The sequence below is a fragment of the Antribacter gilvus genome, from assembly GCF_003946865.1.
Lineage (GTDB): Bacteria > Actinomycetota > Actinomycetes > Actinomycetales > Cellulomonadaceae > Antribacter > Antribacter gilvus.
On record NZ_QXTH01000003.1, the window covers coordinates 344,270 to 400,787 of the forward strand.

Genomic DNA, 56,518 nt, shown 5'->3' on the forward strand with positions numbered 1-56,518 from the left:
GCACCGCAGGTCCCCGTCGTGGTGGTCGATCCCGGGGACACTGGGTCCGTGATGCGCCGGGCGGTGGCCCACGCACGGACCCTGGCGCAGCCGGGCGACACCGTGCTCCTGGCCCCGGCAGGTGCGTCGCAGGACCAGTTCCGCTCGTATGCGCACCGGGGCGAGGAGTTCGCCGAGGCGGTGCGCGGGCTCGCCTGAGGAAGGGGCACGGATGGCTACGACCCAGGGTCCGTCCCGGACCGCCCGGCCCACCCTCACCGCCCGGGTCCCCGCCCGCCGGCCGGAGCGCGTCTGGCTCGGCCAGTGGAACTCGGCCGTGACGAGCTTCTACCTCCTCGTGGGGGCCACCGGCCTGCTGACGGTGATCGGCCTCGTCATGGTCCTGTCCAGCTCGGCCGTGACCTCGATCGCCGACGGCGACTCCCCGTACGCGGCGTTCCTCGTGCAGGCCCAGTACGCGCTGATGGGGCTGCCGATGCTGATCGTCGCCGCCCGACTGCCGCTGCGCTGGTACAAGCGGCTCGCCTGGCCGGCCCTGCTGGTCGCCTGCGTGCTCCTCGTAGCGGTGATCTTCATGGGGGAGGACGCGAACGGCCAGCAGAACTGGCTGGCGTTCGGACCGGTCCGCTTCCAGCCGTCGGAGCTGGCCAAGCTCGCGCTCGCGGTCTGGCTGGGGGCTGTGCTGGGCCGCAAGCAGCACCTGCTCGGCAGCTGGGGCCAGGTGATGGTGCCTGCCGTTCCCGGCGCGGTCCTCGTGATGGGCCTCGTCCTCGCCGGCCGCGACCTCGGCACCGCCCTGGTGCTCGGGCTGCTCGTGGGCGGCGCCTTCTTCGTGGCCGGTGCCCCGCTGGGTCTGCTCGCCGGCGGGAGCGCGGTCGCGTCGTTCGTCGTCGTCTACTTCTTCATCCTCAACCAGGACGGGCAGGACCGGATCGACCGGATCGCCGCCACCTACGGGTCCGACTGCGACAAGGCGTCCGAGTGCTACCAGTCCATCCACGGCCTGTACGGCCTCGGCACGGGCGGGGTGTGGGGCGTGGGCCTGGGGGCGAGCCGCGAGAAGTGGAGCTACCTGCCGGAGGCGCACAACGACTTCATCTTCGCGGTGATCGGCGAGGAGCTCGGCCTGTTCGGCACGCTCCTGGTGCTGGCGCTCTTCGCGCTCCTCGGGCTCGCGATGTCCCGCACGGTGCGCCGCCACCCGGACCCGTTCGTGAAGGTCGCCACCACCGCCGTGGCCTGCTGGGTGGTGGGCCAGGGGTTCATCAACATCGGCGTGGTGATCGGCGTCCTCCCCGTGATCGGCGTGCCGCTGCCGCTCGTCTCGGCGGGAGGCTCCGCCCTCATCACCACGATGGCGGCGCTCGGGATGGTGATCTCGTTCGCCCGCACGGAGCCCGGCGCGGCGGAGGCCCTCGCCGCACGCGGTAGCGTCGTGGCGAGATCCCTCGCCGTCCTCGGCGGGGCGGTCCGCAGACGTTGAGATCGCGGGCAGTCGCACGCGACGACCGGAAGGTGACGATGAGCTCAGCAGTGCCCGAGGTGGACCACCTCGGCAGGGTCCACATGATCGGCATCGGCGGCGCGGGCATGTCCGTGATCGCCCGCCTCCTGGCGGCGCGCGGCGTCGAGGTGCAGGGGACCGACGCCGCGGCGTCGGCGGCCGTCGAGATGCTCCGCGCCGACGGGATCACCGTCTGGGTGGGCCACGACGCCGCCCACGTCGCCGCGGCCGACACCGTCGTCGTCTCCAGCGCCGTGCGCGAGACCAACCCCGAGCTCGCCGCGGCACGCGCCGCAGGCACCCGGGTGCTGCACCGGTCGCAGGCGCTCGCCGCCCTCATGACGGGCCTGCGCGGCGTCGCGGTGGCCGGGGCGCACGGCAAGACCACCACCTCGGCGATGCTCGCGGCGGTGCTCCGCGAGTCGGGCCTGGACCCGTCGTACGCGATCGGCAGCACGATCCGCACCGCGCACGGCGCGACCCCTGGCGGCCACCTGGGAACCTCGGACGTGCTGGTCGCGGAGGCCGACGAGTCCGACGGCTCGTTCCTCAACTACGCGCCCACCGTCGCCGTGATCCTCAACGTCGAGCCGGACCACCTGGACCACTACGGCACGCAGGAGGCCTTCACGGAGGCGTTCGTGCGCTTCGCGGGGCGGGTCGTGCCCGGCGGGTGGCTCGTCGCGTGCTCCGACGACCCGGGGGCGCGCGGCGTCGCGGGGTCCGTCCGCGCCGCGGGCGGCCAGGTGGTCACGTACGGCACCGGCGAGGGCGCCGACGTCCGTGTCGCCGACGTGGTCTCGACCGGCGCCGGCGCCACGGCGGTGCTGCGCGGCGAGCTGCTCGGTGCCGAGGGTCTCGCGCTGCGCCTCTCCGTCCCGGGCGACCACAACGTGCTCAACGCCACCGCCGCCGTGGTCAGCGCCGTGCTCCTCGGCGTGGACGCGGCCACCGCCGTCGCGGGCGCCGCGGCGTTCACGGGCACCGGCCGCCGGTTCGAGGCACGCGGCGAGGCAGGGGGCGTGCGGGTCGTCGACGACTACGGCCACCACCCCACGGAGATCGAGGCGGTGCTGCGCGCGGCCCGCCCGGTCGTGGGCGAGGGGCGGTTGCTCGTCCTGTTCCAGCCCCACCTGTACTCGCGCACGCGGATCTTCGCCGACCGCTTCGCCGAGGCGCTCGCGATGGCCGACGAGGTGGTGGTCACCGGGATCTACAAGGCCCGGGAGGACGTGGACCCCGAGGTCACGTCGCGCACCATCACCGACCTGGTCCGCGGCACGCCCGCGCACCCCGTCGAGGACCGCCTGGAGGCGGCGCACCGCGTCGCCGACCTCGCACGGCCGGGCGACCTCGTCCTCACGGTCGGCGCCGGTGACGTCACCGAGCTCGGTGACGTCATCCTGGCCGACCTGGCCGCCCGGCCCGGCGTCACCTCGGGAGGCGTCGCCTGATGCGTCCGCCGGCACGGCCCCGGACCGCGGGGCCGGCGCGCCCTGCGGAGCGGAGTGGTGCCGCCGCGCCGTCGGCTGCACCGCAGGCAGCACCCGCGAGGCCGCGGCCGCGGGTGAGCGAGCCTCCGCCGGCCGCGTCGGCGCCCGAGCCGTGCCGCGACCACGGCGAGCCGGTGCACCCGGCCGGGTCCTCGACGTCGGGCAGCGGCTCCGGGGCCGGGCCGGTGCGGCCCGGGGTGGTGTCCACCCGGATGGCCGACCGCCGCGCCGAGCGGGACGCGGAGCGCGCCGCGACGGCGCGCCACCGCCTGCTGCGCCGGGTGCTCTGGGGCGTGCTCGCCCTCGTGCTCGTGGGCGCCGCGGGATGGGTCGCGTTCTTCTCGCCGGTGCTGGCGCTCGACGCCGAGCAGGTGGTGGTGCGGGGCGAGGGCGCCACCGTGGACGTGGCCCAGGTGCGTGACGTGGTCGACGACGCGGCGGGCGTGCCCCTCCCGCGGCTCGACACGGTGGCCCTCCGCGAGCGGATCCTCGGCCTGAACGGCGTCAAGGACGTCCGGCTCGGGCGGACGTGGCCCGACGGGCTCGACGTCACGCTGACCGCGCGGGTGCCCGTCGCGGCCGTCCCGGCGCCGGGCGGCTACGCGCTGCTCGACGACGAGGGCGTGCAGGTGGGGGAGTCGCCCCAGCCGCCGGACGCGCTGCCGGTGGTGGCGGTGCCGATCGAGGAGGACGGCGGCACGCTCGCCCTCGGCGCGGCGCTGCGGGTGCTCGGCGCGCTGCCGCCCGACCTGGCGTCGCAGGTGGCGAGCGTGACCGCGGACACGCAGGACGACGTGCGCACCACGTTGCACGACGGCGTCGCGGTCCACTGGGGCAACGGGGAGCGGACGGCGCTCAAGGTGCGCGTGGTGCAGACGCTGCGCGCGGCGGCACCGGAGGCCCGGATCCTCGACGTCTCGTCGCCTGAGCTTCCGGTCACGCGCTGACCGCAGGACGGGCATCGAATGACATCCGTGTGATTCTCGGGTGCGCGTCTCCGCGACACGCGCGACGATGTCTTCGACACACCGGGTCGGCGCACCTACCGTCGGACTCAGCAGCAACCTGACATAACTCTAACCCTCTACCTGAACCTGAGGCTTCGGGCGCTGAAGCGCAGGAGAGGTCGGGACAGGACCGGTCCTGATCGAGCGACCTGATCGAAAGGCAACGACGTGGCAACTCCGCAGAACTACCTGGCAGTGATCAAGGTGGTCGGCATCGGCGGCGGTGGTGTGAACGCCGTGAACCGCATGATCGAGGTCGGCCTCAAGGGTGTCGAGTTCATCGCCATCAACACGGACGCCCAGGCGCTCCTCATGTCCGACGCCGACGTGAAGCTCGACGTCGGCCGTGAGCTGACGCGCGGCCTGGGTGCCGGCGCGGACCCCGAGGTCGGCAAGAAGGCGGCCGAGGACCACGCCGAGGAGATCGAGGACGTGCTCCGCGGTGCGGACATGGTCTTCGTCACCGCGGGCGAGGGCGGCGGCACCGGCACGGGCGGCGCGCCCGTGGTCGCACGCATCGCGCGCTCGCTCGGCGCGCTGACGGTCGGCGTCGTGACGCGGCCGTTCACGTTCGAGGGCCGCCGTCGTGCTGTGCAGGCGGACCAGGGCATCGAGAACCTCCGCAACGAGGTCGACACGCTGATCGTCATCCCGAACGACCGGCTGCTGTCCATGTCCGACCGCAACGTCTCGGCGATCGCCGCGTTCCACTCGGCGGACCAGGTGCTGCACTCCGGCGTCCAGGGCATCACCGACCTGATCACCACGCCCGGCCTGATCAACCTCGACTTCGCGGACGTGAAGTCCGTGATGCAGGGGGCAGGGTCGGCACTCATGGGCATCGGTTCCGCACGCGGCGAGGACCGCGCGGTGCAGGCCGCGGAGCTGGCGATCTCCTCGCCGCTGCTCGAGGCGTCGATCGACGGCGCCCACGGCGTGCTGCTCTCCATCCAGGGCGGTTCCGACCTGGGCCTGTTCGAGGTGCACGAGGCCGCGCGCCTGGTGCAGGAGGCCGCGCACCCCGAGGCCAACATCATCTTCGGTACGGTCATCGACGACGCCCTGGGCGACGAGGTGCGCGTGACGGTCATCGCCGCCGGGTTCGACGGCGGCGCCCCGCAGGTCCGCAAGGACTCGCGCGCGCTCGGCCAGGTCCAGGGGGCGTCGCGCCCGCCGACCACCCAGATCCCGGCGGTCCGGAGCGGCGACGCCGCGCGCACGCCTGTGCCGCAGCCGCCGTCCCACGACGGCCGGCCGGCGTCGTTCCCGCCCGCCGCGGGCACCGGGGCGGGCGTCTCGACGCTGCCGCGCGTGATCCCGGCCGACCCTGACGACGTGCCGGTGAGCCTGGACGAGCCCGCCGTGGTGGTGCAGGGACAGTTCGGCGAGGGGCAGCGGACCACCACCGAGGTGCCGCCGCTGTTCGAGGAGGTCCGCCGCCCGGTGGTGGAGGACCTGGACGTGCCGGACTTCCTGAAGTAGCAGGTCAGGCGCATCCCGCGGGGATGTCACAGACGTGCGGGGCCCGCCTCTCTCTCGGGAGGCGGGCCCCGCACGTGCGTGGGTCCGGAGGTCGGTTCGGAGCAGGAGGGAGTGTCGGTGAGGGCCGCTAGGGTCGGTGGCGTGACGGAGACCGGTGAGGACCAGGTGGGCATCGAGCGGACGCAGGGCGTCCCGGTGCTCTCCGTCGACCTCGGGCCCGGGGTGCGCGCCTTCTTCACCACGAGTGCGGGCGGGGTCTCGCCGGCGCCGTGGGCCGCGGGCCGGGGCGGAGGGCTCAACCTGGGCCTGGGGGTGTCCGACGACGTGGACCGGGTCCGTGAGAACCGTGCGCGCGTGGCGTCTGCGGTGGGAGCGCCCGTGGTGTTCGTCACGCAGGTGCACGGTGACGGCGTCCTGACGGTCGGCTCCGCCGAGCGTGACGCGTGGTCGGCCGAGACGCCGCCCACCGCCGCGGGGGACGCCGACGCCCTGGTCACCGCGGAGGCCGGGCTCGGCCTCGGGGTGCTGGTGGCGGACTGCGTGCCCGTGCTGCTGGCGGACCCTGTCGCACGGGTGGTCGGCGTGGCGCACGCCGGGCGCAAGGGGGTGCTCGCAGGCGTGGTGCTGCGCGCGCTCGACGCGATGGTGGCTCGCGGGGCCGAGGCCTCCCGGATACGGGCCGTCGTCGGGCCGGCGGTGTGCGGTCGCTGCTACGAGGTGCCCGCGGCGATGCGCGACGAGGTGGCTTCGGCGGTTCCGGAGACGTGGTCCACCACGACGGTCGGGACCCCGGGGCTGGACCTCCCGGCGGGTGTGCTGAGCCAGCTCGCGGCGCGGGGTGTGACGGCCGAGGACCTGGGTCGCTGCACCGTCGAGGACGCCGCTCTGTACTCACACCGCCGGGCGAGCGCGGCGGGCACCACCACGGGCAGACAGGCCGGGGTGGTGACCATCTTCGGATGAATAGGGCTCTGACCTGCGAAAACACACCTTTGTCATTTCAGCGGGCGTTCGCTGAACAAGTTTGGCAAAGTTGGTCATGGCTCGGCGTGTCGCTCTTCGGGGCCGGATCGCGCCAGGTTACTTTTGTCAAGCGCCGCGGGTGATCCGCAGCGATTCGTGAGCTTCGTAAGAAGTCAGGCGACGAACGGAGTTGGGAGCGATGGCCGGAGCGCTTCGCAAGACCATGCTGTACCTGGGCCTCGCCGACGACCAGGGCGAGCAGGACGAGTACTTCGACGAGTACGACGACCTGGAGGACAACGTGCAGGACCACCGCCACGCCCAGGTCACGCCGCTGCACCGGGACGGTGTCACGCGGGAGGCCCCGCTGACGACCTCCGAGCTGCGCCGCATCACCACGGTGCACCCGCGGTCGTACAACGACGCGCGCGTCATCGGCGAGGCTTTCCGCGCCGGCACGCCCGTCATCATGAACCTGTCGGACATGGACGACTCGGACGCGAAGCGGCTGGTGGACTTCTCCGCCGGCCTGATCTTCGGCCTGCACGGCTCCATCGAGCGGGTCACCAACAAGGTCTTCCTCCTCTCGCCGGAGCACGTCGAGATCACGGGCGAGGAGAAGGTGGCGGAGAAGCCGGCCGCCCGCGGAGGCTTCTACAACCAGAGCTGACAGAGCACCTCAGGACCTGGTGCTTCCGGCCGCCCAGGACCTGCCTGCTCCCGACGGGGTGCCCGCTCGCGCGGGCGCCCCGTCGTCGTGTCCGGCGGTCCTTGCCGGGTGCTGGCGGCGGTCCGCGCGGGGGCCTCGGCGCGGCGCGCGGCGGATCGCCGTGGCGGCGCAGGGGCCCGGCGCGGCGCGCGGCGACGCGCCGTGGCAGGGAACTCTCCGGTCCGTCGCGTAGTTTTGTCCTCGTGACCTGGTTCTGGGACCTCCTGTCCTTCCTGCTCTTCCTCTTCCTGCTCTTCCTCATCGGACGCCTGGTCTTCGACTGGGTGCAGGTGTTCGCCCGCGAGTGGCGGCCACGGGGCGTGCTCCTGGTGGTGGCGGAGGCCGTGTACTCCGTCACAGACCCGCCGCTGCGCGCCCTGCGGCGCGTGATCCCGCCGCTGACGATCGGCCAGTTCCGCATCGACCTGGCGTTCCTGGTGCTGTTCCTGCTGGTGTCGCTGATGATGAACCTGGTGATCCCGGCGCTGCGGATGGCGACGTCCTGACGTCCGCTCCGGACGGGGTCTGTGATCAAATCGTGTCCACGGTGGCTCCCGGTGTCCGGTCCGGGGGACGTCCGCTACCGTGGACTCTCGACGGCAGACGCGCGGCTCAGCAGCGCCGACGCGTCCGATAACCCGTTCCCGACGCTCTACAGCTACGAGGTGACACGATGGCACTGCTGACGGCAGAGGACATCCTCAACAAGAAATTCTCGGCGACGAAGTTCCGCGAGGGCTACGACGTCGAGGAGGTCGACGACTTCCTCGACGAGGTCGTCAGGACGTTGAGCGCGGCCCAGGAGGAGAACGAGGGTCTGCGCACCAAGCTCGCCGCCGCCGAGCGGCGCATTGCGGAGCTGTCCCGTGGCGAGGCCGCGGCACCGCGCCCTCAGCAGGCCGCCGCCCCGCTCGCCGCCCCCAAGGCGCCGCACCCCGAGCCGGAGTCGGCCACGGGGATGCTGCAGCTGGCCCAGAAGCTGCACGACGACTACGTGCGCTCAGGCCAGGAGGAGGGCGACCGGCTCATCGCCGAGGCCAAGTCCGAGGGGGCCCGCATCGTGCGGGACGCCGAGGAGACCTCGCACCGCACGCTGTCGCAGCTGGAGCAGGAGCGGTCGCTGCTCGAGCGCAAGATCGACGAGCTGCGCCTCTTCGAGCGGGACTACCGCACGCGTCTGAAGAGCTTCCTGCAGAACCTCCTGGGTGACCTGGACGCCAGGGGATCGGCTCTTCCGCCGCGCGGCAACGCGCCCGCAGGGCGTCCGGCCGAGATGGCGCAGGGCGGCATCTGACCTGATCGGGGACGGAGACGCCCGGCCGGGCCTCACCTCGCGGCCGGCCCTCCGCCCCCCGACGAAACCCACCGGCCCGCACAACGGGTCGCGCCCAGGCGGCGCGTCCCGTTGTGCGGGCCGGTTCGTGTGCTTACGCTTCGGGGACCAAATCCCGGGCATGAAGAGGGGAATCATGACCAAGCTCTCGACGACCACGCGGGCCGCCCTGAAGCAGGAGTTCCCGAACCTGGCTCGGGACGTGAAGTCCTTCCCGGTCCGTGACGGGGAAGAGCCCTGGACCCTCCGCGAGGCGGAGGAGCAGGCTGCCCTTCTCCTCGAGGAGAAGGAGCGGCTCGAGGGCGAGCTGAAGGCGGCTGACGCGGAGCTGAGCGACCTGCTCCGCAACTCCGGTGACGGTGCCGGTGACGACCAGGCGGACTCCGGGTCGAGCGCGCTCGAGCGCGAGCAGGAGCTCACTCTGGTGAACAACATGCGGGACCTGCTCGACCAGACCAAGCACGCCCTCGACCGCATCCGCAACGGCACCTACGCCACGTGCGAGATCACCGGCCTGCCGATCGGCAAGGCGCGCCTGCAGGCCTTCCCGCGGGCCACGCTCTCGGTCGAGGCCAAGGCACGCGAGGAACGCCGCTAACCGCCGGGTGCAGGCGGGCATGGCAGACTTGCGGGCGATGTCTACCCCCGCCGAACCCGTGCCCGCCGAACCCGTCGCCACCACGGAGACCGCCGCCGTGCCCGGCACCACGCCTGACGGTGCGCCCGACGAGGCCGCCCCCCGCCCGCGGGCCAGCCGCGTCCTCGTGACCTGGACCGCGGTCCTGGCCGCAGCCGTACTGGCTGCCGACCAGCTCACCAAGTGGTGGGCCGAGTCGTCGATGTCGGTGGGTGACGCGCCGATCCCGCTGGTGGGCGAGCTGCTGCAGCTGCGCCTGATCTACAACCCGGGCGCCGCGCTCTCGATCGCGACGGGCATGACGTGGCTCCTCACGATCGTCGTGGCGGTCGTCGTCGTCGTCATCGTCCGGATGATCGGCCGGATCGGCTCGCGGGGCTGGGCGGTGGCGCTCGGCCTCCTGCTCGGTGGCGCCGTCGGGAACCTTGTGGACCGGCTCCTGCGTGATCCCGGCTTCGCCCGCGGGCACGTGGTGGACTTCATCGACTACGCCGGCTTCTTCGTCGGCAACGTGGCCGACATCGCGATCGTCGCAGCAGCCGTCCACATCGCGATCCTGTCGCTCCTCGGCATCGGCCTCGACGGCCGCCGCGACGATGACAGCAAGGACGCGGGGACGACGTCGGGCGAGAAGGCGGACCCGCCGAAGCCGGACGCGGACTGATGCCGCTCCGCACCCTGCCCGTCCCGGACGGGCTCGCCGGCGAGCGGGTCGACGCGACCCTCGCCCGCATGCTCGGCTTCTCCCGCACGCGTGCGGCGGAGCTCGCCGAGTCGGGCGCCGTCCGGCTCGACGGCAAGGAGGTCGGCAAGTCCGACCGCGTGCCGGCCGGCGGCTGGCTCGAGGTGGACGTCCCGGACCCGGTCGACCAGGCCCTGGCAGTCGTCGCGGAGCCGGTGCCCGGCATGGGCATCGTCTACGACGACGACGACCTCGTGGTGGTCGACAAGCCGGTGGGCGTCGCCGCGCACCCGTCCCCGGGCTGGACCGGGCCCACCGTGGTGGGCGCGCTGGCCGCCGCGGGCTACCGGGTGTCGACGTCGGGCGCGGCGGAGCGGCAGGGGATCGTGCACCGGCTCGACGTCGGTACGTCCGGGCTGATGGTCGTCGCCAAGAGCGAGGCCGCGTACACCGGGCTGAAGCGCGCCTTCAAGGAGCGCACCGTCGACAAGGTGTACCACGCGCTCGCGCAGGGGCACCCGGACCCCACCAGGGGCACCATCGACGCGCCGATCGGGCGGCACCCCACCTCGGACTGGAAGTTCGCCGTGACGGCCGACGGCAAGCCGTCGGTGACGCACTACGAGGTGCAGGAGATGCTGTCGGCGGCCTCGCTCGTGGAGGTGCACCTCGAGACGGGGCGCACGCACCAGATCCGCGTGCACTTCGCGGCCCTGCGGCACCCGCTGGTGGGCGACCTGACGTACGGGGCGGACCCGGTGCTCGCCTCGCGCGTGGGCCTGACGCGCCAGTGGCTGCACGCGGTGCGGCTGGGGTTCGAGCACCCGCTCACGAGCCGGTGGGTCGAGGTGTCGAGCGAGTACCCGGAGGACCTGGCGCACGCGCTCGAGGTGGTCCGCGCCGCGTACCGCTAGTCCTGTGAGAAGGGCCTCGGCGCGTACGCCCGGGCGTGTCGGAGTGGCGTCCTAGACTCGCTGCATGCCGACAACCGCCGAGGACTTCGTCCATCTCCACGTCCACACCGAGTACTCGATGCTCGACGGCGCGGCGAAGATCGGCGAGCTCTTCGACGAGGTGGAGCGCCTGGGTCAGAAGGCGATCGCCACCACGGACCACGGCTACATCTTCGGCGCCTACGAGTTCTGGGCCAAGGCGAAGGCCAAGGGCATCAAGCCGATCATCGGCGTCGAGGCGTACGTGACGCCGGGCACCAGCCGGTTCGACCAGACGCGCGTCCGCTTCGGCCAGCCCGGCCAGGAGAGCGACGACGTGTCGGCGCGCGGTGCCTACACGCACATGACGCTGCTGGCGCGCACCACGGAGGGCATGCACAACCTCTTCCGCGCCAGCTCCCTGGCCTCGCTCGAGGGCCAGATGGGCAAGTGGCCCCGCATGGACCGGGACCTGCTGCAGCGCTACGGAGCGGGGCTGACGGCGACGTCGGGCTGCCCGTCGGGCGAGATCCAGACCCGCATGCGGCTGGGCCAGTTCGACGAGGCGGTGCGCGCGGCCGGCGAGCTGCAGGACATCTTCGGCAAGGAGCACTTCTTCATCGAGCTCATGGACCACGGGCTCGACATCGAGACGCGCGTGACCAAGCAGCTCCTGGAGCTGTCGAAGACGATCGGCGCCCCGCTCGTCGCCACGAACGACCTGCACTACGTCCGCGAGGAGGACGCCTCGTCGCAGGAGGCCCTGCTGGCGATCAACTCCGGTTCCACGCTGGACGACCCGAACCGGTTCAAGTTCGACGGCACGGGCTACTACGTGAAGTCCGCCGCGCAGATGCGCAAGATCTTCGCCGAGGTGCCGGAGGCGTGCGACAACACGCTGCTCATCGCGGAGCAGTGCGACGTGGAGTTCAACACGTCGGCCAACTACATGCCGCGCTTCCCCGTCCCCGAGGGCGAGGACGAGACCAGCTGGTTCATCAAGGAGGTCGAGCGCGGCCTGCACGCCCGCTACCCGGCCGGCATCCCGGACGACGTGCGCAAGCGCGCCGACTACGAGACCCAGATCATCATCCAGATGGGGTTCCCGGGGTACTTCCTCGTGGTCGCCGACTTCATCAACTGGGCCAAGGACAACAGGATCCGCGTGGGACCGGGACGTGGCTCCGGCGCCGGCTCCATGGCCGCCTACGCCATGCGGATCACCGACCTCGACCCGATCCCGCACGGTCTGATCTTCGAGCGGTTCCTCAACCCGGACCGTGTGTCCATGCCTGACTTCGACGTCGACTTCGACGAGCGCCGTCGCGGTGAGGTCATCAGGTACGTCACCCAGAAGTACGGCGAGGACCGCGTCGCGCAGATCGTCACGTACGGCACCATCAAGGCCAAGCAGGCCCTCAAGGACTCGGCGCGCCTCCTCGGCATGCCCTACGCCATGGGCGAGAAGCTCACCAAGGCCATGCCGCCGGCCATCATGGGCAAGGACATCTCGCTCGGCGGCATCTTCAACCCCGAGGACAAGCGCTACAACGAGGCGGAGGAGTTCCGCCAGGTCCACAACAGCGACCCCGAGGCCCAGCGGGTCGTCGAGCTGGCCCGCGGCATCGAGGGCCTGAAGCGCCAGTGGGGCGTCCACGCCGCCGGCGTCATCATGTCCAGCGACCCGCTGATCGACATCATCCCGATCATGCGGCGCCCGCAGGACGGCGCGGTCATCACGCAGTTCGACTACCCCACGTCCGAGGGCCTCGGCCTCATCAAGATGGACTTCCTGGGGCTGCGCAACCTCACGATCCTCGACGACGCGCTCGAGAACATCGTCCTGAACGGCAAGCCGCCCCTCGACCTCGAGGCGCTGGAGCTCGACGACGTCGAGACGTACCAGCTCCTCGCCCGCGGTGACACCCTCGGGGTGTTCCAGCTCGACGGCGGCCCCATGCGCTCGCTGCTCCGGCTCATGAAGCCCGACAACTTCGAGGACATCTCCGCCGTCCTGGCGCTGTACCGCCCCGGCCCGATGGGCGTGAACTCGCACACGAACTACGCGCTGCGCAAGAACGGCCAGCAGGAGATCACCCCGATCCACCCGGAGCTCGCCGAGCCGCTCTCCGACATCCTGGACACCACCCACGGCCTCATCGTGTACCAGGAGCAGGTCATGGCCACGGCCCAGCGGGTCGCCGGCTACACGCTCGGCCAGGCCGACCTGCTGCGTCGCGCCATGGGCAAGAAGAAGAAGTCCGAGCTGGACAAGCAGCAGGAGATCTTCTTCGGCGGCATGACGGAACGTGGCTTCTCGAAGGAGGCCCAGCGTCAGCTGTGGAACGTCCTCGAGTCGTTCGCCGACTACGCGTTCAACAAGGCGCACACCGCCGCGTACGGCCTCGTGTCCTACTGGACCGCGTACCTCAAGGCGCACTACCCGGGCGAGTACATGGCCGGGCTCCTCACCAGCGTGCGGGACGACAAGGACAAGTCGGCCCTCTACCTCAACGAGTGCCGCCGCATGGGCATCACGGTGCTCCCGCCGGACGTGAACTCGTCGTCGGCCAACTTCACCGCCGTCGGCAAGGACATCCGCTTCGGCCTCACCGCGGTGCGGAACGTGGGCAGCAACGTCGTGGACGCGATCGTGGCGAACCGCGAGGAGAAGGGCGACTTCACGTCGTTCCAGGACTTCCTCGACAAGGTGCCAGCCGTGGTCTGCAACAAGCGCACCATCGAGTCACTGATCAAGGCCGGTGCGTTCGACTCGCTCGGGCACACGCGGCGCTCGCTGCTCGTCATCCACGAGCAGGCGGTGGACGCGGTGATCAGCGTGAAGCGCAAGGAGGCGGAGGGACAGTTCGACCTTTTCGCCGGCTTCGGCGGGGGCGACGACGAGCCGGGGCTCAGCTTCTCGATCGACGTGCCCGACCTGCCCGACTGGGAGAAGAAGCAGAAGCTCACGTTCGAGCGCGAGATGCTGGGCCTCTATGTCTCCGACCACCCGCTGTCGGGCCTGGAGCACGTGCTGTCCCGGGCGGCCGACACGTCCATCGCGGCGCTCATGGCCGACGAGCACCGGCCGGACAACTCGGTGGTGACCGTCGCGGGCCTGCTCACGTCGGTGCAGCGCAAGATGAGCAAGAACGGCAACCCCTGGGCGGCCGTCACGATCGAGGACCTGGAGGGCGCCGTCGAGGTCATGTTCTTCGGCGAGACCTATCTGGCCTACTCGACGGTCCTGGCCGAGGACCAGGTGGTGGTGCTGCGCGGCAAGGTACGCCGCCGCGACGAGACCATGCAGCTGCAGGCCATGGAGGTGGCGCTGCCCGACATCACCACGACGAACGACTCGCCGCTCGCCGTCACCGTGCCGCACAGCCGCGCCGTCGAGCCGGTGATCGTGCGGCTCCGCGAGGTGCTGGCCACGCACCCCGGCTCGGCCGAGGTGCACGTGGCGGTCGCCGAGCCGGGCAAGCGCACCGTGGTGCGGGCGGCCGACACGCTGCGCGTGGAGAAGTCGCCCGCGTTGTTCGGCGACCTCAAGGCGCTCCTCGGTCAGAACTGCCTGTCGTGACGGGGCGCCCTCCGACGACCGGGCGCGACGTCTCGGCCGACCACCGGTTCCGCGTGGTGCCCGCCGCCTACGTGCTCCTGCGCCGGGAGGGCCAGGTGCTGCTCCAGCTGCGGCAGGGCACCGGCTACCTGGACGGGCACTGGGCCGCCGCGGCGGCGGGGCACGTCGAGGAGGGCGAGTCCGTGGTGCAGGCCGCCGTGCGGGAGGCCCGCGAGGAGCTCGGCATCGACGTGGACCCGGCGGACGTGCGCCCGCTCACGGCGATGCATCGCGGCGACCCCACCGGACCGGCCCTGGAGCAGCGTGTCGACTTCTTCTTCGAGGTGACTCGCTGGTCGGGCACCCCGGAGCTCCAGGAGACCGACAAGGCGGCGGGCCTGGCGTGGTTCTCGTTCGTCGCGCTGCCCAGCCCCGTGGTGCCGCACGAGCTGGCGGTGCTGCGCGCGCTGCACGACGGGCACGTGCCGCCGGTGATGACGTTCGGCTTCTGACCTCAGCGTCCCCGAGAACAACCGCCACCGAGAACAACATTGCGCAGGCAACCCGGCCGGGTTGCCTGCGCAATGTTGTTCTCGCGGAGCTACCGGGTCAGTGGAAGCGGCCCCGCACAGCCTCGCCGTGCGCCGGGAGGTCCTCGTCGTTCGCGACCGCCACGATGCCGTCGGCCACCTCGGCCAGCGCCTCGCGCGTGTACTCGATGACCTGCACCGACTTGAGGAAGCTGTGCACGCCGAGCCCGCTCGCGAAGTGGGCGGAGCCGCCTGTCGGGAGCACGTGGTTCGAGCCGGCCATGTAGTCGCCGAGCGACACGGGCGACCACGGCCCCACGAACACGGCGCCCGCGTTGCGCACCTGTGCGGCCACGGCGGCGGCGTCCTCGGTCTGGATCTCGAGGTGCTCCGCTCCGTAGGCGTCGACGACCTCGAGGCCGGCAGCGACGTCGTCGACCAGCACGATCGCGGACTGACGCCCGCCGAGCGCCTGCGCCACACGGGTGGTGTGCTTGGTGGCCGAGGCCAGGTCGACCAGCCGGGCCTCCACGGCGCCCGCCAGCTCGGCCGACGGCGTGACCAGGACCGACGCCGCCAGCGGGTCGTGCTCCGCCTGGCTGATGAGGTCGAGGGCGACGTGACCGGGGTCGGCCGTGGCGTCGGCGAGGACGGCGATCTCCGTGGGGCCTGCCTCGGCGTCGATGCCCACCACGCCGCGCACGAGCCGCTTCGCGGTGGCGACGTACACGTTGCCCGGCCCGGTCACCACGTCGACCGGGTCGCAGAGGACCTCGCCGTCCTGCGGCTCGCTGCCCACGGCGCCGTAGGCGAACATGGCGATCGCCTGGGCGCCGCCCACGGCGTAGACCTCGTCCACGCCGAGGAGGGCGCACGCCGCGAGGATCGTCGGGTGGGGCAGGCCGCCGTGGTCCTTCTGCGGCGGGGACGCCACGGCGAGGCCGGGCACGCCCGCCTCCTGCGCCGCGACCACGTTCATGATCACCGACGACGGGTACACCGCGAGCCCGCCGGGCACGTACAGGCCCACGCGCTGCACCGGGATCCAGCGCTGGCGCACGACGGCGCCGGGCGCCAGCTCGGTCGAGTGGTCCGCTGGAAGCTGCGCCGCGTGGACGATGCGCACCCGCCGGATCGCCTCCTCGAGCGCGGCGCGGACCGCCGGGTCGAGCTCGGCCAGCGCGGTGTCGAGGGCGGCCTTCGGCACGCGGAGGTGCTCGGGGCGCACGCCGTCGAGGCGCTCGGCGAGGGCGCGCAGGGCTGCCGCGCCGCCGGTCCGCACGTCGTGCAGGATCGGCTCCACCACATGCACAGCCTCGTCGACCCCCAGGTCGGGACGAGGGAGGATGTCGAGCAGGGCGCGGCGCGAGAGGCGCCGCCCGCGGAGATCGATGCGCTGGATCACGCGGCCAGTCTATTTCCCGCCGGGCCGGGCCGGCGGCGACGTCTCACCGGTCCCGGAGCGGGCCCGCCGTGCGCCGGGGGAGAATGAGGTCATGTCTTCCGTCCCAGAGATCCCGATCCGCTACGACATCATCCGGCTCGGCCAGTTCCTCAAGCTCGCCGACCTCGCCGAGTCCGGCACCCACGCCCGCGACCTCGTCGCCGAGGGCGAGGTCAGCGTCAACGGCCAGGTCGAGACAAAGCGCGGACGCCAGCTCGTCCCCGGCGACGTGGTCTCGGTGGCGACGCCGCAGGGGGTGAGGGCGGCCCAGGTGGGCTGAGCGCCGCGACGGCGGGCCGCCGGCCCGTCGTCCGTGGGTCCCGCCGTCCGCGGGCCCCGCAGCCCGCCGGGCTACGACGCCATGTACGTGGACGCCATGACCTTGTCGGGCGTCAGCCGCAGCACCACCCGCTGCGAGTTCTCGGGCAGCGGGCGGTAGCGGCGCGCATAGCGCTCGACGGCGGTGGCGATCTCCGCGGGGTCCTCGTTCACCTCGATGGTGCCCTCCAGGGTGATCCAGCGACCGCCCTGCACCTGGCAGATCGCACCCCGCGCCGGGGTCCCGTCCGGCCGGGGCGCAGCGTTGCGCGCCTTGACCGACTCCCGGTTCGTCGTGATCCGCACCACCCCGTGCTCCGGGTCCCACGTGAACGCGACCGGCACCACGTGGGGCGAGCCGTCCTCGCGCAGCGTCGTGAGGGTGGCCAGGTGGCGCTCCGTCACGAAGACGAGCTGTTCGGGGTTCAGGCGGATCACGAGCCACGAGTCTAGAGGGCCCGGTGCCCACCGCACCCCTCGGAGGCGCGGCGGGGCCGGTCAGCGGCCGTCGTCGGCGACCGGCAGCTCCCGGTACACCGGCAGGTACTCGGCGAACAGCGCGTCCCAGTCGGCCTGCGGCCGCCCGGCCAGGTCGGCGTCGAGCTGGTCGAGGAAGTCGTGCCACCCGGCGCCGTAGCCGCGCGCGGCAGCCTCCGGCAGCGCCCGGTGCTCGAGCGTGAGCAGAGCGGCGTCACCCTGCCCGACGGCGGACGTGGTCACCTCGACCTCCGACGTGGCCTGCCCGCCCGGCGCCTCCCAGGTGATCAGCAGCCGGCGCCCCGGCTCGCACTCGACCACCCGGCCCCAGTTGCGGGCCTCGCTCTCCGGGTCGCCGCCGGTCAGGTCGATGACGAAGTCGCCGCCCGCCCGTAGGTCGCCGGTGAGCTCGCCCATCCACCGGACGACCCGCTCCGGCCGGGTCAGGGCGTCCCACAGGTCGACCGGGGTGGTGGTGAAGGTGCGCTCGAAGCGGACGGCGAGCGCGGGGCCGCCGTCGGGCAGCGAGCCGCCGGCCGGGGCCAGGCGGCGCAGGGCGCCGAGGTTGGGGGTGGTCATGCGTCCTCCTGGGGGTGGCGCTCGCGGTGACCGCGGGCGATCTCGGTGTCGAGGGCGTCCAGGCGCTGGGTCCAGAAGGCCGCGACGGAGGCGAGCCAGTCCTGGGTGTCGCGCAGGGCGCCGGGCTGGAGCGCGTACACGCGGCGCTGGGCGTCCGTGCTGCTCGTGACCAGGCCCGACTCGCGGAGCACCCGCAGGTGCCGGGAGGTGCCGGGCTGGGAGAGGCCGCGCTCGTCACGCAGCGTGTCGGCAAGCTCGCCGGCGGTGCGGGGACCGTCGGCGAGGAGCTCGACGACGCGGCGCCGGACGGGATCGCCGAGGGCGTCGAGAGAACGGGCCGCGGTGGAGCTCATGGAACGATCGTATGCGTGAGGCGTTATATAACGCAAGCCGTATCTACACTCGCGGGCCCGCCGAGACAGCGAGTCTGTCGGACGGGCTGGCTGTCTCGGCGACGCGGGGCTGGGGCACTCGGCCCGTCGTCGTACGCCCGGCCCGGACCCTGTGGAACCATGGGGCGGTGGTCCTCCCCGCCTCCCCGCCGAGCCTTGACGCGGCTGCCGTGCGCCGCCTGGTCGGCGCCGCGGCCTACGAGCGCGGGCTGGACTACCAGCGATCGGGCCGTGTCCTCGACTGGACGTGGCGGGCCAGGACGCGCGAGCTCGGCGCGCGGGTGCGGGGGAGCGGGCGCAGCGTCTACACCTGCCTCGTGACGTTCGACGTGGCGCGCTCCGGCCGGTACGAGGTGATCGCTGCCGACTGCTCGTGCCCCGTCGGGACCGACTGCAAGCACGTGGCCGCGACGCTCATCGAGAGCGGCGTGGCGGCGGAGGAGGACCCGGCGGAGGCGGCCGGACACCCGCGCCGCGCCACGTGGCGCGACGCCCTCGGCCGGGTGACGGCGGGACCCGCTCCCGGAGCGGCGGGCGGCGACCTGACCGCCGGGCTCCGCGTCCGGCTCACGGGCGCGTCGGCGGTGCTCCCCGGCGCACCCCCGCCGGCGATCGCCGTGCGCCCCGCGCTGCGCACCGGTTCCGCGAGGTGGACCGCGGGGTCCGAGGCGTCGTGGGACCGGCTCCGCTACGGGTACGGGCTGCCGCTGGGCCCGCAGGTCCGGGAGTGGTTCGCCGAGCTCGCCGACCTGGCCGCGAACCGCGGCGGCCGCTACCGCCTGCCCGCCTGGGTGGACCTCGAGGACCTCGGGCGCGCCGTCTGGACGCACCTGGAGCAGGCGGCGGACCTGGGGATCGAGCTGGTCGGCGCGGCCAAGGGCGAGACGGTGCGCCTCGCGCGGCAGGCCGAGGTCGTGGCCGAGGCCTCGTCCACCGGCGACGGCGGGCTCCGTCTCGCGCCCGCGCTGCGGTTCGACGGCGTCCGGGTCGCGGCGTCGGCCTTCGGGGCGGCGGGCCCGGCCGGGCTCTTCGCCGTTGAGCCGCACGACGGCGGCCAGGTCCTCCTGCTGGGGCCGGTGCGCGGGGCGCTGACCGTCCCGCAGCGGGAGCTGCTCGCGCTGCCGGAGACCGTGGTCCCGCCCGCGGACGTCCCGGAGTTCCTCGGCGAGGTCTACCCCTCGCTGCGGCGCCGGGTCGGCGTCCGGTCCGACGGCACGGTCGACCTGCCCGAGCCGCCGCGGCCCGTGCTCGTGGCGCACGTGCGCTACGAGTCGCCGGCCCGGGCGGGCGTCAGCTGGGAGTGGGAGTACGGCAGCGCTCGGCGCCCCTTCGGGCCCGACGACGCGGACCCGCTGCGCGACCCCGGGCTGGAACGGGCGATCCTCGGACGGGTCGAGGACGCGGTGCGGCAGGCCGACGGGTTCGGCGGCTTCGCCGTGGCCGAGGCGCGCGACTTTCTCGGCCTGGCCGCGCTGGACCTCACGCGGTCGGTCGTGCCGGTCCTGCGCGGGCTGGGCGACGTCCGGGTCGACGCCGAGGACGTCCCCGCCTACGCGGAGCTCGACCAGCGTCCGGTGGTGGGCCTCGCCGCGGCGGCCACCAACGACCACGACTGGGTCGACCTCCAGCTCTCCGTGCGCGTCGACGGCCGGGAGATCCCGTTCCGGCCGCTCTTCGAGGCCCTGGTGCGTGGCACCGGCCGGCTGCTGCTCGTCGACGGTTCCTGGATGCGCACCGACCGGCCGGTGTTCGACAAGCTCCGCGACCTGATCGACGAGGCGAAGCGCCTGAGCGACAACCCGACGACCCTGCGGCTCAGCCGGTATCAGGCAGGGCTGTGGGGAGAGCTGGAGGAGGTCGCCGACGTCGTCGAGCAGTCGGACGCGTGGCGGCGCTCCGTCGGTGACCTGCTGGCCCTCGTCCGTTCGGGCGAGTCTCCGGGCGACGACCCGCTGACCACGGCCGTGCCGGTGCCGGTGGGGCTCAAGGCCGAGCTACGGCCCTACCAGCAGCACGGCTTCGAGTGGCTGACGTTCCTCTGGGAGCGAGGGCTCGGCGGGATCCTCGCCGACGACATGGGGCTCGGCAAGACGGTGGAGACGCTCGCCTTCCTCGCGCACGCGCGCGCCGAGTCACCGGCGGCGAGCCCGTTCCTCGTGGTGGCGCCCGCCTCGGTGGTGAGCAACTGGGCGGCGGAGGCCGAGCGGTTCACCCCGGACCTTCGGGTGGTGGTCCTGCCCACCACCGCGGCGAAGGCCGGCACCACCGTCGCGGAGGCGGCCGCGGGGGCCGACGTCGTCGTCACCTCCTACGCGATCTTCCGCCTGGACTTCGAGGCGTTCGCCGACGTCGCGTGGAGCGGGCTCGTGCTCGACGAGGCCCAGTTCGCGAAGAACCACCAGACCCGGGCCAACGAGTGTGCCCGGCGGCTGCGGGCGCCGTTCAAGGTGGCGATCACCGGCACGCCGCTCGAGAACAACCTCATGGAGCTGTGGGCGATGCTGGCGATCGTCGCGCCCGGGCTGTTCCCGTCGGCGGGCAGGTTCCGCCTGGAGTACGTCCGGCCGGTCGAGGCCGCCGCCCGTGACGCCGCCCTCAGCCCGGGGGCGCGCGACGCGTCGGTGGCCAGGGCGGGAGCCGCGACCCTGGCCAGGCTCAGGCGCCGGGTGCGGCCGCTGCTTCTGCGCCGCACCAAGGAGCAGGTGGCCCCGGAGCTGCCCGCCCGTCAGGAGCAGGTGCTCCGGGTGACCCTGGACCCGCGGCACCGGCGCGTCTACGACACGCACCTGCAGCGCGAGCGGTCCCGGATGCTCGGCCTCCTGACCGACTTCGACGCGAACCGGGTCGCCATCTTCCGTGCGCTCACGACCCTGCGGAGGCTGGCCCTCGACGCCACCCTCGTGGACCCGGTGGCGTACCGGGGGGTGCGCTCCGCCAAGCTCGAGGTGCTGGAGGAGCAGCTGGTCGAGCTCGCCGCCGAGGGGCACCGGGCGCTGGTGTTCTCCCAGTTCACGTCGTTCCTCCAGCGGGCTGCGGACCGGTGCCGCCAGGCCGGGCTCGACGTCGAGTACCTTGACGGGTCCACGACCGACCGCGCCGAGGTGATCCGCCGGTTCAAGGACGGCACCGCGCCTGTGTTCCTCATCAGCCTCAAGGCCGGCGGGTTCGGGCTGAACCTCACCGAGGCCGACTACGTCTACCTGCTCGACCCGTGGTGGAACCCCGCCACGGAGGCGCAGGCGATCGACCGGACGCACCGCATCGGCCAGACGCGCAACGTCATGGTGTTCCGGCTCGTCTCCGAGGGGACCGTCGAGGAGAAGGTCATGGCGCTGAAGCAGCGCAAGGCTCAGCTCTTCGACGCCGTCCTCGGCGACGACGAGGGCGTGTTCTCGGCCTCGCTCAGCGCCGACGACGTGCGCGGCCTGCTCGACGCGATCTGACGCCGGGGCCGGGCCTCGCCGGGGCCGGGCCTCGCCGGGCCCGCCGGCCCGGCCGGACCCGGCCCGTCCAACCCCCGTCGGCTACCGCACCCCCAGCACGAACGGGTAGACCGCCGACGCCCCTGCCTGCCGCAGGAGCCGCGACGCGACGGTGACCGTCCAGCCGGAGTCCGTGTAGTCGTCGACGAGGAGCACCGCGCGGCCGGGCAGCCCGCGGAGCGCGGGCTCGCCGAGCTCGAGCTGCAGCCGACGCATCACCCCGGCGAGCCGCATCGCCGAGTTCACGTCGTGCCGGCCGGGCTCCTCCTGGCCGGGGACGGGGCCGACGGCGCCGATCAGGGGGACCCCGAGGTACTTCGCCAGCCCGGTCGCGAGGTGGAAGGTGAGCTGCGGGCGGGTCACCGACCGGACCGCCACGACGCCCTGGACGAGCAGCCGTCCGGGGGTGGCCTCGTCGGCCGGGGCGTCGCCCGGCGGGGCGTCGCCCTCGTCACTCACGGGTGCCGCCTCACGCAGCGCCGCCCAGTCGTCGAGGACCCGGGCGGCGGCGCGGCGCAGCGGCACCGGCACCTCGCCGTCGGGCGCACCGGGGGCGAGCAGGTCGCGCAGGGGACCCGACCAGCCGAGCCCGTCGAGCCGGGCCACGGCCCGCCCGGGCTCGGCCTGCTCCCCGGCCGGGATGCGGCCCTTCACGTCGAGCCCGAGGGTCGACAGCCCGGTGGGCCACATGCGGCGCGACTCGATCTCGACGCCCGGCCGGTCCATCTCGGCACGCGCCTCGGCGATCGCCTCCGCGTCCGGCGCGTCGGGCAGGTCCACGCCGCCGCACCGGTCGCACCGCCCGCACTCCCAGCCCGGCTCGAGCTGCGGGTCGTCGAGCTGCGCGCGCAGGTAGGCCATGCGGCACCCGGGCGTCGCGACGTAGTCGACCATCGCCTGCTGCTCGGCCGCGCGGGTCGCGGCGACCCGCTCGTACCGCTGCGCGTCGTAGACCCACTCCTGACCGGTGGCGACCCAGCCGCCCTGGACCCGCTTCACGGCGCCGTCGACGTCGAGCACCTTGAGCATGGTCTCGAGCCGGGACCGGCGCAGGTCCACGTGCGCCTCGAGGGCGGCCGTCGACAGGGTCCCGCCGGCGCCCTGCAGCGCGGCCAGGGTGGCGCGCACCTGGGCCTCGGCCGGGAACGCCTGCTCGCCGAACCAGTCCCAGATCGCCTTGTCCTCCTGCCCCGGGAGGAGCACCACGACGGCCCGGTCCACGCCACGTCCCGCACGACCGACCTGCTGGTAGTAAGCGATCGGGGACGAGGGAGCGCCGAGGTGCACCACGAACCCGAGGTCGGGCTTGTCGAAACCCATGCCGAGCGCGGACGTGGCCACGAGGGCCTTGACGCGGTTCTCCTTGAGGTCGGTCTCGAGCTGCTCGCGCTCGGCGGGCTCCGTGCGGCCCGTGTAGGCGGAGACGGCGAGCCCGTGCCCGCGCAGCTGCTCCGCGACCTGCTCCGCCGCGGAGACGGTGAGGCAGTACACGATGCCCGACCCGTCGACGTCCTGGAGCGTCTCCGCCAGCCAGGCCACGCGCGTGGGCTGGTCTCCCAGCTCCAGCACGGCGAGGTGCAGGGACTCGCGGTCCAGCGCGCCACGCAGCACGAGCACGTCCTCCGCCGTTGCGCCGCCCGACACCCCGAGCTGCTCCGCCACGTCGGCGGTCACGCGCGCGTTGGCCGTGGCCGTCGTCGCCAGCACCGGGATGCCTGGCGGCAGGTCCGTCAGCAGGGTGCGGATGCGCCGGTAGTCCGGCCGGAAGTCGTGTCCCCAGTCGCTGATGCAGTGCGCCTCGTCGATCACGACGAGGCCCGCGTCGGCCGCCAGGCGCGGCAGCACCTCGTCGCGGAAGCCCGGGTTGTTGAGCCGTTCGGGGGAGCAGAGCAGCACGTCCACCTCCCCGCGCCCGATCGCCGCGTGGACCTCGGCCCACTCGGTGACGTTCGCGGAGTTGATGGTGACGGCCCGGATCCCGGCGCGCGCCGCGGCCGCGATCTGGTCGCGCATGAGGGCGAGCAGCGGTGACACGATGATCGTGGGCCCGGCACCTCGCGCGCGCAGCAGGCGGGTCGCGACGAAGTACACCGCCGACTTGCCCCACCCGGTGCGCTGGACCACGAGCGCGCGGCGCCGGAACGCGGTCAGCGCCTCGATCGCCAGCCACTGGTCCTCGCGGAGCACCGCGTCCTCGCGCCCCACGAGCTGGCGGAGGGCGACCTCGGCCTCGTCGCGCAGCGTCCCGCCCTGGCCCGCCCCCTCCATCAGGTCGCGCAGCATCGCCAGCTTCGCCGCCTTCGCCGCCTCGGGCGAGACAGGCGCGGCGGCGCCGGGTCGCCGGGGGGCCGCAGCCCGGCCGGCGGGCGCCGCGCCGGGCGCGTCGGACGTGGGCGGCTCCCCGAAGTCGTCGGGGGGCTCGTCCATCGCGAAGGGGAGGTCGGCGAACGGGTCCGAAGAAGTCACGTGTCGATCGTAGGGGCGACCACCGACGCTCGGGCCGGTCGGCGGTCGCCACCTGTGGACAACCCGCGCTACTCGTCCAGGTCGATGGTCCCGTCCCGACGCCCGGCCTCGCCGAAGAGCGTGAAGCCGAGCGCGGCGAGCGCGAACCATCCGGCACCGGTCAGGAACGCCCACAGCAGCGGTTCCCCGACGGCGCCCGGCCCGCCGCCGGCCTGGAGCGCCCGGACGCCGTCGAGCCCGTGGGTCATGGGCAGCGTCTGCGCGAGGGCCTGTACCCACCCCGGCCACGTCGCGACGGGGACGGTGACGCCGGTGACGAGCATCACCAGCGTGTGGGCGACGTTGCTCACGATGTTCCGCCACCGCGGCCCGCGCAGCACGACGGCGGCGAGCGAGAGCGCGACCCCGTACATGGCGCAGGCGGTCAGGAGCACGGTCAGCCCGGCGGCGACGGCGGCGCCCACGGTCCACGTCACGCCGAGGAACGGACCCACCACGAACAGCGCGACACCCGACGTGGCCACGCCGCTCGGGATCCACTGCAGCGACCTGCCCACGAACACCGGCCACAGCGGCCCCGGGGCGGACACCAGCAGGGCGAGCGTGCCGGTGCTGCGCTCCCAGGTCGTCGAGGCGACGGACATGAACACCTCGACGACGGCCACCATGACCGCCTGGCCCACGAAGAGCCGGACGAGCGCCTCGCGGTCGTCGAGGAGCAGGCCGATGATCGCGAAGAAGACCACCTGGGTCACGATGCGGCCCAGCCATCCGACGGACCAGGTCAGTGGCGTGTAGACGGTGCGCAGGTCGGCGAGAGCGACCCGCGACGCGGCGGCCACGATCCGGCCGGGGCTCGGCCTCCGCCCGGGGCTCGGCCTGCGGACGCTGCCCGTGGCCTCCGGGGCAGGGGTGGTGAGCTCAGGCATGCGCGAGGCTCCCGGTCCGGCGGACACGCTGCAGCGTGCGCCCGAGCAGGCCATGGGCGACGACGTACCCGGCGGCGCCGAGCCCGACGACCGCGGCCAGCCGGGCTCCGAGGCCGACCACGGGCCCGGCGGCCAGCGCGTCCCGCAACAGGTCCGACGACCACGACAGGAACACCAGCCGGGAGGGCCACTCGACCCAGGTGGGCAGGAGCGACACCGGAACGAGCACGCCACCGAGCACGTAGAAGGGGTAGCTGAGCGAGTTCTGGAAGGTCCGCGCCGAGCGGGCGAGCACGAAGACGCACGCCATGACCCCTGCCCAGCCGGTCATCGCGAGGGCGGTCAGCCCCAGCACCAGGAGGAAGACCCAGGGATGGGCCACGTCCACCGGGGAGCCGGTGAGCGCCCAGCCCACGGCCCAGGCCTCGGCGAAGGCGACCAGGGAGACGGCGACGACCGCGAGGACGCGCCCCCCGAGGAGCGCCGCGAACGGCGCGGGCGCGGCCAGCAGCGCCTCGAGCGACCCGTTCTCCCGGTCCTTGGCGATCAGCTCGCCGGCGGTCTGCAGGCTCATCTGCCAGAGGGCGATCAGGGCGGGCGCCAGGACGCCGTACGCGGTGAGGTCGCCGCGACCGGCGTGCAGGAAGATCGTCACGAAGACCGCGGTGGTCAGCGGCGCAGTGAACAGTGCGAGGAACCAGTCGGGCGTGCCCCGCATCTGCCGCAGCTGCACCACGACCCCTGTCGCCACGGTCCGCACCACGCTCACGAGCCCACCCGCATCCCGCGCCGGTTCCCGTCGCCGTCCGTCCCCAGGAGGCCCAGGTAGACCTCCTCCAGGGACGGCGGCCCCGCGGTCACCGAGGTGTGACCGGCGGCGAGGATCGCGGCCATCACCTGCCCGACGACGTCCTGGCCCCCCTCCACGTCGACGTCGAGCGTGCGCCGGGCCGGGTCGTGCGTCGTCAGGACGCCGGGGAGGTCCAGCGGCCCGGCGAGCGCGCGGGCGTCGGCGACGTCGTGCACCCGGATACGGCTCCCGCGCGCGAGGAGTCCGCGCACGTCGCCGGGAGTGCCTGTCCCGACGACCCGGCCGTGGTCGACGAACGTGACCGTGTCGCAGACCGACTCCGCCTCGGCCATGTCGTGGGTGGTCAGGACGACGGTGCGCCCCTCGGTACGCAGCTCGCCCACGAGGGCGCGGAAGTCGTGCGCCGAGACGGGGTCCATGCCGACGGTCGGCTCGTCGAGGAGGAGGAGCGGCGGGTCGGCGACGAGGCCGCGTGCCAGGTGGACCCGCTGCTTCATGCCGCGGCTGAACGTCTCGACCAGGCTGTCCGCCCGGTCGGCCAGCCCGAGCCGGTCGAGCAGCGCCGAGACCCGGGTACGGGTCTCGCGCCGGCCGAGGCCGTGCATGGCGCACCAGAACTCGAGGTTCTCGCGGGCGGAGAGCCGCCCGTACAGCCCGCGCTCGCCGCCGAAGACGATGCCGATCTCCCGGCGGACCTCCGCTGCGTCCCGGACGACGTCGAAGCCCAGCACGCTCGCGCGGCCCGACGTCGGCAGCAGCACCGTGCACGCGATCTTGCAGAGCGTGGTCTTGCCGGCGCCGTTCGGCCCGAGGAGACCGTGGACCCCGCCGGCCGGCAGCCGCAGGTCCACGCCGTCGAGGGCGGTCACCGGCGCCTTGCCCCGCGGGGTGAACACGCGGGTCAGCGACTCCAGGTGGAGGGCGTCGGGCGGGGACGTGGTGGCGGCCATGGCGCCAGGATGGTGGGCGCCGGAATCATGGCACTAGTCAATACTACGTAGATGAGCCGGTTCCGAGACCTCCTCCACCTGAGCCGCGCGGCCTGGCTCCGCGGCGACGCGGCGGCCACCTGGCGGTCGCTCGACGAGGCGGAGGCGCTCGCGGGCGACGACCCGGCGCTCCGCGCGGAGGTGCTCGCCGCCCGGAGCGTGGCCCTGGTGCGGGCGGAGCGGATGGCCGAGGCGCGGCTCGTCGCTGAGGCGGCGACCGCGCTGGCGGCCACCGTGCCCGGTCCGAGCGCCGGCCTCCGGGCCGCCGTCGCGCACGCCACGGTGAGCCGGAACGTCGTCGAACCCCCCGAGGGATGGGACGCCCACGGGCTTGCGGCGGCGCTGGCCGAGCTCGACCGCATCGCCGTCGCGCGCGAGCCCGAGCTGCTGGACGCGGCGTCACGCGCGATCACGAACGGCCTGGTGCTGCGGATGGACGACGCCTGGCGGACCCTCGGCGCGGGACCGGGGCCCGTCCACTCGCGCGCGTGGGAGTGGGTGGGCCGGGCCCTGACGCTCGCCCACGACCTGCCCGACCCGGGCACCGTGCTGCGCCAGGCCGTGGACCTGGCGTGGCACACCGGGCAGTGGGAACGGGGCTGGGAGCACGCCCGGACCCACCTCGACCGCGAGACCCAGCGCAACGAGCTGGTGGCCGTGCTCGCCAAGGGCGCCACCTTCGCCTGGGAGGCAGGACGGGACGCCGACGCGCGGGAGCTCGGACGCCGGGCCGTGGCGTCGAGCGTCGCCGTCGACCACCCCTGGGTCCGGGTCTACGCGTACCTCGGCGGGGTGATCGCCGCCGCCGCGGGCGGTGGTTCGCTCGCGGCGGCCCTCCGCGCCTACGCGGCCTGCACCGACCGGGCGGGGCACGCGTCCCGCCGGGGCCGGGCGTGGCACGCCGCCCTCGTGGCCCTCGACGCCGGCCATCCGCCCGACGACGTGCGCGCGTTCCTCCGGCGGGTGGTCCCGGGCGGGCTGGGCCCACCGCGCCGCGAGGCGCTGGCACGCCTGCTGCTGGCCGACGCCGAGGACCGGCCCGCGGGCGCCCTCCCGGCCCCCGCGTGGGCGCACGACTCCGGGTCGCCCGGCCCCGGGGCGCCCGACGCCGACGCCCTGCTCGACACCCTGGACCTGCCCTCCCTCCCCGCGACCGACCAGGCCCGTGCCCTCCTCGCGCTCGCGCGGCGGGAGCGCCTCCACGGACGGGACGGCGCGGCCGCCGCGCACCTCGTGCGCGCCCGCACGATCCTCGCCGCCTGGCCCGGCCGCGTGTCGGCGCGGGTCGAGCGAGAGGTGGGCGCCGTCGTCGGACACCTGGCGGCCACGCCGGCGCAGCGGCGGGTGCTGGACCTGCTCGTCGAGGGCTGGAGCAACGCAGCCGTCGCCGCCGCCCTCGGCCTCAGCGAGCGGACGGTGGCGGTGCACGTGTCGGCCCTGCTGCGGGCGAACCGGGCGACCTCCCGCACCGAGCTCGTCGCGCGCGAGCTGCGCCGCCGGGCGCTCGCCGGGGACGGCCCGCCAGGGACGTTCGGTGGGCGGACTCACATCCGTCCGCCGTGACAGCCTCCGTAGACTGGGACGGTGACCACGACCCCCAGCACGGGACGCCGGGCCGTGCTGCCCCTGCGTCCCGAGCTCGCCGACGAGGAGCCCTACGGCGCCCCGCAGCTCGACGTGCCGGTCCTGCTGAACGTCAACGAGAACCCGTACCCCCCGGACGACGACGTGGTGGCGACCATCGCGGCCGAGGTGACCCGTGCGGCCCGCAGCCTCAACCGGTACCCCGACCGCGACTTCCCGGCCCTGCGCGCCGACCTCGCGGACTACCTGATGCTCGAGTCGGGCGTCTGCATGGAGGGCTTCGACGTCTGGGCCGCCAACGGCTCCAACGAGGTCATGCTCCACCTGCTGCAGGCCTTCGGCGGGCCCGGGCGCACCGCGCTGTCCTTCGCGCCCACGTACTCGATGTACCCCGAGTACGCGCGTGACACGCACACCACCTGGGTCACCGGCCGCCGCGAGGAGGACTTCACCCTCGACCCGGACGCCGCCGTCGCAGCCGTGGCCGAGCACCGGCCCTCCGTGATCCTCCTGACCAGCCCCAACAACCCGACGGGCACCGCCCTGCCGACCGCCACGATCGAGGCGGTCCTCGCGGCCGCCCGCGACGTGGACGTGGACGGTACGGGCGCACCCGCCGTCGTCGTCGTCGACGAGGCCTACGCCGAGTTCCGGCGCGCCGGGACGCCGTCGGCCCTCGCGCTGCTCGCCGACCACCCGCACCTGGCCGTCTCGCGCACCATGTCCAAGGCGTTCGCCCTCGCCGGCGCGCGCGTCGGCTACCTCGCCGCGAGCCGCGAGCTCGTGGACGCCCTGCGCGTCGTGCGCCTGCCCTACCACCTCAGCGCCGTCACCCAGGCCACCGCCCGCGCGGCCCTGCGCCACCGCGAGTCCCTGCTCGCGCAGGTCGACACGCTCCGCACCGAGCGCGACGGGCTCGTCGCCTGGCTCCGGGCCCAGACCCACGCCGACGGCACGCCGTTCGAGGTGGCCGAGTCCGACGCGAACTTCGTGCTCTTCGGCCGGTTCGCCGACCGCCACGCCGTCTGGCAGGGTCTTCTCGACCACGGCGTGCTCATCCGGGAGACCGGCCCCGACGGGTGGCTCCGCGTCTCCGTCGGCACCACTGCCGAGACTGCGGCGTTCCGGGACGCCCTGACCCAGGTCCTTCTCAAGGAGGAAGCATGACCCGCACCGGCCGCGTCGAGCGCGCCACGTCCGAGTCCAAGGTCCTCGTCGAGCTCGACCTCGACGGCACCGGGCGCACGGACGTCGCCACCGGCGTCCCGTTCTACGACCACATGCTCACCGCCCTGGGCAAGCACTCCCTCATGGACCTCACCGTCCACGCGTCCGGCGACACGCACATCGACGCGCACCACACCGTCGAGGACGTCGCCATCTGCATCGGCCAGGCGCTGCGCGAGGCCCTCGGCGACAAGGTCGGCATCGCCCGGTACGGCGACGCCACCGTGCCCCTCGACGAGGCGCTGGCGCTCGCGGTCGTGGACGTGTCCGGCCGCCCGTACCTGGTGCACGAGGGCGAGCCCGCCGGGCAGGAGTACCACCTCATCGGCGGCCACTTCACCGGCTCCCTGACGCGCCACGTGCTGGAGTCGGTCGCGCACCACGCCGGCATCACGCTGCACGTGCGCGTGCTCGCGGGCCGCGACCCCCACCACATCGTCGAGGCCCAGTTCAAGGCCCTGGCGCGCGCGCTGCGCGCCGCCGTCGCTCTCGACCCTCGCGTCGAGGGCATCCCGTCCACGAAGGGTGCGCTGTAACCGCATGTCCGACACCCACGGCAACCCCACCCCCGGAAGCCCGGCAGACGAGCCGACGACCCCGGACGACCTGCCCGGTCTCGACGACCTCGACTTCGAGATCCCGGACGACCTCTCGTCGCTGACGAACCCCACCACCGACCCGGAGCTCGCTGTCCTCGTCACGCAGATCGCCGGGGCGGGCCCGCTGGCCGCCGCCTGCGCGCTCTCCGGGCTCGACGTCGACGCCGTGCCCACGTCCATCGGGGCCCTGGCCGTGCTGCGCGACCGCGCCGGCGACGCCCCCGAGCAGGCCGCCGCCGCCATCTCCGGCCTGGTCCGCGGCGTGCCGCTGGTCCTCGTCACCCGCCGTGGCGAGCAGCTGACGGCGCTGCGCTTCACCGACGGCGAGCGTGGCGACGAGCTCTCCCCGGGCCTGGTGCTGGGCGGCGCCCCGGAGGAGCTGGAGGACCTGCTGACGGGCTTCAAGACGGTGGCCGAGCTGGACGGCGTCGTCGCGTCGTCGTCCATCAGCCGCTTCAAGGCGGTCCGCCTGCTCACCTCGGCCGCGCGCAAGGCGCGCAGGAAGCCGGAGTGATGGGCGCTCCCAAGGTCGTCGTCCTCGACTACGGCTTCGGCAACGTCCGGTCCGCCGTCCGCGCGCTGGAGCGCGTGGGTGCCGAGGCCGAGCTCACCGCCGACCGCACCGCCGCGCAGGAGGCCGACGGGCTGCTGGTCCCCGGCGTCGGCGCGTTCGCCGCGTGCATGGAGGGGCTGCGCACGGTGCGCGGCGGCGAGGTCGTCGACCGCCGCCTCGCGGGCGGCCGCCCGGTGCTCGGCATCTGCGTGGGCATGCAGATCCTGTTCGCGCGCGGCGTCGAGCACGGCGTCGAGACCGAGGGCCTGGGGGAGTGGGCCGGCACGGTCGAGCGCCTCGACGCACCCGTGGTGCCGCACATGGGCTGGTCGCCCGTCGAGGCCCCGGAGGACTCGGTCCTGTTCGCCGGCGTGCGCGACGAGCGCTTCTACTTCGTGCACTCGTACGCCGCGCAGGAGTTCACCCAGGGGCACGACGACTTCGCGAGCAAGCACTACACGCCACCGCGTGTGACCTGGGCCCATCACGGCACGCCCCAGCGGGGCGCGCGCTTCGTCGCGGCCGTCGAGGACGGCCCGCTCAGCGCCACGCAGTTCCACCCCGAGAAGTCCGGCGACGCCGGGGCCACCCTGCTCGAGAACTGGGTCCGCTCGCTCGCCTGAGGCGAGCCGCCCGTCACCACGGGTGCCCGACGCCGGACCGGTCGCCTCCGCGCGAGGCGACCGGTCCGGCGTCGGGCACCGACCACCAAGACTGGAGAGACATGACCGACCGACTGGTGCTGCTGCCCGCCGTGGACGTCGCCGACGGGCAGGCCGTGCGCCTGGTCCAGGGCGAGGCCGGCTCCGAGACCTCCTACGGGGACCCGCTGTCCGCCGCCCTGGACTGGCAGGCCGGGGGTGCGGAGTGGGTGCACCTCGTGGACCTGGACGCCGCGTTCGGGCGTGGCTCCAACGCCGAGCTGCTCGCCGAGGTGGTGGGCCGCCTGGACGTGCAGGTCGAGCTGTCGGGCGGCATCCGGGACGACGCGTCGCTGGAGCGCGCGCTCGCCACGGGCGCGCGCCGCGTGAACCTCGGCACCGCCGCCCTGGAGGACCCGGAGTGGACCGCCAAGGTCATCGCCGAGCACGGCGACCGCGTGGCCGTAGGCCTGGACGTGCGCGGCACCACGCTCGCCGCCCGCGGCTGGACGCAGGAGGGCGGCGACCTCTGGGAGGTTCTCGAGCGCCTCGACGCCGCGGGCTGCGCCCGCTACGTGGTCACGGACGTCACCAAGGACGGCACGCTGCGCGGCCCCAACCTGGAGCTGCTGTCCGACGTCGCCACGCGCACCACCGCGCACGTCGTCGCCTCGGGCGGCATCTCCTCGCTCGACGACCTGCGGGCGCTGCGGGCGCTGGAGCCCCGCATCGAGGGCGCCGTCGTGGGCAAGGCCCTGTACGCGGGCGCGTTCACGCTGCCGGAGGCGCTCGACGTCGCCGGCCGGCCGGACGTGTCCCGGTGAAGTCGATCCAGCCCACGTCCGCGTTCGCGGACGACGACGGCTCCGCCGACCTGGAGCTGACGGCCCTGCTCGCCGGCCACGCCGAGGGGCGCACGCCGCTCCGCGCGGTCGTGGCACGCCTCGCGCAGACGCGCGTGCTCGTGCCCGTGCTGGCCGAGCTCGGTGCGGAGGAGACCACCGCTGACGGGCTGCAGGTCGACAAGGAGGCGTCGACCGGGATCGTGGCGCTGGAGTCGCCCGACGGGCGACGCGCCCTGCCGGTGTTCACGAGCGTCGCGTCGATGACCGCCTGGCGGGCGGACGCCCGCCCGGTGCCGGTGGACGTGCCGCGCGCGGCGCTCAGCGCCGTCAACGAGGACTGGTCCCTGCTCGTGGTGGATCCCGCCGGGCCCGTCACCGTGCTGGTGCCCCGGCCCGCGGTGTGGGCGCTCGCACAGGGCAAGGAGTGGCGTCCGGCGCTGGTGGGTGGGCCGGACGAGATCACGGTGGACCCCGAGGTGGCGTCGGCCGTGGCGATCGCCGCCGCGCCCGTGCAGCACGTGGTCCGCGCGCACGCCGAGCCCGGCCGCAAGGCCGAGGTCGCCGTGGTGCTCGCGCTCGACCCCGGGCTCGACCGGCCCGGGCTCGACGCCGTGCTGGCCCAGGTGAACTCCCGGCTCGGCGCGTCCGACGTGATCTCCGAGCGGGTGGACTCCCTCGAGCTGCGGATCGGCGCGGCGCGCTGATCGGTGCTGGGCGCCGTTGGGCGGCTGACCCGGTGACCGGTCAGCCGCACTCCGTGACGGGAGTGAACGCCGCGTCGTCGGCCAGCATCTGCTGGAGCGTGGAGAGCGGCACGAGGAGGCTCTGGCCGTCGGCCGTCTTGGCGTAGACGACGCCGATGACACGGCCCGCCTGGTCCAGGGCCGCCGACCCCGACGACCCCGGCTCGACCGGGGCGTCCGTGACGAGGACCTCGCCCAGGTTCGCGTTCAGGGGGTCGTGCGCCGTGCCGATCACGGTGCCCGTGGTGACGGTGAGCGCGCCGCCCTCGGGGTAGCCCACCACCGTCACCGGGTCGCCGGCGACCGGGTCGCCGCCGGCCAGCTCGGGGTACGACGGCAGGGGGTCCCTCGTCCGGACCACCGCCAGGTCGGCCAGGGCCGCGGTGGCCGCGGTGCCCACCGCGATGTCACGCCCGTCGTACGTGCTCACCTGCAGCTGGTCCGAGTCGGCGACCACGTGCTTGTTCGTGATGAGCGTGTACTCGTCCACGGCGAAGCCCGAGCCGGTCGACAGGGACGTGCAGCCCACGTTCCTGATCCGGACGGCCATGCGCTGCACCGCGTCGAAGCCGTCCGGGGAGAGGTTCGCGCTGTCCTCCGCGGACAGTGACGGCGCCAGGGTCGGCACGATGTCGAGCGGGACCGGGTCGGGCAGCTCCGGCAGCACGCCGCAGCCGGCCGTCACCGTGCAGGCGAGCGTGGCGGCCGCGAGGGCCGCGCCGAGCCGGCGCCTCACTGCGACAGCTCCGCCTGCAGCGCCGCGTTGGCGTCCGTGGCCCGGGTGCACAGGTCGGTCACCTGGCTCTCGAAGCGTGCGAGGTCCGCCGGGTCGTACGCGTCGGCGTCCTTGAGGTAGCCGATGAGCTCCTTCTGGCCGTCAGTGCACTGGCCCAGGGCGGTCGCCACGATGCGCGCGGCCTCGCTCACCCGCTCCTGGTACTCGAGGTACTGCTGGGACGCGACGTTCTCGTCGCCCAGCTGCGCCTTCTCGTTGGCCAGGTCGCTGATCCGCCGGTTCGCCGTGGCCACCTGCTCGCGGGCAGCCGTGAGCTCTGCGTTCACGCCGTCGAGCTGCGTCCGCAGCTCCGCCACCTCCTGTGCGTGCGTCCGGGCCTTGCTCTCCCACGTGTCGGCGTTGTCCTGCCAGCGCATCGTGGTGAGCCACAGGTACGCGGCCACGCCGACCGCCGCGACGAGCAGCAGGGCCAGCACCCAGCCGCCGGACCGCCGCCGCCGGACCGGCTGGGGGTCCGCCGGGGCAGGGGCCGGGGACGGCGGGGGCGACCCCGGGGACCGGCCGTAGGGCCGGACGGACGGCGGCAGCGCGCTGCCGGGTCCCCGCCCGGGCACGTGCCCGGGAAGCGGTGCGGTCGGGTTGGTCGACATGGTCCTCGGACCTAGATGACGGAGCCGGTGTACTTCTCGCCCGGGCCCTCACCCGGCGCGTCGGGGATCACTGAGGCCTCGCGGAACGCCAGCTGGAGCGACCGCAGGCCGTCGCGCAGGGAGCGCGCGTGCTGGTTGCCGATGTCCGGGGCGGCGGCGACGACGAGCGCGGCCAGCGCGTTGATCAGCTTGCGCGCCTCGTCGAGGTCCAGGTGGCCCCCCTCCTCGGCGTCGTCCGCCAGGCCGCACTTGACGGCGGCGGCGCTCATGAGGTGGACGGCGGCCGTCGTGATGACCTCGACGGCGGCCACGTCGGCGATGTCGCGCGTCGCGTCGTCGACGCCGTCCGCCCCGTCGGGCGCCGTGGTGTTCTCGCTGGTGGTGCTCATGGGTCCTATCCTTCCACGCGCCCTGGCCAGGCTGCCGCGCTTCACGGCACTCGTCGGGCTCTCTTCTTTTGACTGATTCAAGAAAAGGAGCGAGGGTAGGGGAGTGGACACGAACGAGCAGATCGAGCGGGCGCTCCGCGAGGTCGGGCTCCGGGTGACCCGACCTCGCGTGGCCGTCCTGGCCGCCGTCGCCGCGCACCCGCATGCCGACGCGGGCACAGTGCTCGCCGTCGTGCGCGAGGGTCTGCCCGAGGTCTCCCACCAGGCCGTCTACGACTCGCTGCACACCCTGGCCGACGCCGGGGTGGTGCGGTGCATCCAGCCCACAGGGGCCACGGCCAGGTACGAGACACGGGTCGGCGACAACCACCACCACGTCGTCTGCCGGAAGTGCGGCGACATCGCGGACGTCGACTGCGCGGTCGGCGAGGCCGCCTGCCTGACGGCGTCCCACGACCACGGCTTCACGATCGACGAGGCGGAAGTCACCTACTGGGGCCTGTGCCCCCGGTGCTCCGCCGCCCGGTCCGAGCCGTAGGTCCAGAACCACAGCGCACCACCGATCCACCAAGCAACGGAGATCCATCTTGTCCGACACGCAAGCCAACGAGGCGGCGGAGACCGTCGCACCGACCGAGGCCACGAGCACCGGTGGGTGCCCGTTCGGGTACGACACCCGCAAGCACCCGACGCAGGGCTCGGCCAACAGCGAGTGGTGGCCGAACCGCCTGAACCTGGGCATCCTGGCGAAGCACACGGCCCAGCGCGACCCGCTGGGCCCGGGCTTCGACTACGCCGAGGCGTTCGCGACGCTCGACCTCGACGCGGTCAAGGCGGACCTGGCGGCTGTCATGACGGACTCGAAGGACTGGTGGCCTGCCGACTTCGGCCACTACGGCGGCCTGATGATCCGCATGGCCTGGCACTCCGCCGGCACCTACCGCTCGCACGACGGCCGCGGTGGTGCCGGGGCGGGCATGCAGCGGTTCGCGCCGCTCAACTCCTGGCCCGACAACGGCAACCTCGACAAGGCGCGCCGCCTGCTGTGGCCCGTCAAGAAGAAGTACGGCCAGAAGATCTCGTGGGCCGACCTCATGATCCTCGCCGGGAACGTCGCGCTCGAGACCATGGGCTTCCCGACCTTCGGCTTCGCCGGCGGCCGCGCGGACGTGTGGGAGGCCGACGACGACGTCTACTGGGGCCCCGAGAAGGTCTGGCTCGACGCCGAGCGCTACACGGGCGACCGTGAGCTCGAGGCGCCGCTGGCCGCGGTCCAGATGGGCCTGATCTACGTCAACCCCGAAGGCATCGACGGCGCCGGCGACCCGGTCGCCGCGGCGGGCGACATCCGCGAGACGTTCCGCCGGATGGGCATGAACGACGAGGAGACGGTCGCGCTCATCGCCGGCGGTCACACCTTCGGCAAGACCCACGGCGCCCACCCGGACGACCGGCTCGGCCCGGACCCCGAGGCCGCGCCGCTCGAGGAGCAGGGCTTCGGCTGGCGGAACGGCTACGGAACCGGTGTCGGCGCCGACGCGCTCACGTCCGGCCTCGAGGTCACCTGGACCCAGACGCCGGTCCGGTGGAGCAACCACTTCTTCGAGAACCTGTTCGCGTTCGAGTGGGAGCTGGAGCGTTCCCCGGCCGGTGCCAAGCAGTGGGTCGCGAAGGACGCCCCCGCTGTGGTCCCGGCGCCGAACGAGGGGGGTGCGCCGCGCAAGCCCACGATGTTGACGACGGACCTCTCGCTGCGGTTCGACCCGGCGTACGAGGCGATCTCGCGCCGCTTCCTGGAGAACCCCGACCAGTTCGCCGACGCGTTCGCCCGCGCCTGGTTCAAGCTGACGCACCGTGACATGGGTCCCAAGGCCCGGTACCTCGGCCCCGAGGTCCCGGCCGAGGACCTCCCGTGGCAGGACCCGCTGCCCGCCGCGCCGGAGCAGATCGTCGGCGAGGCCGAGATCGGGCAGCTGAAGCAGCTGATCGCGGGCACCGGTCTCACCGCCGCCCAGCTCGTGTCCACCGCCTGGAAGGGCGCGGCGTCGCACCGCACCTCCGACAAGAGGGGCGGCGCGAACGGCGGGCGCCTCCGCCTCGAGCCGCAGCGCTCGTGGAAGGCCAACAACCCGGCGGAGCTCGAGCCGGTCCTGGTCGCGCTCGAGGGCGTCGTCGAGACGTTCAACGCGACGAGCGCCGTCAAGGTGTCGTTCGCGGACGTGCTCGTCCTCGCCGGCGGCGTGGGCGTGGAGCAGGCGGCGAAGGCCGGCGGGCTCGACGTGACGGTCCCGTTCACCCCGGGCCGCGTGGACGCCACGCAGGAGCAGACCGACCCCGAGCAGTTCGCGTGGCTCGAGCCGGTGGCCGACGCCTTCCGCAACTACGACAGCGGGTTCCTCAAGCTCCCGAGCGAGTACCTGCTCGTCGACCGCGCCAACCTGCTCGGCCTCACCGCCCCGGAGATGACGGTGCTGCTGGGTGGCCTGCGCGTGATCGGCACCAACTGGGACGGCTCGAACCTCGGCGTCCTCACGCAGGACCCCGGCGCCCTGACGAACGACTTCTTCGTCAACCTGCTCGAGCTCGGCCTCGAGTGGAAGCCCGCGGCGGACGAGCAGACGTTCTCGACGACGGACGGCCGCTGGTCGGGCTCTCGCGTCGACCTCGTGCTCGGGTCGAACTCCGAGCTGCGCGCGCTCGCCGAGGTCTACGCCTCGGACGACGCGAAGGAGAAGTTCGTCAAGGACTTCGTCGCCGCCTGGGTCAAGGTCATGGAGCTCGACCGCTTCGACCTGCGCACGTGACGTCGTCCCCCGCCCGGGCCCACGGCCCGGGCGGGGGAGGTCACACCCGCTGGGCTGTGGCCGACGCGAGCCCCGTGCTAACCTTGGGACTCGACCGACCTGACGCTGCCTGAACCTGATCCCGTATCAGAGCTGGTAACGACAGGTGTCTCAAGTGGATCCCATCCCACCCGAGCTTCGACCGAGCACGCTGGACGTGCCGACAGAGGCCGGGTCACCTGGTCGGGCGAAGCTGTCGTCCCAGACGACATCCTTCGCCCTTTCCGTGATGGCCTCCACCTGTGCTCAGGGCGGGGGCCTTCCTCGTTCCTGGCGGTCGTACCGACGACTTACCTAGGAGCATCACATCAGCGAGCCTCGCATCAACGATCGGATCCGCGTCCCCGAGGTCCGACTCATCGGACCCGGCGGGGAGCAGGTCGGCGTCGTCCGCACCGAGGTTGCCCTGAAGCTTGCCCAGGACGCGGACCTGGACCTCGTCGAGGTCGCACCGGACGCCCGCCCGCCCGTCGCCAAGCTCATGGACTTCGGCAAGTTCAAGTACGAGTCCGACATGAAGGCGCGTGAGGCGCGGCGCAACCAGGCGAACACGGTCCTCAAGGAGATCCGTTTCCGCCTGAAGATCGACCCGCACGACTACGGCACCAAGAAGGGCCACGTCGAGCGCTTCCTCTCGGCCGGCGACAAGGTCAAGGTCATGATCATGTTCCGTGGCCGCGAGCAGTCGCGCCCGGAGATGGGCGTGCGCCTCCTGCAGCGGCTGGCGGAGGACGTGGCGGAGCTCGGCTTCGTCGAGTCCATGCCGAAGCAGGACGGCCGCAACATGACCATGGTCCTGGGCCCGGTCAAGAAGAAGGCGGACGCCAAGGTGGAGCAGCGCAAGCGCTCGGCCGAGGTCAACTCGCAGCGCATGACCAAGTCCGAGGCGAAGGCTGCGGCCCGCGGCACGGACGAGGGCGACGAGTACGACGACGTCGACGAGATCGACGAGGTCGACGAGCTGGAGGAGACCGAGCAGGCCGAGCCGGCTGCGCCGACGGACTGGGCCGAGGAAGCCCAGAACGCTGCCGCAGCCGTCGAGGCCGAGCAGGCCGCCGCCGAGCCCGAGGTCCCGCAGCCCGTCGCCGAGCCCGAGCCGGTCGCGAAGGAGGCCCCCAAGGCCCCCGCCGCCCCGGCGCGGACGCCCGCCAAGGCCCCCGCGCCGTCGTCGGACACGACGGCCGACGCGCCCAAGGCTCCGGCCCCCAAGCCCCCGGTTCCCCGACCGGCTGCACCGCGGCCCGCCGCGCCGAAGCCGAGGCCGGCCCCGCGCCGGGCCGGCTGACGCCGGAGGCTTCACGACACACGGCCCAGCCCACCGGCCGGGCCCGTACCCCGTCGGCCGCACCCGCGGTCGACCGACACGAGGAGAGACGGCAGTCATGCCGAAGAACAAGACGCACTCCGGCGCCAAGAAGCGGTTCCGCATCACCGGCTCCGGCAAGGTCATGCGTGAGCAGGCGAACGCCCGCCACTATCTCGAGCACAAGTCGAGCAAGCTGACTCGCCGACTTTCCGCTGACCAGGTCGTCGCGCCCGCAGACGTCAAGAAGATCAAGAAGCTGCTCGGTAAGTGACCCGTCGGCGGCCTCGGCCGCCCGGACCCCACCTTCCGGCCCCGAAGTAAACCCAAGGAGCTACACGTGGCACGCGTGAAGCGGGCGGTCAACGCCCAGAAGAAGCGCCGTACAACCCTCGAGCGCGCCGCCGGATACCGCGGCCAGCGCTCACGCCTCTATCGCAAGGCGAAGGAGCAGGTCACCCACTCGCTCGTCTACGCCTACCGCGATCGCAAGGCGAAGAAGGGTGACTTCCGCAAGCTGTGGATCCAGCGCATCAACGCTGCGGCCCGCGCTCAGGGGATGACCTACAACCGCCTCATCCAGGGCCTCAAGGCCGCTGGAGTCGAGGTCGACCGTCGCATGCTCGCAGAGCTCGCGGTCAACGACATCGCGGCGTTCAACGCGCTCGTCGGTGTCGCGAAGGCTGCCCTGCCGGCGGACGTCAACGCCCCGGCAGCGGCCTGAGATTGACCCAGTACACCCCGGACGCCCGGTCAGCACCCTCTTCGGAGGGCCCCGCAGTCCTTGACGTGACGCTCGCCAACCCGCGAGCAGACCGCGTCAAGGCCGTGCGGGCACTGGCCGGGCGTCCGGCGCGTTCCCGGCATGGGCAGTTCCTCGTCGAGGGGCCGCAGGGGGTGCGGGAGGCGGTGCGCTACGCCGCGGCGGACGTCCGCGACGTCTACCTCACGGAGGCGACGGCGGAGCGTTACCCGGAGATCGTGGCCGACGCCGCGGCCGCCCGGCTGCACACGCACGTCGGCACGCGCGAGGTGCTGGAGGCGATGAGCCCGGACGCACAGGGCGTGCTCGCGGTGCTGCGCACCTCGTCGCCGACCCTGGACGACGCCCTCGCGGCACGGCCCGCCGCGCGGTCCGGGCGACCCCTGCTCGTCGCCGTGCTGGCCACCGTCCGCGACCCCGGCAACGCGGGGACGGTGATCCGTGCCGCCGACGCCGCGGGCGCCGACCTCGTGGTCCTCGCCGGGGAGAGCGTCGAGCTGCACAACCCCAAGGTGGTCCGGTCCACGGCCGGTTCGCTGTTCCACCTCCCGGTGGTCAGCGGCCTGACGCTGCCCGACGCCGTCGCGCACCTCCGCGCGGCCGGCTGCCAGGTCCTCGCGGCCGACGGGGCCGGCGACCGGGACCTGGACGACCTGCTGGACACGGCGGGTGGCGGGCAGGTGCCCGACCTGGCGGCGTCGACGGCGTGGATCTTCGGCAACGAGGCGTGGGGCCTGCCCGAGGAGGACCGCGCGCTGGCCGACGCCGTGGTGCGCGTGCCGATCCGCGGCAAGGCGGAGTCGCTCAACCTGGCGACGGCGGCGACGGTCTGCCTGTACGCGAGCAGCCGGGCGCAGCGCTGACGCTCGGGGCCCGTCTGGCACTGTCCGGCGGTGACACGCACGGCTAGCGTGGCCGCATGAGCCGCATGAGGTGTGGACCCGACCTGAGCCGGATCAGCGATGCCGTCGCCGAGTCGGTCGGTGCACGCCAGGTGTTCGGTGAGCCGGTCGAGCGGGACGGTGTCGTCGTCATACCCGCCGCCCGGGTGTGGAGCGCCGGAGGTGGCGGTGGCGGAGGTGGCGTCGAGACGGACACCGTCGGCTGGTCCGAGGTAGAGACGGGCGACGAGGAGGCGGTCCCCGACCGGGAGGGCGGGGGTGGCGGCGCCGGCTTCGGCCGCCGGGCCGCGCCGTCCGGAGCGTTCGTCGTCAACGGTACAGACGTGCGCTGGGTCCCCGCGGTCGACGTCACCCGGATCGTCCTGGGTGGTCAGGCGGCCCTCGTCGCGGTCGTCGTCGTCGTGTGCTGGGCGGTGCGGCGGCGCCGTCGTCGTTGACCGGGGTCTCGGCCGCCGGGTTCCGGCGGGGGGCACGGGCGCGCCGGGTCGCGGCGGCCGGCCGCCGGGTTCAGTAGCCGAGGTGGTGGCGTACCCAGCCGAGGCAGGCGAGCGCCTGGGCGCGCTGCTGGGACCGGACGTGCGGGAGGCCCGGCGGGGCAGGGACGAACGACCTGCTGATGAGGCGGCCCATGCTGGCGGCGAGGTAGGCGGTCACGGTGCTGTCGGGCACTCCGCCAGGCAGGGGGTGCCGCCACAGGACCTCGGCGATCGTCGGCCCACCCTCGGCCTCGATCACGGAGAGCATCTCCACCTGGTTCACCCACGGCGCTCCCCGGCCCGCGCCCATCCACTCGGTGGCCAGGGCGCCGTCGGTCCCGTCGGCGGGGAACATCATGCACTCCCGGCCGAGGCCACCGTGCACCAGGGCGTTGCCCTGCATCAGGGTCCGGGCGCCGGCGGCCGCCGCCGCGACCGTGTCGATGTGCTCCGCGAGCCACGGCCCGTAGGCCGCCAGCTCTGCCGGGTGCTCGGTGGCCAGCTGCTCGCACGCGTCCCACGGGCCGTCCTCCACGGGCTCCAGGGCGCTGCCGTCCGGCACCGTGGTCGCGCTGATCGACTGGGCCAGCGCGATCGCCCGTGCGACGTCCGCGCCGTCCCACCCGGCGAGCGGGCGCACGTCCGCGTCCGCGTACGCCGCGACGACCCAGGAGTCGTAGACGCCGAAGTCCTCGTCGAAGGACCACAGGTACTGGCGGGCGGGGGCGCCGGCGGGAAGCTCGCTCACCACCTCGATCTCCCGGCGGTACATCGCGTGCGCCAGCGGGCTGGTGGCGTTCACGGCATGCACCAGGACCCGGCCCATGGAGGTCTGCAGCCGGGCGGTGAGCCCCGGCAGCAGTCCGTTGCTGCTGGCCGACCACACGAGGACCGGCGCTCGGAGCCGCATCGAGATCTGCTCACGCACCGGCGGGGGAAGGTCCGGCCAGCCGGGGACGGGAGCGTGACTCATGGGGAGATCATGTCCGAGCGCGGACATGACGGACAAGGCTGACGTGGCGTGGCGGGCGCTGCCCGAGCGAAAAAGTGTGCCAAGCGCGCCCTCTGGCGGCGCCGGTAGGGTCGCGGCGTGCTCATGTGGTGGGGCGGGGTCTGGGCCCGGTGGGGCGACGTGCTCGCGGTGGTGGCTGTCGGGCTGCCGCTCGCCGTGCTCCTCGCCGTCGGCCTGGCGCGGTGGCGCGTCCGACGGGGGACTGCTCCCGGCTGGGCGTGGCGAGCCTCGGTGGGCGAGGTGGGGATCGCGGTGGGGACGGCGCCCTGGCTCTGGATGATCCTGACACCGACGGGTGGCGACGGCGGCCTGGCGCTCGTGCCGCTGCGCGACCTCGTCACCGTGCTGGCCGGGTCGCCCGGCGAGGCGCTGGTCCAGGTGGGCGGAAACCTCTTGGTGCTCTCTGCGTTGGGTCTGTTCCTGCCGGTGCGGTTCGCGCTCGGGACGCGGGCCGCCGTCGGGCGCGGGCCGGCCCCTGCCGTGCTGGGCGAGATCGCCCTGGCGGCCGCGGGTCTGTCCCTCCTGGTGGAGCTTCTCCAGCGCGTGCTCGACCTCGGTCGCGTCTCGTCCGTCGACGACGTGCTGCTCAACACCGTCGGTGCGGTCCTCGGGGCCGTGTGCTCCCGCCGCTGGTGGCGCACGCCCCACGACCTGCGGCGGAACCCGACGGACTAAGATCTACGGGTGCGTCTGTTCACAGCGGTGTTCCCTCCCGCGCACGTCCTGGACCACCTCGACCTGGCCCTGCACGGGGTCGGCGCGAACCTCACGGTCTCCGACGCCAACCGGGGTGGGCCACGCTGGCTGCCCCGCGAGATGCAGCACGTCACGCTCGCGTTCTATGCAGACGTCCCCGAGGGCAGCGTCCCGGACCTCACCGACGAGCTGGCGACGCTCGCCAAGGAGCACCGCCCGTTCGAGCTGCGCCTGCGGGGAGCCGGCACGTTCTCGAGCAAGGTGCTGTGGATCGGGGTCGACGGCGAGACCAGCGCGCTCAGGGACCTCGCGAGCGCGTGCCTCGACGCGTCGCCGCGGGAGATCCCCGACGAGCTCAAGCCGCACCGCCCGCACCTGACCGTGGCGCGGGCTCGCGCCGGTCAGGTCAAGCCGCCGCGCGGCCGCTGGCGGCGGGCGCAGGAAGGGCCGCGGTCCGAGCTGGAGCCGGCGGCGGGGGCACTGTCGGTGTACGCGGGGCCGTCGTGGCGGGCGGAGTCGTTCGCGCTGGTCGAGTCCCGCATGGGCGAGGGGCCGCAGGGCGGGCCGCTGTACACCCCGGTGGAGTGGTTCCCGCTGGGCGACTGACGTCGTGCGTCGTCAGTCGCTGATCGAGATGAAGATCAGGAGCGACGCCACGAACGCACCGAGGCAGAGGGCGAGGCCCCGGACCCAGGGCGCGAACGGGACGTTCGTGACCCCGCGAGCGCCGACCGCCCCGCCGAGGGTGCTCGGCCAGGCCTCCGAGGGCCGGGTGACGCCGGACGGGCGGGGCATCTCCGGCCCCGCAGGCGTGCTCCCGGCCCGCCCGACGAGCCAGACCAGCCCGAGGACCAGGACGACGAACAGGGCCACCCCGCCCGCGAGGACCGCGATCAGGGCCACCGTGGTGGTGGCGTCCTTCACGCCGACGTCGCCGGCCGGGAGCCGCACGATCGCCACGAGGAGCGCGATCGCGGCGCCGATGCCGAACCAGCGCCAGAACCGCAGTGGCCGTCGGGCGCGCGCCACGAGCGCACCCGGCGTGGTGCTCTCGCCGCCTGGCACGGCGTCGTGGACGACGTTCCCCGTGGGGCTGGGCGTTCCCCACGCCGGCACGTGCGACACGCCGCCCGACGACGCCTGGGTCGCCTGGTGCTCCGGCCGTCCCTTGCGGTGCAGCAGACCGCGCGGGCGCAGGTCCTGGCCGAGCGTGAGGCCCAGCGGGTCGGAAGGGCCGGGGGTCACGGAACCGTAGCGGGGCCACCCCGACGCTCGCTCGCCGGGGGTGCGCCGCCGGTCAGGCGCAAATCGGGAGGTGTCGTCGCCGCTCACAGGTCCAGTGTGGCAGGCGCGGGCGGCCCGCGGCAGGGTCCGGGGGATACAGATTGCCCGGCGGACCTGCGGCGTGCCACGATGACGGCATGCAGATGCTCACCCGCCGATTTACGTGGCCCGTCACGGGTCGCGCGGCCGGTGCTGCGCGAGGACGCTGAGCCGGCCCCTGTGGACGACGCGTCCGGAGCCCTGGCGGGCACCTAGACTGCAACTGCCGCGTCGAACGCGCGCCCGGCCAGTCCGGGGCGGGTCCGTGGCTCCCGACCCCGCCAGGAAGGCAAGCATGTCCACGCCCGATCTGAAGTCGGCGTCCGACGCCGAGACCGCTCCGCCCGGCCCGCTCGACGAGGCAGCGCTCGACGCAGCCGTCGACGCCGCGCTCGCCGCGATCACGGCCGCGCCGGACCTCGACGCGCTCAAGGCGGTGCGCACGCAGCACACCGGCGACCGGAGCGCCCTCGCCCTCGCGAACCGCGCCATCGGCGCCCTGCCCGGGCCGGACAAGGCTCGCGCGGGCAAGCTGGTGGGCCCGCGCCGGGGCCGTATCAACCAGGCCCTCGCTGCTCGCCAGACCGAGCTCGAGGCCGAGCGTGACTCCCGTGTCCTCGTCGAGGAGTCGGTCGACGTGACGCTGCCCGCGCAGCGGGTGGCCCAGGGTGCCCGGCACCCGATCGAACTGGTCCAGGAGCGCATCGCCGACTTCTTCGTCGCCTTCGGCTGGGAGATCGCCGACGGGCCCGAGCTCGAGGCCGAGTGGTTCAACTTCGACGCGCTGAACTTCGGCCCGGACCACCCGGCCCGCCAGATGCAGGACACCTTCTACGTCGAGGGCGACAGCAACCTGGTGCTCCGCACGCACACGTCACCGGTGCAGGCGCGGTCCTTGCTCGAGCGCGGCGTGCCCCTGTACATCGCGTGCCCCGGCAAGGTGTTCCGCACCGACGCGCTCGACGCGACGCACACGCCGGTGTTCCACCAGGTCGAGGGTCTCGCCGTCGACAAGGGCCTGACCATGGCCAACCTGGTGGGGACGCTGGACGCGTTCGCGCGGGCGATGTTCGGGCCCGAGGCCCGCACGCGCCTCCGCCCGTCCTTCTTCCCGTTCACCGAGCCGTCCGCCGAGATGGACCTGTGGTTCCCGCAGAAGAAGGGCGGCGCCGGCTGGATCGAGTGGGGCGGCTGCGGGATGGTCAACCCGAACGTGCTGCGCTCCGCGGGGATCGACCCCGAGGTGTACAGCGGCTTCGCGTTCGGGATGGGGATCGAGCGCACGCTCATGCTGCGCCACTCCATCTCAGACATGCACGACATCGTGGAGGGCGACGTGCGCTTCTCCACCCAGTTCGGGACGGAGATCTGACGTGCCTCTGATCGTGAAGGAGTGGCTCGCCGACCATGTCGAGCTCCCCGCTGACCTGACGGCGGAGCAGCTGGCCGCCGACCTCGTGCGCGTCGGCCTCGAGGAGGAGGCGATCCACGGCGCGGCGGTCATCGGTCCGCTGGTGGTGGGTCGCGTGGTCGAGCAGAGCCCCGAGCCGCAGAAGAACGGCAAGACCATCAACTGGTGCCAGGTCGACGTGGGCGTGCACAACGTCGACGGCGTCCCGGCGGCCGACGGCGGGACGCCGCGCGGCATCGTGTGCGGCGCGCACAACTTCGGCCCCGGGGATCTGGTCGTCGTCGCGCTGCCCGGCGCGGTGCTGCCCGGTCCGTTCGCCATCGCGAGCCGCAAGACGTACGGCCACGTGTCCGACGGCATGATCTGCTCCCAGCGTGAGCTCGGCCTCGGCGAGGACCACGAGGGCATCATCGTGCTGCCGCGTCTCGGCTACGCCGAGGCGGACCTCACGCCGGGCCAGGACGCCATCGAGCTGCTCGGCCTCGGCGACGAGGTGCTCGAGATCAACGTGACCCCGGACCGCGGGTACGCGTTCAGCTACCGCGGCGTGGCACGCGAGTACGCCCACTCCACGGGGGCGAAGTTCCTCGACCGTGGCCTGCCCACGGGCGCGGAGCCCGCCGCCACGCCGGACGGGTTCGAGGTCGTCGTCGACGACGCTGCGCCGATCCACGGTGTGACCGGGTGCGACCGGTTCGTCACGCGGGTCGTGCGCGGCATCGATCCCGCCGCGCCCACGCCCCGCTGGATGAAGCGCCGCCTGGAGGGCTCGGGCATGCGTTCCATCTCGCTCGCGGTGGACATCACCAACTACGTGATGCTCGACCTGGGCCAGCCGCTGCACGCCTACGACCTCGACCAGGTCGCGGCGCCGATCGTGGTCCGCCGTGCTGCGGCGGGCGAGAGGCTGACCACGCTGGACGACGTCGGTCGTGCCCTGCACGCAGAGGACCTGCTCATCACGGACTCGCCGGAGGGCCGCGGTTCGCGCGTGCTCGGCCTGGCGGGCGTGATGGGTGGCGCCTCGTCCGAGGTGTCGGGTGCCACGACGGCCGTCCTTGTCGAGGCGGCGCACTTCGACCCGATCACCGTGGCCCGCACGGCGCGCCGCCACAAGCTGCCGAGCGAGGCCGCCAAGCGGTTCGAGCGCGGCGTGGACCCGCGGCTCCCGGCGGTCGCCGCCCAGCGGGTGGTGGACCTGCTCGTGGAGCTCGGTGGCGGTACGGCCGACCCCGCGGTCGGCGACGTCGACACCACGTCGCCGTCGGCCCCCGTCGCGCTGCGGGTGACCGAGCCCGCGCGCCTGGTCGGCGTGGAGTACACGCCCGAGCAGGTGCGGGCGACGCTCGAGGAGATCGGCTGCGTGGTCGAGGCCGGTGACGAGGGCGTCCTCGTCGTCACCCCGCCGAGCTGGCGGCCCGACCTGACCGGCTCGGCCGAACTGGTCGAGGAGGTCGTGCGCATCACGGGCTACGACAAGGTCCCGTCCGTGCTGCCCGCGGCCCCCGGCGGCCGCGGCCTCACGGCCGAGCAGCGGACCCGGCGCTCGGTCGCCCGCGCGCTGGCCGAGGCGGGGTTCGTGGAGACGCTCAGCTACCCGTTCGTGGGCGACGCGGAGGTGGACGCCCTGGGCCTGCCGGCCGACGACGACCGCCGTGCCGCCGTCCGGCTGGCGAACCCCCTCGCCGACGACAAGCCGCTCCTGCGGACGAACCTGCTCGTCACCCTGCTGGAGACGGTGCGTCGCAACGTGTCACGCGGGCTGACCGACCTCGCCGTGTCGGAGGTCGGCCTCGTCACCCGCCCGCGGGCGGGGGCGCCGGCAGCGCCCGCCCTCCCCGGCGGCGTGCGGCCCACGCCGGAGCAGCTCGAGGCTCTCGCCGCGGCTGTCCCGGCGCAGCCGCGGCTGGTCGCAGGCGTGCTGACCGGCCGCCGTGAGCGCGCCGGCTGGTGGGGCGAGGGCCGCGCGGCAGACTGGGCGGACGCGGTCGCCGCGGCGCGCCTCGTCGTCGAGCGCACGGGTGCCGAGGTGACGGTGTCGGCCGACGCCGAGCGCCTGCCGTGGCACCCGGGCCGGTGCGCCCGGTTCACGCTGGCCGACGGCACGGTCGTGGGCCACGCGGGCGAGATGCACCCCAAGGTGGTGGAGACCCTCGGCCTGCCCGCCCGGGCGGCCGCCTTCGAGCTGGACCTGTCGGCGCTGGTCGCCGCCGCACCGAGCACGCCGGTACAGGCAGTCCCGGTGTCGGCGTTCCCCGCCGCGAAGGAGGACCTGGCGTTCGTCGTGGACGCCTCGGTCCCGGCCGAGGCGGTCCGCCGCGCGATCGTGGACGGTGCCGGGGACCTGCTGGAGGACGCCGCGCTGTTCGACGTCTTCACGGGCTCCCAGCTCGGCGAGGGCAAGAAGTCCCTCGCCTACGCGCTCCGGCTGCGTGCCACCGACCGGACGCTGTCGGCCGACGACGTGCGGTCGGTCCGGGAGGGCGTCGTCGCGGCGGCCGCCGAGCAGGTGGGGGCGGTCCTGCGTGGCTGAGGAGGGCCGGCAGCCCGTCGGGGCGGGCGCTGACGCGGGTGCGGGCGCGGCCGAGGTCGCGCCCGCCCGCACGGCTCTCGTCACCGGGGCGTCGCGCGGCATCGGCCGGGAGATCGCGCTCGGTCTCGCGCGGGCGGGGATCCACGTGGCCCTCCTCGCGCGGGACGCCGCGCGGCTCGAGGCGGTCGCCACGGAGGTGGCCGAGGCGGGTGCGGGCCAGGACGTGCGCGCGGTGGCGATCGCGGCCGACGTCACGTCGTTCGACGACGTCACCTCCGCCGTGCGACGCGCCGAGGAGGCACTCGGGGGCGTCGACCTGCTCGTGAACAACGCCGGCCGGGTCGACGCCGAGGTGCCGCTGTGGGAGGCCGACCCCGACGAGTGGTGGGGCGTCTTCGAGACGAACGTCCGCGGCCCCTTCTGGTTCTCCCGGCTCCTGGTGCCCGCGATGCTGTCGCGGGGCGGCGGTCGCGTCGTCGAGCTCTCCTCGGGTGCGGCGACCAACGAGATGTCGGGTACCAGCGCGTACAACGGCAGCAAGACCGCGCTGCTCCGCCTGGGCGCGAACCTCCACGCGAGCGGCTACCCCCTGGGTCTGCGCGTCTTCGAGGTCGCCCCGGGGGTGGTGCCCACGGACATGGCGACGGGGATGCAGCTGCACGCCGGCCGCACGGAGTGGACGCCCGTGGAGCGGACCGTCGACATGGTGACGACGATCGCGCGCGGAGAGCTCGACGCGTGCTCCGGGTGGTACATCCGGGTCACGGACGACACTCCCGCCTCGTTGCGGGAGCTCGCCGGGCAGGCCGGGACGGGCACCCGGCGGCTGCGGGTGCAGCAGACGTAGGCCGAACGTCACGCGACGTTCACAAGGCTGCCCTGGTTCGGGCGGGTTTGCACACCTAGGTTGGGCGAGTCCTGCCGACTCTCTCCAGGAGTGCCCGTGCGATCTTCCCGCCCGAACCACCGTCCAGCCGTTCACGCCGTCGTGACCCTGCTCGCCATGCTCGGCCTGCTGGTGCCCGCCTCGTTCCTGCCCGCCTCCGCCTCGGAGCACGCCTCGGACTCCGCCTCGGAGCGGGGATCCGTCGCGCCCATGGCGGCCGCCGCCGTGACCACGCTCACCGCGAGCAACTTCCGCTATGCCCGCTCTGCCACGTCGACCCTCGTGTCGGCGCTCGACGCGGCCCTGCCCAACGTGAGCATGGGGTCCGTCGCCGCTGACGGGAACCGTACGGGCGTGGCCTGCTCCGCCCCGGTGACGCACCGGGTGGCGTCGTTCTGCTGGAGCTCCGGCGACCGTGACACCACCGAGTGGTACCCGCAGGGCATCACGACGAGCGCCGACGCCTACGGGGAGGCCACGTACGACGGACGCCGGATCCTCCTCGCGAGCTGGTACGACTCCAGCGGCACAGCCCCGAACAAGGGCGTCCGGATCAGCGTGGTCGACCTGACCGCGGGCACCGCCGCGCCGTCGTACCGCCACATCCTGCTGGTCGAACCCTCGGGGACCACGGCGGCACCGTCGTTCAAGCCGGTGCCCGTCCACGCGGGCGGCATCATGTGGTACGGCAACCTGCTGTACGTCGCCGACACGAGCAACGGCTTCCGCGTGTTCGACCTCGACCACCTGTGGCAGGTCTCCACGGGCGACGAGTCGAAGGTGGGCCGGCAGTCCGACGGCTCGTTCCACGCCCACAACTACAAGTACGTGCTGCCGCAGACCGCGCGGTTCACCGACTCGACGGTGGGCGGCTACGCCCAGCTGCGCCACTCGTCGGTGGCTCTCGACCGCACGTCCTCGCCCGACTCGGTGGTCGTGACGGAGTACCAGACCTCGACCGACCTGGCAGGCGGCTCGCAGGTCCGCACGGTCCGCATCCCGATCGACTACACGAACCGCTTCCTCAAGCCGGCGTCCGACGGGATCATCAAGGCGACCGAGGCGTACCGGATCGACCTCGAGAGCGTCCAGGGGTCCGTCGCGGTCAACGGCGAGCTGTTCTACTCCCAGAGCGACGGCACCAGCTTCTCCGACCCGAGCTCCGCCGGGGACCTGCACACCTGGGACGCGCCGTCCGGTGCGATCGTGCGCCACGGCAACGCGCTCGCGGTGGGTGCGGAGGACCTCTCCTACGACCCGACCCGCGACCAGATGTGGTCGCTGAGCGAGCACCCGGGCTACCGCTGGGTCTACGCGTTCGACGCGTCGTCCTTCGCGTCCAGCTTCTAGGCCCTGGGCGCCCGACGCCGGACCGGTCGCCTCCGCGGAAGGCGACCAGTCCGGCGTCGGGCACCGTCGTGTCAGGCGCGGGTGTTGCGCCAGTCGATCCAGGCCTTCAGGGTGGTGAGGTCGTAGTCCGGGCCGCTCACGCCCACCGTGAAGAGCGTGGCGCCCGCCGCCAGGAACGCGTCGCCGGTCTCGGCGGGGTCGCCCTGGGCGGGGACGGAACGCTCCACGAGCGCCGCGGTGTCGCGGCCCACGGCCGCGCCGTGCTCGTCGAGGATCGCCGACTTGCGCGACAGGGTGTCGAGGTCGGCGAACGAGTGCCAGATGTCGGCGTGCTCGGCGACGATGCGCAACGTCTTCTTCTCGCCGCCGCCGCCGATCATGACGGGGATCTCCCGCGTCGGGGCGGGGTTGCCCTCGGCGAGACGCTTCCTGATGCGCGGCATCGCCTCGGCGAGCTCGGCGATGCGCGAGCCGGCGGTACCGAACTCGTAGCCGAACTGGTCGTAGTCCTTCTCGAACCAGCCGGCGCCGATCCCGAGGATCAGGCGGCCGTTCGAGATGTGGTCCACGGTGCGCGCCATGTCGGCGAGCAGCTCGGGGTTGCGGTAGCTGTTGCAGGTGACGAGGGCGCCGATCTCGACGCGCTCGGTCTGCTCCGCCCAGGCGCCGAGCATGGTCCAGCACTCGAAGTGCTTGCCGTCGGGGTCGCCGGAGAGCGGGAAGAAGTGGTCCCACTAGACGCCTTAACGATGTATCCTGATTGCATGCCGGAGACCTATGGTGGTTACAAGCGCATCAGCGACGACCCGTACGACCTGCGAGCCGGGATCGAGCGCCAGGAAGAGGACATTCGCGCCGAGGTGGTGCGACAGGGCAGTGCTGCCGAGCGCATCGTCTGGTATTCCGAGAATGACACGAGCGCGTTCAAGAAGAAGCGGATTACCGTCTCTGACCCGCTGGGCAATGTCTACGACGCCTGGCGCGTCATACGTCCGGTATGGCATCAGGCTCTGCACGACCTCCGTACCCGGAAGATCACGACGCTCGTTGTGTGGGACCTCGACCGGCTCGCCCGCGATCCCCGCGATCTGGAAGACGCTATCGAGGCAGTGGAGCGCTATGGTGCGCGCATTGTCTCTGCGACGGCATCTGCGGTTGATCTCGCGACCGAGGGCGGCCAGATGCAGGCTCGCATGATGATCATCATGGCGAACAAGTCGTCGGCTGATACCGCTCGGCGTGTGAAGCGCTGGCATGCTGGCGTCGCCAAGACTGGTGCCCCTGTCGGTGGGCGCCGCCCGTTCGGGTTCGAGGCGGACAGGGTGACCCACAACGCGCGTGAGGCCGAGCTCGTACGGCGTGCGGCTCAGGAGGTCATCGATGGTGTGTCCTTGCACGAGATTGCCCGGCGCTGGGAGGCTGAAGGTGTGCCAACCGTGCTCGGTGGCCCATGGCGTCACACCTCCGTGCGGCAGATCCTCCGCAATCCCCGGTTGGCCGGCTGGCGCACCTACAAGGGAGAGGTCATGACCGACGACGCGGGCGGCCCGTTGAGCGGGACGTGGGATCCGATCCTGGACGAGGACACGTTTGTCCGCGTCCGGACCGTTCTTGCACCGTCTGAGAGCGGCCCGATCGCTCGGCGCGGTGCGCGTCACCAACTCCTGTCCGGCATCGTTCGGTGTGGTCGCTGCACTGGCAAGATGTACGCCCAGGCGATCAAGAACGGCCGGTTCAACTACGCGTGTCGCGGTCGTACGGACCTTCCGCATGTTGTCTCGGTAGCAGGTAAGCCCGTTGACGAGATGATTACTGATCTTCTGCTGAAGCGGCTTCGCCGTGTGGCCTTGGAACGTCCGGCTGCGTCATTCGAGCGAGAAGGCGAGCTGGTACAGATCCGCAGTCAGATCACCGAGCTCATGGGTGAGTTCTCGTCTCGCCGCCTTACCGGAAGTGTCGTATTCCCCCAGGTCCAGCGCCTTGAACGTGAGCGGGACCTTCTCCAGGCTGAGAAAGACCGATTCCTGGCAGCGACGGCCGGTCCCGAAGTTCGCCCGATGTCGCTGGAGGAGTGGAAGGGCCTTGACCTAGATGTCCGCCGGGCGATTGCCGAGCGGAATCTTGAGGCTGTCCTCGTGAAGCCCGCGAGCGGTAAGGGTGGCGGCTTCGACATGGAGCGGATCGATCCTGTCTGGCGCCCGAGTCAGGCGGACGGCACCTCGAGCCGACAGTAGGCGGCGGTGGCGTCGTCAGAGAGCTTGTTTCGCGGCCAGCGCGTCGCTTCAGGGTCGCTCGCCTCGGCGGCCCGGACCTCTGCGATCAGGGCGGTTGGCCCATCCTCACGTAGGACGGCGAGAGCGCCCGGCCAGTCGTGGATGCCGAAGGCGTCCACGGCGCGAGCGGCACCATCACTGAGTACGGCGAACTCAGTGACCTGGTGCACGGGCACCTCGCCGGTGAGTGCGTGGCGTGCCGCTTCGGGGTCGGCTGCTGCGATCCAGTAGCCGCCCGCTGTGTTGCGGGCGGCTAGCTCGGCGTGCTTCATCCGGACGAGTGCTTCCGGCTTCCGTGGGTCCGTGGCGGGCATCGCGTCCGCCGTCGCCCGCTCGCTGGGTGCTGACTGGCTGATGCGCTGGTCGCTCACGACTTGGAGCCCTCCTGGTGAAGCGATCACGATCGTCACGTCACCGAGAACGAGGTACTTCAGTGTGTCCTCGGTGACGTGAACGATCGCGACGGCGGCCGAGGGTGTGCCTGGGTGTGTGAGGTCGCACGTGTCACGGTGCAGGTCGGACGTCTGGGCGATGGCGGCGGCCAGAGCCGCGGTTGGGCCGATCGCGATCCGCTCGGCGATCCCCGCGGCAAGGTGCTGCGCGTACCAGGCCACGCCGTGGATGCAGCCGCTCGCTGTGCGTGCCGTTGCGCCGTCGAGGAGGACCAGGAGGTCCGACCCGGTCTGTGTCGCGTCCTCGTTCGGCGTCTCCGTCGAGCCGGGCACCGACGCGATCGTGGTCCGCATGTCAGACCCCTTCGTGGCGGTAGAGCGGCGTGACACGCTCACAGTTCGTGATCTTGCGGTCACCCTCCGGCTCGAACCTGCACCGAAGCACTGTGGAGAACCGGCGAGTCTTGAGTTCCTTGTGCAGCTCCTTCAGGTTGTCCGCGACGTACTCAGCGGCGCTGAGGGTCCCCTGAGCGTGGATGCCCGCTATGTAGAGGAACGTGCCCTTGCCGTCCGGTCGCGGGAGCCGGCCGATGTAGGCGTAGTCCGCCGCCTCGCCACGGTCGCGCGGTGATCGGTACTCCGTTCCGGTCGTGCGGTCCACGATGTACCAGCCGTTCTCGTCGTTCGTGAACGACAGGTGCGTGTCCGCGCCCATGACCTGTCCGATGAAGGGCAGCAGCCTTGGGCTGGTGAGGACGATGAGGTTCGGCCTGTTCAGGTCGACCATTCCGGGCGGCGGGATGAGCTCGCGGTCAGCATCGAGCCCTGCCGCCTTGGCCGCCGCCGCAAGAGCCTCGTACGCGCCCAGGGCCTCGGCCGAGAGCATGTTGCTGGGATCGCTCCGTCCGACCTCCGGCTTGACGCCGATGGCGATCGTCAGATTGCCCGTGCCGAAGAACGCGCGCTCAGGGCGCGACCCGGACGACAGCATCATCGACACGCGAGACCGCGAGATGCCCAGGAGTTCAGCGAGCTGGGCCTGAGTCTTGCCGCCGTTCAGGAGTTCGATGAGCGCTTCGCGCCGAAGCCGCGAGAGCTCCAGCGCCGTGGCTTGGGTTTCGTCGATGAGGACCCCGAGCGCCTTGGCGCGCTCCTCAGGGTCGCTGATCTTGGCGACGTGCGAGATGTCGAGCATTGATGTCTCTCCCTTGTGTCAACGGGTGTTCCTCACGGTACTCGTGTCAACGGGGGATGGACAGACATCGTGCCAGCGATACCCATGAACATCTTCTGTTCATAGGGGTTGACAGCCGGACTCGGCCATGGTGTCGTAGGTCATACCCGCGAACCGGAGGTGTTCACGGGGGTTGACACAACCTGGAGGGTTCGATGAAGAGCTACACCGCCTGTCAGGCGATCGAGGGCGCTGAGCCCTCGTTCGCCGATCTGGCCGCAATCGCCGATGAGTGGCCGGTGATCGCCGCTGAGCTCGCCGTTGTCGAGGCGGAGTGCCGTCTGGCGGAGTCGCCGGACGAGCTCGCTGTCAGGGCGCACCGCCGCGCGGTGTCTGCCCTGGACCTCGTTACCCGCCGTGTGGCCCCGAGCGCCACGCGTGTGACCGTCCGCCGCCTGGCGGGCACCCGTTCCCGTTCCCTGGCCGTCGTCGCCACGGCGCCGGTCGCTGCTGCCTGAAGGAGTTCCGTCATGGTCACGATGTCTCTGTTCTTCGTCCTGCTGGTCGCCGTCGTCGTCGGTGTCTGGCTCAAGAAGCTCGACAACATGTCCCTCGTCCTGGGGATCCTGTTCGGGCTGTCCCTGGCCTCGACGACGTTCGGTGCCCCGGTCCTGGACGCGTTCCAGCAGCTCCTCAACGGTCTCGTGTCTGGCGTCGCGTCGGTGGCGGGTGCCTGATGGGCTCGCCGATCTTCGACCACGCCGCCCGGCAGTGGGTCGAGATGCGCCAGGAGTTCGACCTCGTGGTGCAGGCCGCCTACGAGGCCGCCGAAACCTCCACCCGCACGGTCCTGCTGAACCGGCGCGGCCTGGCCGCCGGCATCGACCCCTTCACCCTCATCACCGGCCCGTACTCGCGTGTCGAGGCGTACGCCTCGCACGAGCTGGTCGAGCACTTCGAGCGTGTGGGCCGCCCGTCCCTGGAGCGGTTCGAGCGCGAGTGGCTGGCCGCCCGCACCGAGTGGGACGCCGCCCCGATCGACGTCCCGGCCGCCTGGCTCGCCGAGTGGGAGACCAAGGCCGGCACGACCACGACCGACGACGAGAGCACCGGGAGGGCTGCCTGATGATGCCGAACGATGACGAGCTGCGGGAGATGGTCTACGGCACCGACGACGAGCCCGGCCGCGAGGTCGAGGCCCGGTCGTCGGGTGTGGTGGACCTGTCCGAGGCGCGTCGTGCTCGCGGGCTGGACCAGGGCAACGCTCTGGTCCAGCCCGAGGGTGACGCCCTCGACGGTGAGGTCATCGACCCCGCCCCGGTGGTCGAGGAGGCGCCCGTGCGGGCGCCTCGGGTGATCGAGGTCCGCGACCCGGACGCCCCGCGCCAGGTGATCCCCGCCTGGCTCCGCTCCCGTGACGAGCTGGTCACGACGTGCGGGCACTACGCGGCCCGGTTCGGGCACACGCTCGCGTTCCACACCGTCCGCCTGCCCCTATACGGGCTGCGCCTGGCCGCGCGTTCCCCCATCGGTGCCGGCCGCCTGGTCGCCGTCGCGTGGAGGTGGGTCGCCGACTCCGACAGCGTCGAGGTCCGCCGCTCCCTGCTGGCCACAGCCTCGACCCCGGACGTGTACCTGCGGCTGGTCAAGGACCGCCGCGCCCTGGTCCGCCGCCGTGGCGCCGTCGTCGTCGCCGGGGCGGGCGGCGCTGGGCTCGCCGGGACCGCCGTGCTGTCCTCGGCGCCCGAGCTCTTGCAGGCCGGCGCCGTCGTCGCAGTCGTGACCGCGCTCGGGCTGCTGGGACGCAAGGCGGACGCTCGGATCACGGACAACTCCGCCGTGTCCGCTCAGGTCCCGGTGCTGGACCAGGGGCTCATCCGTGAGGCCCTGTCCGTCCTCGGGGTCGGGTCGCTGTCCTCGGTGGGCAAGGACCCGAACGCCATCCGGTTCGTGACCCCCATCGTGCGCGACGGGGCCGGCTACCGGGCCGACATCGACCTCCCGCCGGGTGCGACCGCCACCCAGGTGATGGAGAAGCGGTCCCAGCTCGCCTCCGCCCTGCGCCGCCCGCTCGGGTGCGTGTGGGTCACCGGCGACCCCGACGTGCACGAGGGCCGTCTCATCCTGTACGTGGCCGACCGGCCGCTGTCGCAGTCCAAGCCCACCGCCTGGCCCCTGGCGACCAAGGGCACCGCGAACCTGTTCGACCCGATCCCCCTCGGCGTGGACCCGCGCGGGCGCCTGGTGGAGACCACGCTGATGTTCTCCGCCGGGATCATCGGCGCCATCCCCCGCATGGGCAAGACCTTCACCCTGCGGCTGCTGCTGCTGGCCGCCGCCCTGGACCCCCGCGCCGAGCTGCACATCCACGACCTCAAGGGCGGCGCCGACCTCGCACCGCTGGGGAAGGTCGCGCACTACTACCGGTCCGGGGACGACCCCGCCGACATCGCCGCCCTGCTCGCGGACCTCAAGGCCATGCGGAAGGAGGTA

Annotated in this window: 56 protein-coding genes and 1 pseudogene (2 of these 57 cut by a window edge); 41 read left to right on the forward strand and 16 right to left on the reverse strand. The window is 73.1% G+C overall.

Features of this window, described 5'->3' with window-relative positions:
* From murD to D1350_RS07365, 14 genes are all read left to right on the forward strand, one after another.
* Positions 1-198 carry the 3' end of a UDP-N-acetylmuramoyl-L-alanine--D-glutamate ligase gene (murD, locus tag D1350_RS07300; protein WP_125775304.1) on the forward strand. Its footprint begins 1,269 nt before the window's first position, so 198 of the gene's 1,467 nt are visible here — the last part of the coding sequence; its start codon lies off the left edge, out of view; the stop codon is at positions 196-198.
* Between the two features lie 13 nt (positions 199-211).
* A complete protein-coding gene (gene ftsW, locus D1350_RS07305; RefSeq protein WP_125775305.1) occupies positions 212-1,483 on the forward strand; it encodes a putative lipid II flippase FtsW in 1,272 nt (423 codons plus the stop codon).
* Positions 1,484-1,521: 38 nt separating this feature from the next.
* Complete coding sequence (murC, locus tag D1350_RS07310; RefSeq protein WP_125775306.1) at positions 1,522-2,958, forward strand: UDP-N-acetylmuramate--L-alanine ligase; 1,437 nt, start codon at positions 1,522-1,524, stop codon at positions 2,956-2,958.
* Positions 2,959-3,071: 113 nt separating this feature from the next.
* Positions 3,072-3,944 carry a cell division protein FtsQ/DivIB gene (locus D1350_RS07315; RefSeq protein WP_240643942.1) on the forward strand — a complete coding sequence of 291 codons (873 nt, stop codon included), beginning with the start codon at positions 3,072-3,074 and terminating at the stop codon, positions 3,942-3,944.
* A gap of 228 nt (positions 3,945-4,172) precedes the next feature.
* Positions 4,173-5,486, forward strand: a complete 1,314-nt coding sequence (gene ftsZ, locus D1350_RS07320) for a cell division protein FtsZ (protein WP_125775308.1) — start codon at positions 4,173-4,175, stop codon at positions 5,484-5,486.
* Between the two features lie 141 nt (positions 5,487-5,627).
* On the forward strand, positions 5,628-6,449 hold the full coding sequence (gene pgeF / locus D1350_RS07325; RefSeq protein ID WP_240643943.1) for a peptidoglycan editing factor PgeF: 822 nt from the start codon (positions 5,628-5,630) through the stop codon (positions 6,447-6,449).
* 199 nt (positions 6,450-6,648) lie between these two features.
* Entirely contained in the window at positions 6,649-7,119 is a 471-nt protein-coding gene (locus D1350_RS07330; RefSeq protein WP_125775309.1) for a cell division protein SepF, read from the forward strand.
* A 242-nt stretch (positions 7,120-7,361) separates the two neighbouring features.
* The gene (locus D1350_RS07335; protein ID WP_125775310.1) at positions 7,362-7,664 is read left to right on the forward strand and encodes a YggT family protein; all 303 of its coding nucleotides are present in this window, start codon (positions 7,362-7,364) and stop codon (positions 7,662-7,664) included.
* Between the two features lie 167 nt (positions 7,665-7,831).
* Entirely contained in the window at positions 7,832-8,452 is a 621-nt protein-coding gene (locus D1350_RS07340; protein ID WP_125775311.1) for a DivIVA domain-containing protein, read from the forward strand.
* A 175-nt stretch (positions 8,453-8,627) separates the two neighbouring features.
* A complete protein-coding gene (locus D1350_RS07345) occupies positions 8,628-9,089 on the forward strand; it encodes a TraR/DksA family transcriptional regulator (RefSeq protein WP_125775312.1) in 462 nt (153 codons plus the stop codon).
* A 37-nt stretch (positions 9,090-9,126) separates the two neighbouring features.
* Complete coding sequence (lspA, locus tag D1350_RS07350) at positions 9,127-9,792, forward strand: signal peptidase II (RefSeq protein WP_125775313.1); 666 nt, start codon at positions 9,127-9,129, stop codon at positions 9,790-9,792.
* Positions 9,792-10,724 (forward strand): RluA family pseudouridine synthase, encoded by a 933-nt coding sequence (locus tag D1350_RS07355; protein ID WP_125775314.1) that lies wholly within the window; start codon positions 9,792-9,794, stop codon positions 10,722-10,724. Before lspA ends, D1350_RS07355 begins: the two co-directional genes overlap by 1 nt.
* A gap of 64 nt (positions 10,725-10,788) precedes the next feature.
* Positions 10,789-14,325 carry a DNA polymerase III subunit alpha gene (dnaE, locus tag D1350_RS07360; RefSeq protein ID WP_125775315.1) on the forward strand — a complete coding sequence of 1,179 codons (3,537 nt, stop codon included), beginning with the start codon at positions 10,789-10,791 and terminating at the stop codon, positions 14,323-14,325.
* Entirely contained in the window at positions 14,322-14,816 is a 495-nt protein-coding gene (locus tag D1350_RS07365) for an NUDIX hydrolase (RefSeq protein ID WP_125775316.1), read from the forward strand. Before dnaE ends, D1350_RS07365 begins: the two co-directional genes overlap by 4 nt.
* A 97-nt stretch (positions 14,817-14,913) precedes the next feature.
* Here D1350_RS07365 and hisD read toward each other — a convergent pair whose 3' ends face one another.
* A complete protein-coding gene (gene hisD / locus D1350_RS07370; RefSeq protein WP_125775317.1) occupies positions 14,914-16,239 on the reverse strand; it encodes a histidinol dehydrogenase in 1,326 nt (441 codons plus the stop codon).
* A gap of 91 nt (positions 16,240-16,330) precedes the next feature.
* On the opposite strand from hisD, the gene D1350_RS07375 reads away from it, so the two are divergent.
* Entirely contained in the window at positions 16,331-16,558 is a 228-nt protein-coding gene (locus D1350_RS07375; protein ID WP_125775318.1) for an RNA-binding S4 domain-containing protein, read from the forward strand.
* Between the two features lie 71 nt (positions 16,559-16,629).
* Here D1350_RS07375 and D1350_RS07380 read toward each other — a convergent pair whose 3' ends face one another.
* Genes D1350_RS07380 through D1350_RS07390 form a run of 3 tightly spaced genes read right to left on the reverse strand, consistent with a single transcriptional unit; the run spans position 16,630 to position 18,005 of the window.
* Positions 16,630-17,034 (reverse strand): pyridoxamine 5'-phosphate oxidase family protein, encoded by a 405-nt coding sequence (locus D1350_RS07380; protein WP_125775319.1) that lies wholly within the window; start codon positions 17,032-17,034, stop codon positions 16,630-16,632.
* A gap of 60 nt (positions 17,035-17,094) precedes the next feature.
* Positions 17,095-17,652: an SRPBCC family protein gene (locus tag D1350_RS07385; RefSeq protein WP_125775320.1), complete on the reverse strand. Its 558-nt coding sequence runs from the start codon at positions 17,650-17,652 to the stop codon at positions 17,095-17,097.
* The gene (locus D1350_RS07390; protein WP_125775321.1) at positions 17,649-18,005 is read right to left on the reverse strand and encodes an ArsR/SmtB family transcription factor; all 357 of its coding nucleotides are present in this window, start codon (positions 18,003-18,005) and stop codon (positions 17,649-17,651) included. The genes D1350_RS07385 and D1350_RS07390 overlap by 4 nt, the downstream gene beginning before the upstream one ends.
* Before the next feature lie 167 nt (positions 18,006-18,172).
* Here D1350_RS07390 and D1350_RS07395 point away from each other — a divergent pair, with 167 nt between their 5' ends.
* Entirely contained in the window at positions 18,173-21,487 is a 3,315-nt protein-coding gene (locus D1350_RS07395) for a DEAD/DEAH box helicase (RefSeq protein WP_164545063.1), read from the forward strand.
* Positions 21,488-21,568: 81 nt separating this feature from the next.
* Here the strand turns inward: D1350_RS07395 and D1350_RS07400 are convergent, their stop codons facing one another.
* From D1350_RS07400 to D1350_RS07415, 4 genes are all read right to left on the reverse strand, one after another.
* Positions 21,569-23,809 (reverse strand): RecQ family ATP-dependent DNA helicase, encoded by a 2,241-nt coding sequence (locus tag D1350_RS07400; protein ID WP_125775415.1) that lies wholly within the window; start codon positions 23,807-23,809, stop codon positions 21,569-21,571.
* Between the two features lie 251 nt (positions 23,810-24,060).
* Positions 24,061-24,921 (reverse strand): ABC transporter permease, encoded by an 861-nt coding sequence (locus tag D1350_RS07405; RefSeq protein ID WP_164545064.1) that lies wholly within the window; start codon positions 24,919-24,921, stop codon positions 24,061-24,063.
* A complete protein-coding gene (locus D1350_RS07410) occupies positions 24,914-25,690 on the reverse strand; it encodes an ABC transporter permease (protein WP_125775324.1) in 777 nt (258 codons plus the stop codon). The genes D1350_RS07405 and D1350_RS07410 overlap by 8 nt, the downstream gene beginning before the upstream one ends.
* Positions 25,687-26,682 carry an ABC transporter ATP-binding protein gene (locus tag D1350_RS07415; protein ID WP_125775325.1) on the reverse strand — a complete coding sequence of 332 codons (996 nt, stop codon included), beginning with the start codon at positions 26,680-26,682 and terminating at the stop codon, positions 25,687-25,689. Before D1350_RS07415 ends, D1350_RS07410 begins: the two co-directional genes overlap by 4 nt.
* A gap of 51 nt (positions 26,683-26,733) precedes the next feature.
* Between D1350_RS07415 and D1350_RS07420 the strand changes: the two genes are divergently transcribed.
* From D1350_RS07420 to D1350_RS07450, 7 genes are all read left to right on the forward strand, one after another.
* A complete protein-coding gene (locus D1350_RS07420) occupies positions 26,734-28,284 on the forward strand; it encodes a helix-turn-helix domain-containing protein (RefSeq protein WP_206074451.1) in 1,551 nt (516 codons plus the stop codon).
* Positions 28,285-28,305: 21 nt separating this feature from the next.
* Positions 28,306-29,472: a histidinol-phosphate transaminase gene (locus tag D1350_RS07425; protein WP_125775326.1), complete on the forward strand. Its 1,167-nt coding sequence runs from the start codon at positions 28,306-28,308 to the stop codon at positions 29,470-29,472.
* Complete coding sequence (gene hisB, locus D1350_RS07430; protein WP_125775327.1) at positions 29,469-30,068, forward strand: imidazoleglycerol-phosphate dehydratase HisB; 600 nt, start codon at positions 29,469-29,471, stop codon at positions 30,066-30,068. Before D1350_RS07425 ends, hisB begins: the two co-directional genes overlap by 4 nt.
* 4 nt (positions 30,069-30,072) lie before the next feature.
* Positions 30,073-30,645 carry a hypothetical protein gene (locus D1350_RS07435; RefSeq protein ID WP_240643944.1) on the forward strand — a complete coding sequence of 191 codons (573 nt, stop codon included), beginning with the start codon at positions 30,073-30,075 and terminating at the stop codon, positions 30,643-30,645.
* On the forward strand, positions 30,645-31,307 hold the full coding sequence (hisH, locus tag D1350_RS07440) for an imidazole glycerol phosphate synthase subunit HisH (protein WP_125775328.1): 663 nt from the start codon (positions 30,645-30,647) through the stop codon (positions 31,305-31,307). Before D1350_RS07435 ends, hisH begins: the two co-directional genes overlap by 1 nt.
* A gap of 101 nt (positions 31,308-31,408) precedes the next feature.
* Positions 31,409-32,149, forward strand: coding sequence for a bifunctional 1-(5-phosphoribosyl)-5-((5-phosphoribosylamino)methylideneamino)imidazole-4-carboxamide isomerase/phosphoribosylanthranilate isomerase PriA (gene priA / locus D1350_RS07445; RefSeq protein ID WP_125775329.1), 741 nt, complete (start codon positions 31,409-31,411; stop codon positions 32,147-32,149).
* Positions 32,146-32,874, forward strand: a complete 729-nt coding sequence (locus D1350_RS07450; protein WP_125775330.1) for an SseB family protein — start codon at positions 32,146-32,148, stop codon at positions 32,872-32,874. Before priA ends, D1350_RS07450 begins: the two co-directional genes overlap by 4 nt.
* Positions 32,875-32,914: 40 nt before the next feature.
* Here D1350_RS07450 and D1350_RS07455 read toward each other — a convergent pair whose 3' ends face one another.
* Genes D1350_RS07455 through D1350_RS07465 form a run of 3 tightly spaced genes read right to left on the reverse strand, consistent with a single transcriptional unit; the run spans position 32,915 to position 34,688 of the window.
* Positions 32,915-33,649, reverse strand: coding sequence for a S1 family peptidase (locus tag D1350_RS07455; RefSeq protein ID WP_125775331.1), 735 nt, complete (start codon positions 33,647-33,649; stop codon positions 32,915-32,917).
* Positions 33,646-34,299 (reverse strand): hypothetical protein, encoded by a 654-nt coding sequence (locus tag D1350_RS07460; RefSeq protein WP_240643945.1) that lies wholly within the window; start codon positions 34,297-34,299, stop codon positions 33,646-33,648. Before D1350_RS07460 ends, D1350_RS07455 begins: the two co-directional genes overlap by 4 nt.
* Positions 34,300-34,310: 11 nt before the next feature.
* The gene (locus D1350_RS07465) at positions 34,311-34,688 is read right to left on the reverse strand and encodes a DUF1844 domain-containing protein (protein WP_125775332.1); all 378 of its coding nucleotides are present in this window, start codon (positions 34,686-34,688) and stop codon (positions 34,311-34,313) included.
* Positions 34,689-34,791: 103 nt separating this feature from the next.
* Between D1350_RS07465 and D1350_RS07470 the strand changes: the two genes are divergently transcribed.
* From D1350_RS07470 to D1350_RS07500, 7 genes are all read left to right on the forward strand, one after another.
* Positions 34,792-35,226: a Fur family transcriptional regulator gene (locus D1350_RS07470; RefSeq protein ID WP_125775333.1), complete on the forward strand. Its 435-nt coding sequence runs from the start codon at positions 34,792-34,794 to the stop codon at positions 35,224-35,226.
* Positions 35,227-35,275: 49 nt separating this feature from the next.
* The gene (katG, locus tag D1350_RS07475) at positions 35,276-37,492 is read left to right on the forward strand and encodes a catalase/peroxidase HPI (protein ID WP_125775334.1); all 2,217 of its coding nucleotides are present in this window, start codon (positions 35,276-35,278) and stop codon (positions 37,490-37,492) included.
* A 397-nt stretch (positions 37,493-37,889) separates the two neighbouring features.
* A complete protein-coding gene (infC, locus tag D1350_RS24725) occupies positions 37,890-38,816 on the forward strand; it encodes a translation initiation factor IF-3 (protein ID WP_276313715.1) in 927 nt (308 codons plus the stop codon).
* A 97-nt stretch (positions 38,817-38,913) separates the two neighbouring features.
* A complete protein-coding gene (gene rpmI, locus D1350_RS07485) occupies positions 38,914-39,108 on the forward strand; it encodes a 50S ribosomal protein L35 (protein ID WP_125775336.1) in 195 nt (64 codons plus the stop codon).
* 66 nt (positions 39,109-39,174) lie between these two features.
* The gene (gene rplT / locus D1350_RS07490; protein WP_125775337.1) at positions 39,175-39,558 is read left to right on the forward strand and encodes a 50S ribosomal protein L20; all 384 of its coding nucleotides are present in this window, start codon (positions 39,175-39,177) and stop codon (positions 39,556-39,558) included.
* 65 nt (positions 39,559-39,623) lie between these two features.
* A complete protein-coding gene (locus D1350_RS07495; RefSeq protein ID WP_206074452.1) occupies positions 39,624-40,460 on the forward strand; it encodes a TrmH family RNA methyltransferase in 837 nt (278 codons plus the stop codon).
* Positions 40,461-40,516: 56 nt separating this feature from the next.
* The gene (locus D1350_RS07500; protein WP_206074453.1) at positions 40,517-40,936 is read left to right on the forward strand and encodes a spore germination protein GerW family protein; all 420 of its coding nucleotides are present in this window, start codon (positions 40,517-40,519) and stop codon (positions 40,934-40,936) included.
* A 70-nt stretch (positions 40,937-41,006) separates the two neighbouring features.
* Here D1350_RS07500 and D1350_RS07505 read toward each other — a convergent pair whose 3' ends face one another.
* A complete protein-coding gene (locus tag D1350_RS07505) occupies positions 41,007-41,948 on the reverse strand; it encodes a hypothetical protein (protein ID WP_125775338.1) in 942 nt (313 codons plus the stop codon).
* 123 nt (positions 41,949-42,071) lie between these two features.
* On the opposite strand from D1350_RS07505, the gene D1350_RS07510 reads away from it, so the two are divergent.
* Together D1350_RS07510 and thpR are read left to right on the forward strand one after the other, a co-directional pair.
* Entirely contained in the window at positions 42,072-42,662 is a 591-nt protein-coding gene (locus D1350_RS07510) for a VanZ family protein (protein ID WP_125775421.1), read from the forward strand.
* A gap of 9 nt (positions 42,663-42,671) precedes the next feature.
* Complete coding sequence (thpR, locus tag D1350_RS07515) at positions 42,672-43,289, forward strand: RNA 2',3'-cyclic phosphodiesterase (protein WP_125775339.1); 618 nt, start codon at positions 42,672-42,674, stop codon at positions 43,287-43,289.
* 12 nt (positions 43,290-43,301) lie between these two features.
* Here thpR and D1350_RS07520 read toward each other — a convergent pair whose 3' ends face one another.
* Positions 43,302-43,928 carry a hypothetical protein gene (locus D1350_RS07520; RefSeq protein WP_125775340.1) on the reverse strand — a complete coding sequence of 209 codons (627 nt, stop codon included), beginning with the start codon at positions 43,926-43,928 and terminating at the stop codon, positions 43,302-43,304.
* 373 nt (positions 43,929-44,301) lie between these two features.
* Here D1350_RS07520 and pheS point away from each other — a divergent pair, with 373 nt between their 5' ends.
* The 4 genes from pheS (at position 44,302) to D1350_RS07540 (ending at position 50,186) form a co-directional block, all read left to right on the forward strand.
* Positions 44,302-45,378, forward strand: coding sequence for a phenylalanine--tRNA ligase subunit alpha (gene pheS / locus D1350_RS07525; RefSeq protein WP_125775341.1), 1,077 nt, complete (start codon positions 44,302-44,304; stop codon positions 45,376-45,378).
* A gap of 1 nt (position 45,379) precedes the next feature.
* Entirely contained in the window at positions 45,380-47,950 is a 2,571-nt protein-coding gene (gene pheT / locus D1350_RS07530) for a phenylalanine--tRNA ligase subunit beta (protein ID WP_125775342.1), read from the forward strand.
* The gene (locus D1350_RS07535; protein WP_125775343.1) at positions 47,943-48,797 is read left to right on the forward strand and encodes an SDR family NAD(P)-dependent oxidoreductase; all 855 of its coding nucleotides are present in this window, start codon (positions 47,943-47,945) and stop codon (positions 48,795-48,797) included. The genes pheT and D1350_RS07535 overlap by 8 nt, the downstream gene beginning before the upstream one ends.
* 96 nt (positions 48,798-48,893) lie before the next feature.
* On the forward strand, positions 48,894-50,186 hold the full coding sequence (locus D1350_RS07540; RefSeq protein ID WP_240643946.1) for a hypothetical protein: 1,293 nt from the start codon (positions 48,894-48,896) through the stop codon (positions 50,184-50,186).
* Between the two features lie 71 nt (positions 50,187-50,257).
* Here the strand turns inward: D1350_RS07540 and D1350_RS07545 are convergent.
* Positions 50,258-50,920: pseudogene (locus tag D1350_RS07545) on the reverse strand (LLM class F420-dependent oxidoreductase); the annotation flags it as partial.
* Positions 50,921-50,950: 30 nt separating this feature from the next.
* Between D1350_RS07545 and D1350_RS07550 the strand changes: the two are divergent.
* The gene (locus tag D1350_RS07550; protein WP_164545065.1) at positions 50,951-52,420 is read left to right on the forward strand and encodes a recombinase family protein; all 1,470 of its coding nucleotides are present in this window, start codon (positions 50,951-50,953) and stop codon (positions 52,418-52,420) included.
* Here D1350_RS07550 and D1350_RS07555 read toward each other — a convergent pair.
* Both D1350_RS07555 and D1350_RS07560 read right to left on the reverse strand, forming a co-directional pair.
* On the reverse strand, positions 52,390-53,205 hold the full coding sequence (locus D1350_RS07555; protein WP_125775345.1) for a protein phosphatase 2C domain-containing protein: 816 nt from the start codon (positions 53,203-53,205) through the stop codon (positions 52,390-52,392). The two genes, D1350_RS07550 and D1350_RS07555, sit on opposite strands and share 31 nt — an antisense overlap.
* A 1-nt stretch (position 53,206) precedes the next feature.
* The gene (locus D1350_RS07560; protein WP_125775346.1) at positions 53,207-54,046 is read right to left on the reverse strand and encodes a helix-turn-helix domain-containing protein; all 840 of its coding nucleotides are present in this window, start codon (positions 54,044-54,046) and stop codon (positions 53,207-53,209) included.
* Positions 54,047-54,240: 194 nt separating this feature from the next.
* On the opposite strand from D1350_RS07560, the gene D1350_RS07565 reads away from it, so the two are divergent.
* The 4 genes in view from D1350_RS07565 to D1350_RS07580 are tightly spaced (at most 12 nt apart) and all read left to right on the forward strand, a layout consistent with a single transcriptional unit that may run on beyond the window.
* Complete coding sequence (locus tag D1350_RS07565) at positions 54,241-54,543, forward strand: DUF6284 family protein (RefSeq protein ID WP_125775347.1); 303 nt, start codon at positions 54,241-54,243, stop codon at positions 54,541-54,543.
* Between the two features lie 12 nt (positions 54,544-54,555).
* A complete protein-coding gene (locus tag D1350_RS07570; RefSeq protein ID WP_125775348.1) occupies positions 54,556-54,762 on the forward strand; it encodes a hypothetical protein in 207 nt (68 codons plus the stop codon).
* On the forward strand, positions 54,762-55,151 hold the full coding sequence (locus D1350_RS07575) for a hypothetical protein (protein ID WP_125775349.1): 390 nt from the start codon (positions 54,762-54,764) through the stop codon (positions 55,149-55,151). Before D1350_RS07570 ends, D1350_RS07575 begins: the two co-directional genes overlap by 1 nt.
* On the forward strand, positions 55,151-56,518 hold the 5' portion of the coding sequence (locus tag D1350_RS07580; protein ID WP_125775350.1) for an ATP-binding protein. It continues 849 nt past the right edge of the window; only the first 1,368 of its 2,217 coding nucleotides appear in the window; the start codon lies at positions 55,151-55,153; its stop codon lies beyond the right edge, outside the window. The genes D1350_RS07575 and D1350_RS07580 overlap by 1 nt, the downstream gene beginning before the upstream one ends.

Coding starts and splice junctions, on each gene's coding strand:
- ftsW (WP_125775305.1), top strand. CDS start 212: ATGGCTACGACCCAGGGTCCGTCCCGGACCGCCCGGCCCACCCTCACC.
- murC (WP_125775306.1), top strand. CDS start 1,522: ATGAGCTCAGCAGTGCCCGAGGTGGACCACCTCGGCAGGGTCCACATG.
- D1350_RS07330 (WP_125775309.1), top strand. CDS start 6,649: ATGGCCGGAGCGCTTCGCAAGACCATGCTGTACCTGGGCCTCGCCGAC.
- D1350_RS07340 (WP_125775311.1), top strand. CDS start 7,832: ATGGCACTGCTGACGGCAGAGGACATCCTCAACAAGAAATTCTCGGCG.
- D1350_RS07345 (WP_125775312.1), top strand. CDS start 8,628: ATGACCAAGCTCTCGACGACCACGCGGGCCGCCCTGAAGCAGGAGTTC.
- lspA (WP_125775313.1), top strand. CDS start 9,127: ATGTCTACCCCCGCCGAACCCGTGCCCGCCGAACCCGTCGCCACCACG.
- D1350_RS07355 (WP_125775314.1), top strand. CDS start 9,792: ATGCCGCTCCGCACCCTGCCCGTCCCGGACGGGCTCGCCGGCGAGCGG.
- dnaE (WP_125775315.1), top strand. CDS start 10,789: ATGCCGACAACCGCCGAGGACTTCGTCCATCTCCACGTCCACACCGAG.
- D1350_RS07375 (WP_125775318.1), top strand. CDS start 16,331: ATGTCTTCCGTCCCAGAGATCCCGATCCGCTACGACATCATCCGGCTC.
- D1350_RS07385 (WP_125775320.1), bottom strand. CDS start 17,652: ATGACCACCCCCAACCTCGGCGCCCTGCGCCGCCTGGCCCCGGCCGGC.
- D1350_RS07390 (WP_125775321.1), bottom strand. CDS start 18,005: ATGAGCTCCACCGCGGCCCGTTCTCTCGACGCCCTCGGCGATCCCGTC.
- D1350_RS07400 (WP_125775415.1), bottom strand. CDS start 23,809: ATGCTGCGCGACCTGATGGAGGGGGCGGGCCAGGGCGGGACGCTGCGC.
- D1350_RS07405 (WP_164545064.1), bottom strand. CDS start 24,921: ATGCCTGAGCTCACCACCCCTGCCCCGGAGGCCACGGGCAGCGTCCGC.
- D1350_RS07415 (WP_125775325.1), bottom strand. CDS start 26,682: ATGGCCGCCACCACGTCCCCGCCCGACGCCCTCCACCTGGAGTCGCTG.
- D1350_RS07420 (WP_206074451.1), top strand. CDS start 26,734: ATGAGCCGGTTCCGAGACCTCCTCCACCTGAGCCGCGCGGCCTGGCTC.
- hisB (WP_125775327.1), top strand. CDS start 29,469: ATGACCCGCACCGGCCGCGTCGAGCGCGCCACGTCCGAGTCCAAGGTC.
- D1350_RS07435 (WP_240643944.1), top strand. CDS start 30,073: ATGTCCGACACCCACGGCAACCCCACCCCCGGAAGCCCGGCAGACGAG.
- hisH (WP_125775328.1), top strand. CDS start 30,645: ATGGGCGCTCCCAAGGTCGTCGTCCTCGACTACGGCTTCGGCAACGTC.
- priA (WP_125775329.1), top strand. CDS start 31,409: ATGACCGACCGACTGGTGCTGCTGCCCGCCGTGGACGTCGCCGACGGG.
- D1350_RS07460 (WP_240643945.1), bottom strand. CDS start 34,299: ATGTCGACCAACCCGACCGCACCGCTTCCCGGGCACGTGCCCGGGCGG.
- D1350_RS07465 (WP_125775332.1), bottom strand. CDS start 34,688: ATGAGCACCACCAGCGAGAACACCACGGCGCCCGACGGGGCGGACGGC.
- rpmI (WP_125775336.1), top strand. CDS start 38,914: ATGCCGAAGAACAAGACGCACTCCGGCGCCAAGAAGCGGTTCCGCATC.
- D1350_RS07500 (WP_206074453.1), top strand. CDS start 40,517: ATGAGCCGCATGAGGTGTGGACCCGACCTGAGCCGGATCAGCGATGCC.
- D1350_RS07505 (WP_125775338.1), bottom strand. CDS start 41,948: ATGAGTCACGCTCCCGTCCCCGGCTGGCCGGACCTTCCCCCGCCGGTG.
- D1350_RS07510 (WP_125775421.1), top strand. CDS start 42,072: ATGTGGTGGGGCGGGGTCTGGGCCCGGTGGGGCGACGTGCTCGCGGTG.
- pheS (WP_125775341.1), top strand. CDS start 44,302: ATGTCCACGCCCGATCTGAAGTCGGCGTCCGACGCCGAGACCGCTCCG.
- D1350_RS07550 (WP_164545065.1), top strand. CDS start 50,951: ATGCCGGAGACCTATGGTGGTTACAAGCGCATCAGCGACGACCCGTAC.
- D1350_RS07555 (WP_125775345.1), bottom strand. CDS start 53,205: ATGCGGACCACGATCGCGTCGGTGCCCGGCTCGACGGAGACGCCGAAC.
- D1350_RS07560 (WP_125775346.1), bottom strand. CDS start 54,046: ATGCTCGACATCTCGCACGTCGCCAAGATCAGCGACCCTGAGGAGCGC.
- D1350_RS07565 (WP_125775347.1), top strand. CDS start 54,241: ATGAAGAGCTACACCGCCTGTCAGGCGATCGAGGGCGCTGAGCCCTCG.
- D1350_RS07570 (WP_125775348.1), top strand. CDS start 54,556: ATGGTCACGATGTCTCTGTTCTTCGTCCTGCTGGTCGCCGTCGTCGTC.
- D1350_RS07575 (WP_125775349.1), top strand. CDS start 54,762: ATGGGCTCGCCGATCTTCGACCACGCCGCCCGGCAGTGGGTCGAGATG.